At 62.2% G+C, this 56,282-nt stretch carries 56 protein-coding genes (2 of these 56 running past the window's edge); 22 read left to right on the top strand and 34 right to left on the bottom strand.

The features are described 5' to 3' along the window. A protein-coding gene (locus AC0R79_RS07815) for a LysR family transcriptional regulator (protein ID WP_170929364.1) crosses the window boundary here: on the bottom strand, positions 1-61 show its beginning. 851 nt of this gene lie to the left of the window's left edge; 61 of the gene's 912 nt are visible here — the first part of the coding sequence; its start codon is at positions 59-61; its stop codon lies off the left edge, out of view. A 78-nt stretch (positions 62-139) separates the two neighbouring features. Between AC0R79_RS07815 and AC0R79_RS07810 the strand changes: the two genes are divergently transcribed. Continuing rightward, positions 140-628: a DMT family transporter gene (locus tag AC0R79_RS07810; RefSeq protein ID WP_474733977.1), complete on the top strand. Its 489-nt coding sequence runs from the start codon at positions 140-142 to the stop codon at positions 626-628. A gap of 57 nt (positions 629-685) precedes the next feature. On the opposite strand, the gene yiaY is transcribed toward AC0R79_RS07810, so the two are convergent. Further along, a complete protein-coding gene (yiaY, locus tag AC0R79_RS07805; RefSeq protein WP_474733975.1) occupies positions 686-1,834 on the bottom strand; it encodes an L-threonine dehydrogenase in 1,149 nt (382 codons plus the stop codon). Positions 1,835-1,989: 155 nt separating this feature from the next. On the opposite strand from yiaY, the gene AC0R79_RS07800 reads away from it, so the two are divergent. Then, positions 1,990-3,009 (top strand): DUF4917 family protein, encoded by a 1,020-nt coding sequence (locus AC0R79_RS07800; RefSeq protein WP_474733973.1) that lies wholly within the window; start codon positions 1,990-1,992, stop codon positions 3,007-3,009. Here the strand turns inward: AC0R79_RS07800 and AC0R79_RS07795 are convergent, their stop codons facing one another. Beyond that, positions 3,010-3,552, bottom strand: a complete 543-nt coding sequence (locus AC0R79_RS07795) for a helix-turn-helix domain-containing protein (RefSeq protein WP_007957913.1) — start codon at positions 3,550-3,552, stop codon at positions 3,010-3,012. It abuts the gene before it with no gap. A gap of 108 nt (positions 3,553-3,660) precedes the next feature. On the opposite strand from AC0R79_RS07795, the gene AC0R79_RS07790 reads away from it, so the two are divergent. Next, complete coding sequence (locus tag AC0R79_RS07790) at positions 3,661-4,443, top strand: aldolase (RefSeq protein WP_007957912.1); 783 nt, start codon at positions 3,661-3,663, stop codon at positions 4,441-4,443. 26 nt (positions 4,444-4,469) lie between these two features. After that, positions 4,470-5,351 (top strand): dihydrodipicolinate synthase family protein, encoded by an 882-nt coding sequence (locus AC0R79_RS07785; RefSeq protein WP_474733971.1) that lies wholly within the window; start codon positions 4,470-4,472, stop codon positions 5,349-5,351. 142 nt (positions 5,352-5,493) lie between these two features. On the opposite strand, the gene AC0R79_RS07780 is transcribed toward AC0R79_RS07785, so the two are convergent. Further along, on the bottom strand, positions 5,494-5,838 hold the full coding sequence (locus AC0R79_RS07780; protein WP_474733969.1) for a YegP family protein: 345 nt from the start codon (positions 5,836-5,838) through the stop codon (positions 5,494-5,496). Between the two features lie 22 nt (positions 5,839-5,860). Then, the gene (locus AC0R79_RS07775) at positions 5,861-6,442 is read right to left on the bottom strand and encodes a DJ-1/PfpI family protein (RefSeq protein WP_085605454.1); all 582 of its coding nucleotides are present in this window, start codon (positions 6,440-6,442) and stop codon (positions 5,861-5,863) included. 169 nt (positions 6,443-6,611) lie between these two features. Here AC0R79_RS07775 and AC0R79_RS07770 point away from each other — a divergent pair, with 169 nt between their 5' ends. Next, complete coding sequence (locus AC0R79_RS07770) at positions 6,612-7,526, top strand: DMT family transporter (protein ID WP_474733967.1); 915 nt, start codon at positions 6,612-6,614, stop codon at positions 7,524-7,526. Here the strand turns inward: AC0R79_RS07770 and AC0R79_RS07765 are convergent. From AC0R79_RS07765 to AC0R79_RS07750, 4 genes are all read right to left on the bottom strand, one after another. Then, positions 7,516-8,748, bottom strand: a complete 1,233-nt coding sequence (locus AC0R79_RS07765) for a class I SAM-dependent methyltransferase (RefSeq protein ID WP_007957905.1) — start codon at positions 8,746-8,748, stop codon at positions 7,516-7,518. The genes AC0R79_RS07770 and AC0R79_RS07765 overlap by 11 nt on opposite strands. 90 nt (positions 8,749-8,838) lie before the next feature. After that, complete coding sequence (locus AC0R79_RS07760) at positions 8,839-9,456, bottom strand: TPM domain-containing protein (protein WP_375745825.1); 618 nt, start codon at positions 9,454-9,456, stop codon at positions 8,839-8,841. Between the two features lie 28 nt (positions 9,457-9,484). Next, complete coding sequence (locus AC0R79_RS07755) at positions 9,485-10,237, bottom strand: TPM domain-containing protein (RefSeq protein WP_474733964.1); 753 nt, start codon at positions 10,235-10,237, stop codon at positions 9,485-9,487. Between the two features lie 13 nt (positions 10,238-10,250). After that, positions 10,251-10,859: a LemA family protein gene (locus AC0R79_RS07750; protein WP_474733962.1), complete on the bottom strand. Its 609-nt coding sequence runs from the start codon at positions 10,857-10,859 to the stop codon at positions 10,251-10,253. A gap of 260 nt (positions 10,860-11,119) precedes the next feature. Between AC0R79_RS07750 and bglX the strand changes: the two genes are divergently transcribed. Next, a complete protein-coding gene (gene bglX / locus AC0R79_RS07745; RefSeq protein ID WP_258713003.1) occupies positions 11,120-13,411 on the top strand; it encodes a beta-glucosidase BglX in 2,292 nt (763 codons plus the stop codon). Between the two features lie 132 nt (positions 13,412-13,543). Here the strand turns inward: bglX and AC0R79_RS07740 are convergent, their stop codons facing one another. The 9 genes from AC0R79_RS07740 to AC0R79_RS07700 all read right to left on the bottom strand — a co-directional run bounded on the left by AC0R79_RS07740 (position 13,544) and on the right by AC0R79_RS07700 (position 22,683). Beyond that, positions 13,544-14,701, bottom strand: coding sequence for a phospholipase D-like domain-containing protein (locus tag AC0R79_RS07740; RefSeq protein ID WP_474733960.1), 1,158 nt, complete (start codon positions 14,699-14,701; stop codon positions 13,544-13,546). A gap of 1 nt (position 14,702) precedes the next feature. Beyond that, positions 14,703-15,293: a YceI family protein gene (locus AC0R79_RS07735; RefSeq protein ID WP_085605441.1), complete on the bottom strand. Its 591-nt coding sequence runs from the start codon at positions 15,291-15,293 to the stop codon at positions 14,703-14,705. Between the two features lie 81 nt (positions 15,294-15,374). Then, positions 15,375-16,145 carry an IclR family transcriptional regulator gene (locus AC0R79_RS07730; protein WP_289204663.1) on the bottom strand — a complete coding sequence of 257 codons (771 nt, stop codon included), beginning with the start codon at positions 16,143-16,145 and terminating at the stop codon, positions 15,375-15,377. A 59-nt stretch (positions 16,146-16,204) separates the two neighbouring features. Further along, positions 16,205-17,662 (bottom strand): amidase, encoded by a 1,458-nt coding sequence (locus AC0R79_RS07725; RefSeq protein ID WP_474733957.1) that lies wholly within the window; start codon positions 17,660-17,662, stop codon positions 16,205-16,207. Next, on the bottom strand, positions 17,659-18,969 hold the full coding sequence (locus AC0R79_RS07720) for a citrate-proton symporter (protein WP_474733955.1): 1,311 nt from the start codon (positions 18,967-18,969) through the stop codon (positions 17,659-17,661). Before AC0R79_RS07720 ends, AC0R79_RS07725 begins: the two co-directional genes overlap by 4 nt. Before the next feature lie 79 nt (positions 18,970-19,048). After that, positions 19,049-20,224, bottom strand: a complete 1,176-nt coding sequence (locus tag AC0R79_RS07715; protein WP_474733954.1) for a M20 aminoacylase family protein — start codon at positions 20,222-20,224, stop codon at positions 19,049-19,051. 143 nt (positions 20,225-20,367) lie between these two features. Continuing rightward, positions 20,368-20,670 (bottom strand): amidase, encoded by a 303-nt coding sequence (locus tag AC0R79_RS07710; RefSeq protein ID WP_474733952.1) that lies wholly within the window; start codon positions 20,668-20,670, stop codon positions 20,368-20,370. Beyond that, the gene (locus AC0R79_RS07705; protein ID WP_474733951.1) at positions 20,667-21,746 is read right to left on the bottom strand and encodes a serine hydrolase domain-containing protein; all 1,080 of its coding nucleotides are present in this window, start codon (positions 21,744-21,746) and stop codon (positions 20,667-20,669) included. The genes AC0R79_RS07710 and AC0R79_RS07705 overlap by 4 nt, the downstream gene beginning before the upstream one ends. A 31-nt stretch (positions 21,747-21,777) precedes the next feature. Further along, entirely contained in the window at positions 21,778-22,683 is a 906-nt protein-coding gene (locus AC0R79_RS07700; protein ID WP_474733949.1) for an acyl-CoA dehydrogenase middle domain-containing protein, read from the bottom strand. A 153-nt stretch (positions 22,684-22,836) separates the two neighbouring features. On the opposite strand from AC0R79_RS07700, the gene olsB reads away from it, so the two are divergent. Both olsB and AC0R79_RS07690 read left to right on the top strand, forming a co-directional pair. Further along, positions 22,837-23,592, top strand: coding sequence for an L-ornithine N(alpha)-acyltransferase (gene olsB / locus AC0R79_RS07695; protein ID WP_007957877.1), 756 nt, complete (start codon positions 22,837-22,839; stop codon positions 23,590-23,592). Then, complete coding sequence (locus tag AC0R79_RS07690) at positions 23,592-24,386, top strand: lysophospholipid acyltransferase family protein (protein WP_474733947.1); 795 nt, start codon at positions 23,592-23,594, stop codon at positions 24,384-24,386. The genes olsB and AC0R79_RS07690 overlap by 1 nt, the downstream gene beginning before the upstream one ends. A 14-nt stretch (positions 24,387-24,400) precedes the next feature. Here the strand turns inward: AC0R79_RS07690 and AC0R79_RS07685 are convergent, their stop codons facing one another. After that, positions 24,401-24,973, bottom strand: a complete 573-nt coding sequence (locus AC0R79_RS07685; RefSeq protein WP_474733945.1) for an acyl carrier protein phosphodiesterase — start codon at positions 24,971-24,973, stop codon at positions 24,401-24,403. Positions 24,974-25,144: 171 nt separating this feature from the next. Between AC0R79_RS07685 and AC0R79_RS07680 the strand changes: the two genes are divergently transcribed. From AC0R79_RS07680 to AC0R79_RS07670, 3 genes are read left to right on the top strand one after another with little or no spacing between them, the layout of a single operon-like run. Beyond that, entirely contained in the window at positions 25,145-25,447 is a 303-nt protein-coding gene (locus AC0R79_RS07680) for an ArsR/SmtB family transcription factor (protein ID WP_007957866.1), read from the top strand. A gap of 33 nt (positions 25,448-25,480) precedes the next feature. Next, positions 25,481-26,644 carry an MFS transporter gene (locus AC0R79_RS07675; protein ID WP_011332833.1) on the top strand — a complete coding sequence of 388 codons (1,164 nt, stop codon included), beginning with the start codon at positions 25,481-25,483 and terminating at the stop codon, positions 26,642-26,644. A gap of 32 nt (positions 26,645-26,676) precedes the next feature. After that, positions 26,677-27,726, top strand: a complete 1,050-nt coding sequence (locus tag AC0R79_RS07670; protein WP_115076835.1) for an alkene reductase — start codon at positions 26,677-26,679, stop codon at positions 27,724-27,726. Positions 27,727-27,975: 249 nt separating this feature from the next. On the opposite strand, the gene emhR is transcribed toward AC0R79_RS07670, so the two are convergent. Next, on the bottom strand, positions 27,976-28,608 hold the full coding sequence (gene emhR / locus AC0R79_RS07665; protein WP_102718198.1) for an efflux system transcriptional repressor EmhR: 633 nt from the start codon (positions 28,606-28,608) through the stop codon (positions 27,976-27,978). A 266-nt stretch (positions 28,609-28,874) separates the two neighbouring features. Here emhR and emhA point away from each other — a divergent pair, with 266 nt between their 5' ends. From emhA to AC0R79_RS07640, 5 genes are all read left to right on the top strand, one after another. Further along, on the top strand, positions 28,875-30,032 hold the full coding sequence (emhA, locus tag AC0R79_RS07660) for an efflux RND transporter periplasmic adaptor subunit EmhA (protein WP_085748207.1): 1,158 nt from the start codon (positions 28,875-28,877) through the stop codon (positions 30,030-30,032). A gap of 3 nt (positions 30,033-30,035) precedes the next feature. Continuing rightward, entirely contained in the window at positions 30,036-33,200 is a 3,165-nt protein-coding gene (gene emhB, locus AC0R79_RS07655; protein ID WP_474733942.1) for an efflux RND transporter permease subunit EmhB, read from the top strand. Further along, on the top strand, positions 33,197-34,657 hold the full coding sequence (gene emhC / locus AC0R79_RS07650; protein WP_102718199.1) for an efflux RND transporter outer membrane subunit EmhC: 1,461 nt from the start codon (positions 33,197-33,199) through the stop codon (positions 34,655-34,657). The genes emhB and emhC overlap by 4 nt, the downstream gene beginning before the upstream one ends. Positions 34,658-34,944: 287 nt before the next feature. Further along, positions 34,945-36,204: an OprD family porin gene (locus AC0R79_RS07645; protein ID WP_127797152.1), complete on the top strand. Its 1,260-nt coding sequence runs from the start codon at positions 34,945-34,947 to the stop codon at positions 36,202-36,204. Positions 36,205-36,379: 175 nt separating this feature from the next. Beyond that, entirely contained in the window at positions 36,380-37,195 is an 816-nt protein-coding gene (locus tag AC0R79_RS07640) for a methyltransferase domain-containing protein (protein WP_474733939.1), read from the top strand. 51 nt (positions 37,196-37,246) lie between these two features. Here AC0R79_RS07640 and pcaC read toward each other — a convergent pair whose 3' ends face one another. The 11 genes from pcaC to pcaR form a co-directional block, all read right to left on the bottom strand. Continuing rightward, positions 37,247-37,639 carry a 4-carboxymuconolactone decarboxylase gene (gene pcaC / locus AC0R79_RS07635; RefSeq protein ID WP_011332825.1) on the bottom strand — a complete coding sequence of 131 codons (393 nt, stop codon included), beginning with the start codon at positions 37,637-37,639 and terminating at the stop codon, positions 37,247-37,249. Positions 37,640-37,649: 10 nt separating this feature from the next. Continuing rightward, positions 37,650-38,441: a 3-oxoadipate enol-lactonase gene (gene pcaD, locus AC0R79_RS07630; RefSeq protein WP_375745802.1), complete on the bottom strand. Its 792-nt coding sequence runs from the start codon at positions 38,439-38,441 to the stop codon at positions 37,650-37,652. A 12-nt stretch (positions 38,442-38,453) separates the two neighbouring features. Further along, positions 38,454-39,818, bottom strand: a complete 1,365-nt coding sequence (locus tag AC0R79_RS07625; protein ID WP_474733937.1) for a 3-carboxy-cis,cis-muconate cycloisomerase — start codon at positions 39,816-39,818, stop codon at positions 38,454-38,456. 47 nt (positions 39,819-39,865) lie between these two features. Further along, entirely contained in the window at positions 39,866-41,161 is a 1,296-nt protein-coding gene (locus tag AC0R79_RS07620; protein WP_085647856.1) for an MFS family transporter, read from the bottom strand. Positions 41,162-41,378: 217 nt separating this feature from the next. Beyond that, a complete protein-coding gene (pcaG, locus tag AC0R79_RS07615; RefSeq protein WP_007957832.1) occupies positions 41,379-41,945 on the bottom strand; it encodes a protocatechuate 3,4-dioxygenase subunit alpha in 567 nt (188 codons plus the stop codon). Between the two features lies 1 nt (position 41,946). Continuing rightward, positions 41,947-42,651 carry a protocatechuate 3,4-dioxygenase subunit beta gene (gene pcaH / locus AC0R79_RS07610; protein WP_007957831.1) on the bottom strand — a complete coding sequence of 235 codons (705 nt, stop codon included), beginning with the start codon at positions 42,649-42,651 and terminating at the stop codon, positions 41,947-41,949. A gap of 36 nt (positions 42,652-42,687) precedes the next feature. Further along, the gene (gene pcaF, locus AC0R79_RS07605; protein WP_474733934.1) at positions 42,688-43,893 is read right to left on the bottom strand and encodes a 3-oxoadipyl-CoA thiolase; all 1,206 of its coding nucleotides are present in this window, start codon (positions 43,891-43,893) and stop codon (positions 42,688-42,690) included. Beyond that, a complete protein-coding gene (locus AC0R79_RS07600; RefSeq protein WP_007957829.1) occupies positions 43,890-44,669 on the bottom strand; it encodes a CoA-transferase subunit beta in 780 nt (259 codons plus the stop codon). Before AC0R79_RS07600 ends, pcaF begins: the two co-directional genes overlap by 4 nt. Further along, entirely contained in the window at positions 44,669-45,526 is an 858-nt protein-coding gene (locus AC0R79_RS07595) for a CoA transferase subunit A (RefSeq protein ID WP_003222404.1), read from the bottom strand. Before AC0R79_RS07595 ends, AC0R79_RS07600 begins: the two co-directional genes overlap by 1 nt. A gap of 281 nt (positions 45,527-45,807) precedes the next feature. Then, positions 45,808-47,154, bottom strand: a complete 1,347-nt coding sequence (gene pcaK / locus AC0R79_RS07590) for a 4-hydroxybenzoate transporter PcaK (RefSeq protein ID WP_007957828.1) — start codon at positions 47,152-47,154, stop codon at positions 45,808-45,810. Positions 47,155-47,449: 295 nt separating this feature from the next. Continuing rightward, entirely contained in the window at positions 47,450-48,292 is an 843-nt protein-coding gene (gene pcaR / locus AC0R79_RS07585) for a pca regulon transcriptional regulator PcaR (protein WP_007917109.1), read from the bottom strand. Positions 48,293-48,934: 642 nt separating this feature from the next. Between pcaR and AC0R79_RS07580 the strand changes: the two genes are divergently transcribed. Both AC0R79_RS07580 and AC0R79_RS07575 read left to right on the top strand, forming a co-directional pair. Beyond that, positions 48,935-49,135 carry a hypothetical protein gene (locus tag AC0R79_RS07580; RefSeq protein ID WP_007957826.1) on the top strand — a complete coding sequence of 67 codons (201 nt, stop codon included), beginning with the start codon at positions 48,935-48,937 and terminating at the stop codon, positions 49,133-49,135. Positions 49,136-49,510: 375 nt separating this feature from the next. After that, the gene (locus AC0R79_RS07575; protein ID WP_007957824.1) at positions 49,511-50,986 is read left to right on the top strand and encodes an inorganic phosphate transporter; all 1,476 of its coding nucleotides are present in this window, start codon (positions 49,511-49,513) and stop codon (positions 50,984-50,986) included. Positions 50,987-51,557: 571 nt separating this feature from the next. On the opposite strand, the gene ccoM is transcribed toward AC0R79_RS07575, so the two are convergent. Both ccoM and AC0R79_RS07565 read right to left on the bottom strand, forming a co-directional pair. Further along, on the bottom strand, positions 51,558-51,674 hold the full coding sequence (gene ccoM / locus AC0R79_RS07570; protein ID WP_007959205.1) for a cytochrome c oxidase subunit CcoM: 117 nt from the start codon (positions 51,672-51,674) through the stop codon (positions 51,558-51,560). A gap of 145 nt (positions 51,675-51,819) precedes the next feature. After that, entirely contained in the window at positions 51,820-51,981 is a 162-nt protein-coding gene (locus tag AC0R79_RS07565; protein ID WP_007959203.1) for a hypothetical protein, read from the bottom strand. Positions 51,982-52,166: 185 nt separating this feature from the next. Here AC0R79_RS07565 and AC0R79_RS07560 point away from each other — a divergent pair, with 185 nt between their 5' ends. The 3 genes from AC0R79_RS07560 (at position 52,167) to AC0R79_RS07550 (ending at position 54,800) form a co-directional block, all read left to right on the top strand. Beyond that, on the top strand, positions 52,167-53,033 hold the full coding sequence (locus tag AC0R79_RS07560; RefSeq protein ID WP_127797144.1) for a LysR substrate-binding domain-containing protein: 867 nt from the start codon (positions 52,167-52,169) through the stop codon (positions 53,031-53,033). 88 nt (positions 53,034-53,121) lie between these two features. Beyond that, complete coding sequence (locus tag AC0R79_RS07555; protein ID WP_474733930.1) at positions 53,122-53,592, top strand: RidA family protein; 471 nt, start codon at positions 53,122-53,124, stop codon at positions 53,590-53,592. Beyond that, positions 53,589-54,800 carry an aminotransferase class V-fold PLP-dependent enzyme gene (locus AC0R79_RS07550; RefSeq protein ID WP_474733928.1) on the top strand — a complete coding sequence of 404 codons (1,212 nt, stop codon included), beginning with the start codon at positions 53,589-53,591 and terminating at the stop codon, positions 54,798-54,800. The genes AC0R79_RS07555 and AC0R79_RS07550 overlap by 4 nt, the downstream gene beginning before the upstream one ends. Here AC0R79_RS07550 and AC0R79_RS07545 read toward each other — a convergent pair. After that, positions 54,770-55,111, bottom strand: coding sequence for a hypothetical protein (locus AC0R79_RS07545; protein ID WP_007959194.1), 342 nt, complete (start codon positions 55,109-55,111; stop codon positions 54,770-54,772). The genes AC0R79_RS07550 and AC0R79_RS07545 overlap by 31 nt on opposite strands. Before the next feature lie 243 nt (positions 55,112-55,354). On the opposite strand from AC0R79_RS07545, the gene rapA reads away from it, so the two are divergent. Further along, positions 55,355-56,282: the beginning of an RNA polymerase-associated protein RapA gene (gene rapA / locus AC0R79_RS07540; RefSeq protein WP_102686611.1), read on the top strand. It continues 1,919 nt past the right edge of the window; only the first 928 of its 2,847 coding nucleotides appear in the window; it begins with the start codon at positions 55,355-55,357; the stop codon falls past the right edge of the window.

Here is a 56,282-nt window from a genome sequence, read left to right as displayed (position 1 = left end):
AGGCGTCAAGGATTACCAGCAGGTTGAGGTCGATGCGGCGCAGATCATTCATTCGATGCATGTTCCGGATACCAAAACAGAATTTAAATCTGCTCGACGAATACCCTAGAGTCCAGCAAAACCTTGCCGGAGAACGATCATGGGAACGATGCAGTGGGTCGGATTGCTGCTGTTGGCGGTATTCGCCGGGGCGGTGGTGCCGTTTCAGAGTGCGATCAACATCAATCTGTCGCGCGGGTTGGGGCATCCGCTGTGGGCGACGCTGACCTCGCTGGTGGTGAGCGTGCTGGTGCTGTTGCCGGTGATTGTCGCTCTGCGACTGCCGTTGCCGTCGCTGGCCCTCGCCAGCAAGCTGCCGTTGTGGATGTGGACCGGCGGCGCGTTCGGGGTGTGCTTCGTCGCATTGGCGGTGGTGTTGCTGCCGAAGCTGGGGGCTTCGGGATTTCTGGCGCTGGCTTTGGCCGGGCAAATGATCACGTCAATCGTGCTGGATCATTTCGGCCTGTTCGGGCTGGTAGAGAGGCATCTGACATTGCCGCGCCTGTTCGGCGCGGTGTTGTTGATGGCGGGGGGGGTGCTGATTCAGTTTGGTGATACCGCCGCCAAGTCCCTGGCACCGGCGAGCTGATCGTTCCGGATATCGAAACGACTAGCCCGTGACCTCAGTCCTATCGAGCGTAATGCCTCAAAAGGTGCTGCGGAAAATCTCCTCGATCTGTCGCTGATCCGCCGCCCGCGGATTGGTGAAGCCGCAGGCGTCTTTCAGGGCGTTGGCGGCGAGTACCGGAATGTCGGTGCACTTGGCGCCCAGATCACGCAACCCGCCGGGAATCTCGACGTCTTTGGCCAGGCAACGGATCGCCGCAATCGCGGCTTGCGCGCCCTCCTCCGGACTGAAACCGCGAATATCGGCCCCCATGGCGTGGGCCACATCGGTCAGGCGATCGGCACAGACCAGCGCGTTGAACGTCTGCACATGCGGCAACAACACCGCGTTGCACACGCCGTGAGGCAGATCGTAGAAACCGCCCAACTGGTGCGCCATCGCGTGCACGTAACCGAGGGACGCATTGTTGAACGCCATGCCCGCGAGGAACTGCGCGTACGCCATGTTTTCCCGCGCAGCGAGGTCGCTGCCGTCGCGCACGGCCAGGCGCAGGTTGTTGCTGATCAGGGTCATGGCTTTCAGCGCACAGGCGTCGGTGATCGGGTTGGCGGCGGTGGAGACGTAGGCTTCGATCGCGTGGGTCAGTGCGTCCATGCCGGTCGCGGCAGTAAGGCCCTTCGGCATGGCGACCATCAGCGCCGGGTCGTTGACCGACAGCAGCGGCGTGACGTTGCGGTCGACGATGGCCATTTTCACGTGGCGGGTTTCGTCGGTGATGATGCAGAAACGGGTCATCTCGCTGGCCGTGCCGGCGGTGGTGTTGATGGCAATCAGCGGCAGTTGTGGCTTGACCGATTGATCGACGCCTTCGTAGTCGCGAATCTGCCCGCCATTGGTGGCGCACAACGCGATGCCCTTGGCGCAGTCGTGGGGCGAGCCGCCACCGAGGGACACCACAAAATCGCAGCGACTGTCCTTGAGCAGCGCCAGCCCGGCCTCGACGTTGGCGATGCTCGGGTTGGGTTTGGCGCCGTCGAAGATCACTGAATCGATGTCCTGCATCGCCAGTTTTTCGGCAATCATCGTCGCCACGCCGGCCTTGGCCAGACCGGCATCGGTGACGATCAGCGCCTTGCGAAAACCGTAGTTGCGGATCGCGTTCATGGCATCGTCGAGGCAGCCGCTGCCCATGATGTTTACCGCGGGAATGAAAAAGGTGCTGCTCATGGCGCGTCTCCTGGCTGGGGCCGAATCGACGCTTGCAATTCGGCGGGTGCGCAAAGGATCGACCGATCGGTCACGGCGGATGTTGATCTGGCTCAATGCCCGCTCGTGATAAAGTCGCCGTCCATCTGCCCCTTTGTTTTGAGACGTGCCCTGCAATGACCGATTTTCTGGATGTCGACGCCACCCTCGAAGACTGGAACGCGTTGCGCGCCACCACCGACTTCAGCGGTCTGCTGCTGGGCAACGGCGCCAGTCGCGCGGTGTGGGACGATTTCGGCTACGACTCGCTGTTCGAAAACGCCCGCACGGTGGAAGAAAAGCCCCTGAGCCCGTCGGAACTGAGCGTGTTCGACGCGATGCAGACGCGCAGCTTCGAGCAGGTGCTCGGCGCGCTGAAAACCACCAGCCGGGTCAACAAGGCTTTGGCCGTCAGCTCGGCCGCGCCGCGCAACCGCTACTACGCGATCAAGGAAGCGCTGATCAACACCGTGCACGCGGTGCACATCCCGTGGCGGCTGATCGAAGCCTCGACTTTGGCGACCCTGAACAGCGAACTGGCGCGTTATCGCACGGTGTTCACCACCAATTACGACCTGCTCAATTACTGGGCTTTGCAACATCAGGGCGAGGTGATCGACGACCTGTTCAACGGCCCCGATGCGAGTTTCGATCTGTGCGAAAGCAGCACGGAAAAACCGCGTCTGCTGTACCTGCACGGCGGTCTGCATCTGGTGCGCAACCAGGACGGCACCGCCCGCAAACTGACTGCCACCGAGGGCACGCTGCTCGGCAGTTTCGCGATCAACAACACGATCAAGACGCTCGACGACGTGCCGCTGTTCGTCAACGAAGGGCCGAGCGCCGACAAGCTCAAGACCATCCGCAGTTCCGATTACCTGTCGTTCTGCTACGACCAGTTACTCGGTCACGGCGACAACCTGTGCATCTTCGGCCACGCCCTCGGCGAACAGGACAGCCACCTCGTGCGCGCCCTGCGTCTGGCGAAACCGAAAACCGTGGCGATTTCGATCTACCCGCGCAGCGCGGCGTTCATCCAGCACCAGAAGCGCCACTACGCAAAAGTGTTCGAAGGTACGGGTGCCGAATTGCGCTTCTTTGATTCCAAGAGCCATGCGCTGGGGAATCCGAAGCTGTCGGTGCCGGTCGAGGTCTGATTACTCCTCGCTGCTGTGCACCACCACCAGCAACTGCGCCTGCACCTCGCCCACTGAGCGGATGCGATGGGGTTTCTGCGCATTGAAGTGCAGCGCGTCGCCCCGCTCCAGCAGCACCCGTTCGTTCACGAAGTCCACTTCGACCTGGCCTTCGTGGACGAACAGAAACTCCTCGCCCAAGTGTTCCTTGAAGGTTTTGTCAGTGAATTCGCTCGGCGGATAAATGATGAACGGCAGCAAACTGCGCTCGCTGACCTGATGAGCCAGCACCGCGTAGCCTGGGCTGTGGTCGTTGGCCGCCAGCGACTGGCGTTCGTGGCTGCGCACCAGGCTGTAGCTGTCGAGGCTGACGTTGTCTTCGGAGAACAGCTCTTCGACTTTGACGTTCAGCGCCTTGGCCAGTTTCAGCGCGGCGGCAATCGACGGCGTGTTCAACCCGCGCTCGACCTTCGACAGGTAACTCTTGGTCATGCCGGATTTCTCGGCCAGCGCCTCAAGGGTTACGCCAAGTTTTTTTCTCAATAATTTCAAACGGATAGACATGCGAAGCGATTAATCCAGCAAAGGAAAGACGATTTGTCCTTGCCAATGACACAAAGTGTCATATAGCCTCTTAAGTGTCATCCATGGCAACCACCACAGGACACGGATATGGCGAAGACATTAGCACTACCCAAAGACGAACTGGTCAAGCAAGCGCTGACCCAGATGCAAAAAAGCCTGGCGGATAATACGTGGACAGACCGGCAAAAGCTGGCCCTGACCTGCCGGATCCTGTTCGAGAACGGCCACGATTCGGGCCTCGCCGGGCAGATCACCGCCCGTGGCCCGCAGCCGGGCACTTACTACACTCAGCAACTGGGCCTGGGTTTCGACGAAATCACCGCGAGCAATCTGCTGCTGGTCAACGAAGACCTGGAAGTGCTCGAAGGCCACGGCATGGCCAACCCGGCCAACCGTTTCCACAGCTGGGTGTACCGCGCCCGGCCGGACGTGAACTGCATCATCCACACTCACCCGACGCACATTGCCGCGCTGTCGATGCTGGAAGTGCCGCTGCAGATTTCCCACATGGACCTGTGCCCGCTGTACGACGATTGCGCGTTCCTTGAAGGCTGGCCGGGTGTGCCGGTGGGCAACGAAGAAGGCGAGTTGATTGCCGGGGCCTTGGGCGACAAACGGGCGATCCTGCTTTCCCACCACGGTCAGCTGTCCACCGGGACGACCATCGAGGAAGCCTGTGTCATCGCGCAACTGATCGAGCGCGCCGCCAAACTGCAATTGCTGGCAATGGCCGCCGGGACGATCAAACCGATCATTCCCGAACTGGGTCGCGAGGCGCATGACTGGGTGTCGAAACCGAAACGCCACGCCGCAGCCTTCAACTACTACGCCCGGCAGAACCTGCGTCAGCACGCCGATTGCCTGAACTGAACACTTCATCCTTGCGGAGCACTCTCATGTCCAACATTCACGGCATCATCGGCTACACCATCACCCCGTTCGGCGCCAACGGCGAAGGCGTTGACCTGCCGGCCTTCGGCCGCTCCATCGACCGTCTGATCGCCGGCGGCGTCCACGCCATCGCGCCACTGGGCAGCACCGGCGAAGGCGCCTACCTGAGCGATGCGGAGTGGGATCAGGTCGCCGAGTTCAGCATCAAGCACGTGGCCAAGCGCGTACCGACCGTGGTCAGCGTGTCCGACCTGACCACCGCCAAAGCGGTACGCCGCGCCCGTTTCGCCGAAGCCCATGGCGCCGACGTAGTGATGGTGCTGCCGACGTCCTACTGGAAGCTGACCGAGGCGGAAATCCTCGCCCACTACCGCGCCATCGGCGACAGCATTGGCGTGCCGATCATGCTCTACAACAACCCGGCCACCAGCGGCACCGACATGTCGGTGGAGCTGATCCTGCGCATCGTCAACGGCGTGGAAAACGTGACCATGGTCAAGGAGAGCACCGGCGACATCCAGCGCATGCACAAGCTGCAACTGCTCGGCGAAGGCCGGGTGCCGTTCTACAACGGCTGCAACCCGCTTGCGCTGGAAGCCTTCGCTGCCGGGGCCAAAGGCTGGTGCACGGCAGCACCGAACCTGATTCCGCAGCTCAATCTGGATTTGTACGAAGCCACACTGGCGGGGGATCTGGGCAAGGCGCGGGAGCTGTTCTACCGCCAGTTGCCGCTGCTGGACTTCATCCTCAAGGGCGGTTTGCCGGCGACGATCAAGGCCGGTCTGCGACTCACCGACCTGGAAGTCGGCGATCCGCGTTTGCCGGTGTTCCCGCTGAGCGAAGCTGGGCGTGATCAGTTGCAGGCCATTCTCAAAAGCCTGAGCTGATCTCAAGGTACACACCAACCCTTGTGGGAGCGAGCTTGCTCGCGATGAGGCCATCAGATCCGACAACGATGTCGACTGATGAACCGTCATCGTCGGATCGCCGCCCGGAGCAAGCTCGCTCCCACAGGTTTTTGTGCTGGATTCAAAGAACCGGCAAGGTCTTGTCCTTGATCACCTTCGTCGGCCCGTTGGTCTTCACGGCAGCAATGCCTTTGGCACACGCCGCGTCCGATGAATAGGATTCGCTGCTGCCGATGATCTGGTGATTGGCCGCCTTGAGGTTGAAGTAGGGATGGCCGTCCTTCGTCGATTTTTTCTCGTAGCGTTCGTCCAGCGGGCTGTTGGTCTGCACCGAGGCGATGCCGTTTTCGGCGGCCGTGCGGCTGGTGTACAGCTCGCTGGTCAGAATGGTTTCGGCATTCGCCGCTTTCAGCACGAACTTGTACTGGCCGTTGCTGCTTTTGCTCAACTCATACCATCCGGACATGGTGTTTCTCCTTATCGATGTGTCACAGGGTGATTTTGGTTCCAAGCAACCCTAGGAAACCCGCTAGCCAGTTCGGGTGCGCCGGCCAGGCAGGCGCGGTGGCCAGGTTGCCTTGGACATGACCGTCCGTGACCGGGATGTCGATGTAGGTGCCGCCGGCCAGCCGCACTTCCGGGGCACAGGCCGGATAGGCGCTGCACTCGCGACCTTCAAGAATCCCCGCTGCCGCCAGCAGTTGCGCGCCGTGACAGACAGCGGCAATCGGCTTGCCGGCCTTGTCGAAAGCACGCACCAGTTCGAGGACTTTTTCGTTCAGCCGCAGGTATTCCGGCGCACGGCCGCCGGGCACCAGCAGTGCGTCGTAATCCTTGGCATCGACCTTGGCGAAATCGAAGTTCAGGGCGAACTGGTGACCGGGCTTTTCGCTGTAGGTCTGGTCGCCTTCGAAATCGTGGATCGCGGTGCGCACGGTCTTGCCGGCAGCCTTGTCCGGGCACACGGCATGCACGGTGTGCCCGACCATTTGCAAGGCCTGGAACGGCACCATCACTTCGTAGTCTTCGACGTAATCGCCAACCAGCATCAATATCTTTTTCGCGGCCATGGACAGGACTCCTCTGGTGAATGCACAGGAATATTCACAGTAGCCCAAGGACCGCGATGGCGTTCGCAAACTGTATGGATAACTCTGCGCTCAGCTGTAACAGCCCGATTGCCGTGGTTTGTGGCTAGATGAAGACACCTCCCTGCCACCCTCGAATCTGGTTGCCCTCATGTCTTCGCGCGAAAACACCGGCATGGCCCTCGGCCTGCTCGGCGTGGTGATTTTCAGCCTTACCCTGCCCTTCACCCGCATCGTAGTGCAGGAACTGCACCCGCTGCTCAATGGCCTGGGCCGCGCGTTGTTCGCGGCGATTCCGGCAGCGGCGCTGTTGTTGTGGCGACGGGAAAAGTGGCCGAGCTGGAAGCAGGTCAAAGGCCTGAGCCTGGTGATCGCCGGGGTGATTCTCGGTTTCCCGGTGCTGTCGGCGTGGGCCATGCAGACCCTGCCGGCGTCCCACGGTGCGCTGGTCAACGGTTTGCAGCCGCTGTGCGTGGCGCTGTACGCGGCGTGGCTGTCCCATGAACGCCCGTCGAAAGCCTTCTGGGCCTGCGCCGCGTTGGGCAGTGCGCTGGTGCTGGGTTATGCGTTGTACACCGGCGCCGGCAGCATTCAGGCCGGGGATCTGTTGATGCTGGGTGCGATTGCGGTAGGCGGTCTGGGTTATGCCGAGGGCGGGCGGCTGGCCCGGGAGATGGGCGGCTGGCAGGTGATCTGCTGGGCGTTGGTGCTGTCGACGCCGCTGCTGATCGGCCCGGTGCTGTATCTGGCGCTCCAGCATCAGGGCGCGGTGTCGACGAAAACCTGGTGGGCCTTCGGTTATGTCGCGCTGTTTTCGCAGTTTCTGGGCTTCTTCGCCTGGTACGCCGGGCTGGCCATGGGTGGCATTGCCCGGGTCAGTCAGATCCAGTTGTTGCAGATCTTCTTCACCATCGCGTTTTCCGCGCTGTTCTTTGGGGAACACGTGGAGCCAATCACCTGGCTGTTCGCCTGCGGCGTGATCGCGACGGTGATGCTCGGGCGCAAGACCGCGGTGCGCCCGGCTCAACCGGGCACGTTACCGGCCGGGGTTCAGCTCAAGCCTTGAGCTTCAGCAAACCGTCAGCGAGCAGCAGGGTTTCGAGGCAGTGCTCGCTGATCTGGTAGAACGCCTTCAATTCCTGAATCTTCACCAGCAGCTGAGTCGGGTCCACCGGCTCGGCGCGCTTCACGGCGAGGATCATCTTGTTCTTGTTGGTGTGGTCCAGGGAGATGAACTCGAACACCTTGGTCTCGTAACCGCAGGCTTCAAGGAACAGCGCACGCAAGCTGTCGGTGACCATTTCCGCCTGCTGGCCCAGGTGCAGACCGTATTGCAACATCGGCTTGAGCAGCGCCGGGCTCTGGATCTGCAAGCGGATCTGTTTGTGGCAGCACGGCGAGCACATGATGATCGAGGCGCCGGAACGAATGCCGGTGTGGATCGCGTAGTCGGTGGCAATATCACAGGCATGCAGAGCGATCATCACGTCCAGCTCACTCGGCGCCACGCTGCGCACATCGCCGCATTTGAACACCAGCCCCGGGTGTTCCAGTTTCGCGGCAGCGGTGTTGCACAGGTTGACCATCTCTTCACGCAGCTCGACGCCGGTGACTTCGCCCTCGGCCTTCAGGGTGTTGCGCAAATAGTCATGAATGGCGAACGTCAGGTAACCCTTGCCCGAACCGAAATCCGCCACCCGCACCGGTTTGTCCAGGGCCAGCGGCGATGAGGTCAGCGCGTGACTGAACACTTCGATGAACTTGTTGATCTGCTTCCACTTGCGCGACATCGCCGGGATCAGCTCGTGCTGGGCGTTGGTCACGCCCAGATCCTTGAGGAACGGCCGGTTCAGATCGAGGAAGCGGTTCTTCTCGCGGTTATGCTCGGCGGATGGCACTTCGCGCAATTGCTGGGGTTTGCTCATGAACAGCGAGCTCTTGCCCTTTTTGCTGTATTCGAGCTGGGCTTCGTCAGTCAGCGCCAGCAAATGCGCATTCTTGAACGCCGACGGCAGCAGCCCGGCAATCGTCGTCACCGCTTCGTCCAGCGGCAGGTTCTTGGTGATATCGCGGGTCTTGTAGCGATAAACGAAGGACAGGCACGGCTGCGCCTTGACCGTCACAGGCTTGATGATGATCCGCTGCAGATCCGCTTCTTCGCCGACGTACTTGGCCAGCACCAGTTTGATGAAGCCGTTCTGTTCGAGGCTGGTTTGCAGCAGCTCGATGAACCGGGCGTGGTGATCGGGCGCCGGTTTGGCAGATGCGGAAGGAGCGGTAACAGACATGGGAAAAAGCGGCCTCGGACGGGCAAATCGGGAATGGCCGCTAGTTTAGGGGGGATGGCGTTCGAGGGCACGGCTAATTTCCCGAACGGCTTATCCCAGCACCACCAACCGATTCGGTAACTCGTTCCTCACCTGCGTCACCGGCACATGCACCTTGAGCAACTCGCCGCACGCCTCGATACAAGTGACAAACCCCTGCAACGTCTGCCCCTGCCGCACCTGCTCGGTAAACGCCGCAACAATCGCGTCCCAGCTCTTGTTATCCAGCTTTTTGGAGATCCCTTCATCCACCAGGATCTCCACATACCGCTCCGCCTCGCAGACAAAAATCAGCATGCCGGTGCTGCCCACCGTGTGGTGCAGGTTCTGTTCGAGAAACTGCCGCCGCGCCAGATTCGAAGCACGCCAGTGGCGGACGTGGCGCGGGATCAGATGAGTGGTGACCTTGGGCAGGCGAAACACCAGGCACAGCACGACAAAACTGACCCACTGCACCAGCAACAGGCTGTGCATCGTCAGCCAGCCGGTCAGGTAGTGCACGATACCCGGCACCACCAGCGCCAGCAGGCTCGCCCACAGCAGCGGGATGTACGCGTAGTCGTCGGCACGGGCCGCCAGCACCGTCACCAGTTCGGCGTCGGTGTCGCGCTCGACCCGGGCGATGGCCTCGGCGACCTTGCGTTGTTCGTGTTCAGTCAGTAATGCCATGTCGTGAAGTGCCTGCTCATTATTGTTATCACCAGCCGCCGGAGGACCCGCCCCCACCGAAACTGCCACCGCCGCCGCTGAAGCCCCCGCCTCCACCGCCGCCGCCAAAACCACCGCCACCAAAGCCGCCCCCTCCTCCGGAGCCGCCCCGGCCGGCGGGAAGGATACCGAGCATCTGGCAGACAAAAACAGTCAGGATGAACAACATCACCAGAAATACGAACAACGCCGGGTGGCGCGAGACGAAATCATCGGCGGGATCGCCAGCCGATTCATACACCGTGGACGGTTCGTCCAGCGGATTGCCGCCCAGCACCACCAGCATCGCCGCGACTCCATCGCTGATGCCCTTGCTGAAATTTCCGGCCTTGAACGACGGCGTGATCACCTGATGGATGATCACCGAGCTCTGGGCATCGGTCAGGCGATCCTCCAGCCCGTAGCCGACTTCGATGCGCAATTTGCGCTCGTCCCGGGCGACGATCAACAGGGCGCCGTTGTTCTTGTCCTTCTGGCCGATGCCCCAATGCCGGCCGAGTTCGACGCCATAGTCCTCGATGGTGGCGCCTTGCAGATTCGGTAACGTCACCACCACCAACTGTTCGCCGGTCGCCTGTTCGTGGGCTTGCAACTGTTGGCTCAGTTGCGCGCGCACCGACGGCTCGATCATCTGCGCCTCGTCCACCACCCGCCCGGTCAGCGCCGGAAAGGTCAACTCGGCCTCGGCGCTGACGGCGAACAGCCACAGCATCAGCACCAGGCCCATCTTCAACACACGCATGGGCATCCCCGGCTCAGAACTTCACTTCCGGGGCCTTGTCCGCGCCGGGGCTGGTGGCTTCGAAGGTCTCGCGGACCGGCAAATTGCTGTACATCACGCTGTGCCACAGACGACCGGGAAAGGTGCGGATCTCGGTGTTGTATTTCTGCACCGCCAGAATGAAATCCCGACGCGCCACGGCGATGCGGTTTTCCGTGCCCTCAAGTTGCGATTGCAGGGCGAGGAAGTTCTGGTTGGCCTTCAGATCCGGATAACGTTCGGACACCACCATCAACCGGCTCAAGGCACCGGTCAGTTGATCCTGGGCCTGCTGGAACTGCTTGAGTTTTTCCGGATTGTCGAGAGTGCTGGCATCGACCTGGATCGACGTCGCCTTGGCCCGCGCCTCGATAACTGCCGTCAGGGTTGCTTCCTCGTGTTTGGCATAGCCCTTCACGGTTTCCACCAGATTGGGGATCAGGTCGGCGCGCCGCTGGTACTGGTTCTGCACCTGGCCCCAGGCGGCCTTGGCCTGTTCGTCGAGGGTCGGGATGTTGTTGATGCCGCAAGCGGTCAACAACGTGGCCAGCACCAGCAGGGTGGCGACCTGCAAACGCGAGCGGTAGACAGGACTGACATTCATCGGACGGGTGCTCCCTTGCACATTTCATGAATAATGAATCGCGAAACATTCTCAGCCGGCGGTTGGGGCATAATCGCCCGCGCCACTGGATTGCAGCGGGCCGATGGGCTAAAAAGAGGCCCTGCGCGATCACGTCGCCGAAACTTTCGACGTACATTCGGCTGTCGTTTTCTGAATCAGCACCCGAACAACAATAGTCGCTCCCTAAATTTTGGCTGGCCGGCATTGCAACGCCGTTTAGGCCCTTGAGAAAACTATTCATGAAGAAGCTGTGTTTGCTGGGCCTGTTCGTCAGCCTGGCCAGTCATCAGGTACTGGCCGCCACGACCCCGGTACCCCTGGAAAACAAGGATGCGTTCATCAGTAACCTGATGAAACAAATGACCCTCGACGAGAAGATCGGCCAGTTGCGCCTGATCAGCATCGGCCCGGAAATGCCCCGCGAGCTGATCCGCAAAGAGATCGCCGCCGGCAACATCGGCGGCACCTTCAACTCGATCACCCGCCCGGAAAACCGTCCGATGCAGGACGCTGCCATGCGCAGCCGCCTGAAGATCCCGATGTTTTTCGCGTACGACGTGATCCACGGTCACCGTACGATTTTCCCGATTCCGCTGGCCCTGGCATCGAGCTGGGACATGGACGCCATCGGCCAGTCCGGTCGCGTCGCTGCTAAAGAAGCTGCCGCCGACAGCCTCGACATCACCTTCGCGCCGATGGTCGACATCTCCCGCGACCCGCGCTGGGGCCGCAGCTCCGAAGGTTTCGGTGAAGACACCTACCTGACCTCGCGCATCGCCAAAGTCATGGTCAAGGCCTATCAGGGCGAGACCCCGAGCGCAGCCGACAGCATCATGGCCAGCGTCAAGCACTTCGCCCTATACGGCGCTGTTGAAGGCGGTCGCGATTACAACACCGTCGACATGAGCCCGGTAAAGATGTACCAGGACTACCTGCCACCGTACCGCGCCGCGATTGATGCCGGCGCCGGTGGCGTGATGGTGGCGTTGAACTCGATCAATGGTATTCCGGCCACCGCCAACACCTGGCTGATGAACGATCTGCTGCGCAAGGACTGGGGCTTCAAGGGTCTGGCGGTCAGCGACCACGGCGCGATCTTCGAACTGATCAAGCACGGCGTGGCCCGCGACGGTCGTGAAGCGGCGAAGCTGGCGATCAAGGCCGGCATCGACATGAGCATGAACGACACCCTGTACGGCAAAGAGCTGCCGGGGCTGCTCAAGTCCGGCGAGATCGAACAGAAAGACATCGACAACGCGGTGCGTGAAGTCCTCGCCGCCAAGTACGACATGGGCCTGTTCAAGGACCCGTACCTGCGCATCGGCAAGGCTGAAGACGATCCGGCCGACACCTACGCCGACAGCCGACTGCACCGCGCCGACGCCCGTGAAGTGGCGCGTCGCAGTCTGGTGCTGCTGAAGAACCAGAACGAAACCCTGCCGCTGAAGAAAACCGCCAAAGTCGCATTGGTCGGTCCGCTGGCCAAGGCTCCTATCGACATGATGGGCAGTTGGGCTGCCGCCGGTCGTCCGGCGCAATCGGTGACCCTGTTCGACGGCATGAGCAATGTGATCGGCGACAAGGCGAACCTGATCTACGCCCGTGGCGCCAACATCACCAGCGACAAGAAGGTTCTCGACTACCTGAACTTCCTCAACTTCGACGCCCCGGAAGTGGTCGATGACCCGCGCCCGGCCAACGTGCTGATCGACGAAGCGGTGAAAGCCGCCAAGGACGCCGACATTGTGGTTGCAGCCGTGGGTGAATCCCGTGGCATGTCCCACGAATCGTCGAGCCGCACCGACCTGAACATCCCGGAAAACCAGCGCGAACTGATCCGTGCCCTGAAAGCCACCGGCAAGCCATTGGTGCTGGTGCTGATGAACGGCCGTCCGCTGACGATCCTCGAAGAAAAAGAACAGGCCGACGCGATCCTGGAAACCTGGTTCAGCGGCACCGAGGGCGGCAACGCCATCGCCGACGTGCTGTTCGGCGACTACAACCCGTCGGGCAAACTGCCGGTGACCTTCCCGCGTTCCGTGGGCCAGATCCCGACCTACTACAACCACCTGAGCATTGGCCGGCCGTTCACGCCGGGCAAACCGGGCAACTACACCTCTCAGTATTTCGATGACACGACAGGCCCGCTGTTCCCGTTCGGTTACGGCCTGAGTTACACCAACTTCAGCCTGAGCGACATGGCGCTGTCGTCGACCACCCTGAACGCCACCGGCAAGCTCGACGCCAGCGTCATGGTCAAGAACACCGGCAAGCGTGACGGCGAAACCGTGGTGCAGCTGTATATCCAGGACGTCACCGGTTCGATGATCCGTCCGGTCAAGGAACTGAAGAACTTCCAGAAGATCATGCTCAAGGCTGGCGAGCAGAAGGTTGTGCACTTCACCATCACCGAAGATGACCTGAAGTTCTACAACGCCCAGCTCAAGTACGCGGCCGAGCCTGGCAAGTTCAACGTGCAGATCGGCCTGGATTCCCAGGACGTGACGCAGCAGAGCTTTGAATTGCTGTAATCCCGCGACCCGATCGTTCCCACGCTCTGCGTGGGAATGCCTCAATGGACGCTCTGCGTCCGCTTTGGGACGCGGAGCGTCCCGGGCTGCATTCCCACGCGGAGCGCGGGAACGATCAATCGGGGACAGCGACTAGCCGCGTCTATCGAGCAAGTTGACCACCACCCGATCTACCCAGCCCCACACCCGCTGCTTCACCCGCCGCCACAGTGGCCGTTTCCGCCATTCCTCCAGACTCACCTGCTGACTCAGGCCGAAGTCCTTCTCGAAACTCGCCGCCACCGCTGCCGTCAGTGACGGGTCCAGCGCTTCCAGATTCGCCTCAAGGTTGAAGCGCAGATTCCAGTGATCGAAATTGCACGAACCGATGCTGACCCAATCGTCCACCAGCACCATCTTCAGATGCAGGAAACACGGCTGGTACTCGTAGATTTTCACCCCGGCCTTGAGCAGGCGCGGGTAGTAGCGATGCCCCGCATAGCGCACCGACGGATGATCGGTGCGCGGCCCGGTCAGCAGCAGGCGCACGTCGAGGCCACGGGCGGCGGCCTTGCGCAGGGAGCGGCGGATTTTCCAGGTCGGCAGGAAGTACGGCGTGGCCAGCCAGATCCGTTTCTGGCCGCTGTTCAGCGCGCGGAACAGCGATTGCAGAATGTCGCGGTGCTGGCGGGCGTCGGCATACGCCACGCGGCCCATGCCCTCGCCCGTGTCCGGCACGCGGGGCAGCCGTGGCAGGCCGAAATGCGCGTTGGGCCGCCAGGCCCGGCGATGGCGGTTGGCGATCCATTGGCGGTCGAACAGCAATTGCCAGTCGAGCACCAGCGGGCCGGTGATTTCCACCATGACCTCGTGCCATTCGCTGGTGTCGTGGCCCGGCGTCCAGAACTCATCGGTGACCCCGGTGCCGCCGACCACCGCCAGACGCTGGTCGACCAACAACAGCTTGCGATGATCGCGATAGAAATTGCCGACCCAGCGCCGCCAGTTCAGCCGATTGTAAAAACGCAGCTCGACCCCGGCCCCGGTCAGCCGCCGGCGCAACGTAAGGGTGAACGCGAGGCTGCCGTAATCGTCGAACAGGCAACGCACCCGCACGCCCCGCTCTGCCGCCAGCACCAGCGCCTGCACGATGGTTTCGGCACAGGCGCCGGCCTCCACCAGATACAGCTCCAGTTCGATCTGCTCGCGGGCACGGGCGATCTCGTCGAGCATGCGCGGGAAAAATTGCGGGCCGTCGATCAACAGCTCGAAGCGGTTGCCATCACGCCACGGAAACACCGCGCCGCGCATGTCAGCGCGCCGTGAAGATCAGCACCGCACCCACCGGCACCGACAGACTGATGGCCGACAGGCCGGCCATGTTGCGCAGGCTTTCCAGACCCGGCAGCAGATCGAAATCCTCGGCACTGATCACCAGCGGCTCCAGGGTCACCACTTGAAAGCGTCGGTCATCGAGGCGCGTGGCGAGCAGTTCGGCGGGGTATTCGTGTTGCTTGCCGTGCAGATTGACGGTCAGCGGCAGGCGCAACTCAAGCTGCGCGCCGGGGGCCAGATCGTTGATCGGGCGTAGGTCGATTTGCGTGGTGATGGTCGCCTCGGGGAATTGCTCGATCTGGAACAGTTCCTTGCGCATGCGCTCGTCGCGCAGCGGGATGCCGCTGTTGATCGAGTCCAGCTCGACTTCGACCACGGCGCGGCCATCGGGATCGACCTTGCCGTGCAGCACCAGAAAGCGCTGCACTTCGGACACGTTGGCGTTTTTCGTGCTGACGAACGACAGCCGCGACGACTCGCCGTCCAGATACCAGTTGGCCTGGGCCGGCAGCGCAGCGGCGCCCAGCAGCAGGCCGGCGAAGGCGTTGCACAGAGAACGGTTGAACATTGAAGACTCGTGGGGCCGATAAACCTGCACGAACCTTAACTGGCCGTGGCGTTATTGCAAACTGTCAGTCTGTGCAAACGCTCAGGCCAGTGCCTGCTGCACCTCGCCGATGGTCGACGCGAGGCTGTTGAGGTGCAGGCTCAGCACCCGCTCCACCGGCGCCTGATCCATCGGCCAGTGCAGCGCCATGCTGCCGACCAACCGCCCTTGGGCACGGATCGGCAACGCCACCGCGCGAATCAGGAACGGCAGGCGCACCGGGTATTCCCAATAGCCTTCGGTGCGCTGGCCGAAGCCCTGATGCAAGGCTTGCTCGGTGGCCTGCAATACACCGTCATCCGCCAACTGTTCGCGTTCGGCCAAGCGCTTTACGTCCTGGCTGTCGAGTTCGCCAAGGCACGCGCGACCCATGGCCGAATGAAACAGGCTGGCGTGATGACCGACGATCTGGCAGTTAGTTGGATAGCGCTTGCGCAACACCTGCGGGATCGCGCTTTCCATCACTTCGACCCGTTCGCCGTCGAAACACGACAGATCCGCCACCAGTCCGGTGCGTTCGCTCAACTCCAACAACATCGGCGCAGCGCTTTCCACCAAATGACGTTTGAAGCGTTGCTGGCGATCACCGAACAACCGCTTGGCGCACAACCGGTAGCGGCGGTCGCTGAGGCCGCGATAGACCCAACCCTGCTCTTGCAAGGTCGCGAGCATCCGCGACACCGTGGCCTTAGGCAGAGTCGTCAGGTAGTGCAATTCCTCCAGCCCCAGCGCCTGATGCTCGCCGAGCAACTCGACGATGGCCAGCGCCCGTTCGACCGAGCGCACGCTGCCGGTGTCTGCCTTGCTGCCCATGTGTTCGACCTCCATGGATGTGGATGAAAGATCACTTCGTGCAGCAAGATGCGGGCCGCTCAGGCCGATTGCAGGCATGCCGGCGGTCGCCGTTCGACCCAGCGGGTCAGCTGTTCATGGGCATAGGCCAGTTGCAGCACCGCCCGATCCGCCTGGGCCGGGCCGATGATTTGCAGGCCCATCGGCAGCCCGGCCGGGTTGAAACCGACCGGCACGCTGATGCTCGGCAGCCCCGCCAGAGTCGGGCCGATCACCACTTCCATCCAGCGGTGATAGGTGTCCATGGTCTGCCCGCCGACGACTCGCGGCCACGGCTGCTGTGCATCAAAAGGGAACACTTGGGCGGTGGGCAACAGCAGAAAATCGTAACGCTCGAACAACTCGCTCAACGCGCGATACCACTCGCTACGCGCGACCGACGCCTGATAGACCTCGGCTGCCGTCAGACGCAGACCGCCCTCGATTTCCCATTGCGCTTCGGGTTTGAGCAGCGCCCGTTTTTGCGGATCGGCATAAGCCGCGCCGAGGCTGCCCTGCACCAGAAAATGCCGGTGGGTGAGCCAGGTATGCCACAGGCGGTCCATGGAGAAGTCCGGCTGACAGGCCTCGACCTGACAGCCCAGCGCACTGAAATCCGCCAGCGCCGATTCGCACAGGCTCAACACGCCGTCGTCCATCGGCAGATAGCCGTTGTAATCGCCGAGCCAGCCGAGGCGCAGGCCGCTGCAGTCCTGTTGCAGATCCAGCCCGAAATCCCGTGGTTCATCGGCCAGCGACAGGGGCACGCGCGGATCGTAGCCGGCTTGGGTCGAAAGCAATCGCGCAACGTCGGTGACCGTGCGGCCCATCGGTCCTTCGGTGGCCAGTTGCTGGACGAACACTTCCGGCATCGGGCCATGGGGCACGCGGCCCTGGGACGGACGAAAGCCGAATACGTTGTTGAATGCCGCCGGGTTGCGCAGCGAGCCCATCATGTCGCTGCCGTCGGCCACCGGCAGCAGGCGCAGGGCCAGCGCCACCGCCGCCCCGCCGCTGCTGCCGCCGGCGATCAGGCCCGGATCGTAGGCGTTGGTGGTGGTGCCGAACACGCTGTTGTAGGTCTGCGAGCCAAGGCCGAATTCCGGGACGTTGCTCTTGCCGATGATGATCGCGCCGCAGTCGCGAACCCGCGCCACGCTGATCGCATCGTGCTGCGGCACTTGCTCGGCGAACAGCGGCGAGCCGAGGGTCGTGCGCAATCCGGCGGTAGCCGCCAGGTCTTTGATCGCCTGGGGCATACCGTGCATCCAGCCCCGGGATTCGCCGCGATCCAGTTGCCGGTCGCATTCTTCGGCCTCGCTCAGCAGCACGTCTTGCGGGCGCAGCGAGACCAGCGCGTTGACCGCCGGATTGAAGCGGTCGATGTGTGTCAGATACGCCTGCATCACCTCGCGGCACGACACCTTGCGGGAATGGATCGCCCGGGACAGCGCATCAGCGTCGAGGGCGACAATCGGATCAATGGCTAACGGACTCACGGTTTCACTCCCAGGTTGAGCGCAACGGATTTCTTCGCGCGTGGTGCCTCCTGCAAACAGTAAGTACCGAGCAGGGTCAGCAGGCAAGCGAACAAGACATAGAACGACGGCGCCACCGGGGTGTTCAGAACTTTGCTCAACCAAGTGACGATCAGCGGCGCGAAGCCGCCGAACACCATCACCGCCACGTTGTAGGCCACCGACACGCCGGTGGAGCGCACTTCAATCGGGAACTGTTCGGCAAGTGCGGTCGGAGCCGGGCCGAAGAACCCGCCAATCGCCGTGCACAGCAGCAGTTGCATCACCAGCAAACGCTCGATCGACGGCGCCGCCGCGACCCACACATACAGCGGATAGACCATGACGAAAAACGCCAGGGTGAAGGCCATCAGCACCGGCCGCCGACCGAGGCGATCCGACAGGGCACCGGAGAATGGAATCACCACGGTCATCAACCCCACCGCGAGCATCTGCACCAGCAACACCTGATCCAGCGGCAAACCGAGATTCTTGTGGGCGAAGGTCGGCATGTTCACCAGCACCACGTAAAACGACACCGTCGCGCCGCAGGCCAGGCCCATCGACACCAGCAGGCTGCGGCGATGTTCGCGCAGCACCTGCCACAAGCCCGGCGCGGCGCCTTTGGCTTTCTTGCGCGCTTCAAGAAATTCCTCCGGCTCTTCCATGTGCTTGCGGATCCACAAGCCCACCGGGCCGATCAACAGGCCGAGCACGAACGGAATCCGCCAGCCCCAACTGTCCAGCGCTTCGGGAGAAAACAGGTGCGTGACCAGCGCTACCATCGCTGCGCCGCTGAACACCGCCAGGCATTGCCCGACCAGTTGCCACGAACCGTATAACCCCTTGCGATGGGCCGACGCGCTCTCCACCAGAAATGCGGTGGCGCTGGCGTATTCACCGCCCGTGGCAAAACCCTGAAGCATCCGCGCCACCACGATCAGCAACGGCGCGCCCATGCCGATGGCGGCGTAGTTCGGCGCGAACGCGATCAGGGCGATGGACACGGTCATCAGGCGGATGATCATCTGCATCGCCGCCTTGCGACCTTTGCGGTCGGAGTAGATGCCAAGCAGGATGCCGCCCACCGGGCGCATGAAAAAGCCGACGCCAAAGGTCGCCAGCGCCATCAGCAGCGAAGCGTAGTCGTCGTCGGACGGGAAAAATTGCCGAGCGATGATGCTCGCCAGAAAGCCGTAAACGATGAAGTCGTACCATTCCAGGGCGTTGCCGATGACGGCGGCGACCACTTGCCGGGTGCGCGAAACGCCTGCGTTGGAAGTCTGCATGGGGATTCTCCAGAAGCTGTTGGTTGACCACGCAGGCGCGTGCGCACCTGCGTTCCAGCGGCAGCAAAAAGTGAAGAAATCAGGCCGGCTTGAGCCAGCTCTCGGTGAGCGCGCCCCAATACGCCGCGCCGGTCAGCAGAATGTCATCGTTAAAGTCGTAGGCCGGGTTATGCACCATCGGCCGCGCCACGCCGTTGCCGATGAACAGGTAGGCGCCGGGGCAGCGCTGGAGCATCCAGGCGAAGTCTTCGCTGCCCATCAGCTTGGGTGTGTTGCCATCCACGGCATCGGTGCCGACCAGTTCGACGCCGACCTGACGGGCGAACTCGGTTTCAGCGGCGTGGTTGACCAGCACCGGGTAGGCCGGGCGGTGTTCGATGGTCGAGGTGCAGCCGAAGCTTTCGGCCTGGGCTTCGATGATCGAACGTACGCGGTCCAGTGTCTGAACGCGGACTTCAGCATTCAGCGCACGCAGGCTCAGGCGCAGGATCGCGTGTTGCGGAATCACATTCGCCGCTTCACCAGCCTGCAACGCACCGACCGTCACCACCGCCGCCTGCTGCGCATCGATGTTGCGCGCGACCACGGTTTGCAACGCCATCACCACACTGGCCGCAGCGACCAGCGGATCCACCGCCAGATGCGGCATCGATCCGTGGCCACCGACGCCTTCGATGGTGACCGTGAGCAAATCCTGCGAAGCCATCATCGGCCCTTCACGAAAGCCCAGATGCCCCGCCGGCAAACCCGGCATGTTGTGCATGCCGAACAGCGCGTCGCACGGGAAGCGTTCGAGCAGGCCATCGGCGAGCATTGCTTCGGCCCCGCCCTGGCCCTCTTCGGCGGGCTGGAAAATCAGCGTCAGGGTGCCGTCGAACTGACGGGTCGCGGCCAGATAACGCGCCGCGCCGAGCAGCATCGCGGTATGCCCGTCGTGGCCGCAGGCGTGCATGCAGCCTTGATGACGACTGCTGTAGGCGACGCCGGTGTTCTCGATGATCGGCAGCGCATCCATGTCGGCCCGCAGCCCGAGTTTGCGTGTGCTGCTGCCGTTGCGCAGCACGCCGACAACGCCGGTCTTGCCGACGCCGGTGTGGACTTCATAACCCCACTCTTCGAGCGAACGGGCGACCAGCGCCGAGGTGCGGCTTTCTTCAAAACCGAGTTCAGGGTGGGCGTGAATGTCCTGGCGGGTGGCGTGCAGGTCGCGGGCCACATCGTTGAGCCAGGCCAGAATGTGCTGATGTCGGGGCATGACGGTTCTCCTCGCGCGGGTGTTCCCGGTCTTGTTGTTCGGTGTTGTTTCACGACACGTGGACGGCAGGTCGTGCTCACCGCCAGATAACCGCGAGACACGCGAGAGGACAATCGAATGTGGTTCCACAGGGTGGAACCGGATCAGGGTTGCAGGCGACAGCCCTGCCGTTCGCCTTGCCACTGGGCGCTGTTGCTGCGTCCCAAGCCGCTGGCGGTGACGATTTTTTGCGTGCGGTCATCGGTCAGTTCGCTGGGCAGCCACTGTTTCACGTAGCCCCGGCAATATTCGGCGTCGTTGTTCATGACGTAGCGGCACGAACAATATTCCTTGGCGGTGTAGGCGCTGATGATGTCCGGGAAGGCCCACAGGTTTTCCCGCTCGTGCCAGCCCCAGCCCAGCAGCACGATCAACAGCACCAGCAGGATGCGTCTGAACAGTTTCATGGCCGCACCGCCCCGAGCACGCGCTTGAGCAATTCGTTGTGGCGATAGCTGCCGTCGCGGTCATCGGCGTAGCGCACGATCACCAGTTTTTCGCTCGGGATCACATACAGCGCCTGGCCCCAGTGGCCGAGGGCGGCGAAGGTGTCGGGCGGTGCGTCGGGCCATGGCGAGGGCGCGCCGTCTGCCGAGCGATTGAGCCACCACTGGCCACCGGGCACGGCTTCGTCCTGATGAGCCTTGTAGCCGGCGAAGGGTTGGCGGTTGAAGGCGACCCAGTCTTTGGGCAGCAATTGCCGGTCGTTCCAGCGTCCGTCCCGCTCCATCAACAGACCGATTCGCGCCAGATCCCGCGCCGTCATATAGGTGTAGGAAGACGCGACGAAGGTGCCAGTGGCATCGGTTTCCCAGGTGGCATGGCGGATGCCCAGGGGATCGAAAAGCGCTGTCCACGGATAGTCCGGATAACGTTGCGGGCCGACGATGGTTTTCAATGCGGCGGCCAACAGATTGCTGTCGCCGCTGGAATAACGGAACGCCTGACCCGCCGGCGCGTAGCTGTCGTGATCGGCGGTGAAGGCGGCCATGTCGCGGTGGCCACGGGTGTAGAGCATCGCCACCACCGAGGATTTCAGCGGGGCGTATTCGTAGTCTTCCTGCCAGTCGATGCCCGAGGCCCAGTGCAGCAGATCCTGGATCGTGATGGCCGGGTGTTTTTCCAGCGCCGGGTAGAACGACGCCGCCGGCTCATCGAGCTTGAACAGGCCTTCGCCGTACGCCACGCCGAGCACCGTGGCCATCAGGCTTTTGCTGATCGACCAGGTCAGGTGCGGGGTGTCGGCGGTGGTCGCGGCGGCGTAGCGTTCGTAGATGAGCTGGCCGTCACGGATCACCAGCAAGGCGTCGGTGCGGATGCCTTTTCGGGTGCTGTCATCGCGGGTCGGGAAGGCGTAGGCCTCCAGTGCATCGACGGCTGGGCCGGCAATCTTCGGGCCGGTCGGCCACTGCTCACCCGGCCATTGTTCGGCCTGAACCGTGAAGCTGATCAGCAGCAGAAACAGGGACAGGCCTTTGAACATGGTGAGGGCTCTGGGGATGAACCTGAGAAGACTAGCCGGCGTTCATGACAGATGTGTTTTGGTTAGCCGCCAACGCCTTGGCCAGTCGTTTGGCCCGCGCGCCCGCCGCCAGTTGCATGACCGATTGATCGCGCTGCCACATCGCCGCCCACTCAGGATTGCCGTCGCGCAGTGCCTGATCGACTTCAGGTTTGAGCCCGTCGAATTGCGCAAACAATCCGCCGAGCAACACATGCCCGGCGGGATTGTTCGGCGGCTGCCGACTGACTTCCGCACACCCGGCCAACAGCGCCAGCAAACGCAATTGCAGCGGCTGCGGCCAGCCGCTGTCCTGACCGACGCCGTACAACCACGCGGTCATTGCACTCAACACGTAAACGTCTTCAAGGGTGCGGAACGGTTTGACGTAGGCATCCCAGCCATCCCCGGCAAGCAGCTCACACAACGCATCGTCGAGATGCAACCGGCCATGGCTGATGTCCGGCATCAACGGCAGCGCCGGCAGTTTTTCCACCCGCACGCCGGGTTCGCCGGGATACACCACCGCCAGGCTCAGGCGCGGTGATTCGCCGGGTTGCTCACTGCGCGCAGCGATCAACAGCCAGTCCGCCGCATCGCCGGCGGTGACGAAATCCTTTTGCCCGGTGAGGCGCAGATCCGTGAGCCGGGTCTGCATGTCCGCCGGGCGCAGGCTGCGCTGCTCGGTCGCACACAACGCGCCCAGGCTCGGCGGCGCGCTCGGCCAGAGCATGCGCAGCGCCGCCTGATAGCCCACCAGAAACGCCAGCCCCGGCGTCGCCATTCGCCGCCCTCCCGCCACCGCCAGTTCGAACGGCGTCACGCTGCCCAGTTGATGCTGCAACGTGGCGAACCCCTCGGCCAAGTCGGCAACGGCGGGCAGGCGTTCGCGGCATTCAAGCAGGGTCGACCAGGTCATCAGAGGCTCCTCGTGGGCTGTCATATAAGCATCACCAAACATTCATGGCGATGACACCGGGGCTACATAGCCTGACTTTGCACAACACGGCTGCATAAAGAAAGTCGATCGGCTGCAACCCATGACGGGTTCAAGGCCCGTACGGAGATTCACATGACTCAGATCGCCCGCATCAGCGACACCGGCAATGAACGCCGCCTGCAAGCCGAACGCCTGATCGGCGCCGAGGCCTTGCAGCAAGCCCAGGCCTTGCGCTTCAACGTGTTCAGCGGCGAGTTCAACGCCAAGCTGAACGGCGCGGAGCTAGGTCTGGACATGGATGACTATGATGTTCACTGCAGCCACATCGGCGTGCGTGACCTGAACACCGGCCGCCTGGTGGCGACCACCCGTTTGCTCGATCACACCGCCGCCAGCAGCCTGGGCAAGTTCTACAGCGAAGAAGAATTCAGCCTGCACGGCCTCGCCGGTCTGCAAGGCCCGATCCTGGAAATCGGTCGCACCTGCGTCGATCCGGCCTACCGCAACGGCGGCACCATCGCCGTGCTCTGGGGCGAACTGGCCGAAGTCCTCAATCAGGGCGGCTACAGCTATCTGATGGGCTGCGCGAGCATCCCGATGCAGGACGGCGGCGTGCAGGCCCACGCGATCATGCAGCGCCTGCGCGAACGCTATCTGTGCACCGAACACCTGCGCGCCGAGCCGAAGAATCCGCTGCCGAGCCTCGACATTCCGTCGAACGTGATCGCCGAAATGCCGCCGCTGCTCAAGGCCTACATGCGCCTGGGCGCGAAGATCTGCGGCGAGCCGTGCTGGGACGAAGACTTCCAGGTCGCCGACGTGTTCATCCTGCTCAAGCGCGACGAGCTTTGCCCGCGCTACGCCAAGCACTTCAAGGCGGCTGTGTAATGAGCCGGCTGCGGGTGTACGCGCGGATCGCGCGAGTGCTGCTGGTGGTGACGCTGGGCTTGAGCATGGCCAGTGTTTTCGGAGTATTCGAACGTCTGGGTCTGGCCCATTCGATGGAGCGTCGGCAGCGCTGGTCGCGGTTTTTCATGGCGCGCCTGAGCAACGCCCTGCCGTTTCGCGTGACCGTTCACGGTGAGCTGCCGAAGCAGCCGATGCTGTGGGTCAGCAACCATGTGTCGTGGACTGACATTCCGCTGCTCGGCATGCTCACGCCGCTGTCGTTTCTGTCCAAGGCCGAAGTGCGCACCTGGCCGGTGGCCGGTTGGTTGGCGGCGAAGGCCGGCAGCCTGTTCATCCGTCGCGGTTCGGGCGACAGCCAGTTGATCCGCAAGCAGATGACCCGTCACCTGCAAACCGATCATCCGCTGCTGATGTTCCCGGAAGGCACCACCACCGATGGCCGTTCGCTGCGCACCTTTCATGGTCGTCTGCTGTCGGCGGCGATTGATTCCGAGGTGAAGCTGCAACCGGTGGCGATCCGTTATCTGCGCGAGGGCAAGATCGATTCGCTGGCGCCGTTCATTGGTGACGATGATCTGCTGTCGCACCTGATGCGCCTGTTCAGCAACGACTGCGGCGATGTGGAAGTTCATCTGCTCAAGCCGATTGCCTGCCAGGGCCGGGAACGCGCGGCACTGGCGTTCGAGGCGCAGCAGGCGGTGCAGAAAGCCTTGTTCGGCGATGTGGTCAAACCGGTCGAAGCGCAACACGCCCGCGATCTGATCGCGGCCTGATCGGCGACGTCTGCCTACAGCTGCCGGCCGGCAAAGTCCTGCAGCTGTGGGTAGAACAAACGAAAGTCCTCGCTCAACGGTTCGTACAACCGGCGCAATTCCTCCATCGCCCCCGCCAGTTCTTCCGGCCGGGTCAGGCGCCGGGAGATCCCGCGCAACACCTGCTCCAGCACTTCGAACTCCTGATACGAGCCCAACCAGTCATTGGCGACCATGTGCGGGGCGATCTTCGCCAGGCGCTCGGGCAATTGCCGCTCGCTGGTCAGCACGCGGTAAACGTCGGTGGTGAATTGCCCCAGCGGCCGGTCGGCGTACAGCGTCCAGTCCCGGGCCAGGCAATGATCGAAAAACACGTCGAGGACGATGCCCGCGTAACGGCGGCGGGTCGTGGAGAACCGCGCCAGTGACGCGTCCACCAATGGATGGCGATCAGTGAACACGTCGATCTGACGATGCAGGGCAATCGCCGCTTCGATCTCCGGGTCGAACTGCCCTTGCAGCCGCCCTTTGACGAAATCGCCATACAGACTGCCGAGCAGTTGACCGGGGCGCTGGCCACCGAGGTGTAAATGTGCGAGATAGTTCATGGGCGCAGCTTAGCACCGCGCCCGCAATTGTTTACACCTCACATATCGTTATAACCCGATATACCGATTTATGCGGTCATCAGATCAAATTCATATTGGTATATCGCGAAGTACCGATTTAAAGTTCGCCTCATCGCGATATAGCGCTACACACATCACGAGCACCCAGCCATGAACATTGACCTCGACGAAATAATAAAAGCCCTGGCACACCCAGTACGGCGAGACATCCTCAACTGGCTGAAAGACCCGAAAGCCCAGTTTCCGGAACAGATCCACAACCACGAGTACGGCATCTGCGCCGGGCAGATCGATCAACGTTGCGGCCTGTCGCAGTCGACCGTTTCCGCCCACCTGGCCACCCTGCAACGGGCCGGGCTGATCAGCAGCCAGAAAGCCGGCCAGTGGCACTTTTTCAAACGCAACGAGGACGTGATCCAGGCGTTCCTCAGCACCCTCAGCAAAGAGCTCTGACCCTTAACGTCAGCCAGCCAAAAGGACTAAACGATGCCCCTCTCGCTACTCATACTCGCCTTGAGCGCCTTCGCCATCGGCACCACCGAGTTCGTCATCATGGGCCTGCTGCCCAATGTCGCGGCTGACCTCGGTGTGTCGATTCCCGGCGCCGGCTGGCTGGTGACCGGCTACGCCCTGGGCGTGGCGATTGGTGCACCGTTCATGGCAATGGCCACTGCAAAACTGCCGCGCAAGGCTGCACTGGTAACGCTGATGGGCATCTTCATTATCGGCAACCTGCTCTGCGCTATCGCCACTGATTACAACGTGCTGATGTTCGCCCGAGTGGTTACTGCCCTCTGCCACGGTGCGTTCTTTGGCATCGGTTCGGTGGTCGCGGCCAACCTGGTGGCGCCGAACAAGCGCGCCTCGGCCGTGGCCCTGATGTTTACCGGCCTGACCCTGGCCAACGTGCTGGGCGTACCGCTGGGCACCGCCCTCGGTCAGGAAGCCGGCTGGCGCTCGACCTTCTGGGCAGTGACCGTGATCGGTGTGATCGCGCTGATCGGCCTGATCCGCTTCCTGCCGGCCAAGCGTGACGAAGAAAAACTCGACATGCGCGCCGAACTGGCTGCACTCAAGGGCGCCGGGATCTGGCTGTCCTTGAGCATGACCGCGCTGTTCGCTGCGTCGGTGTTCACCCTGTTCACTTACGTCGCACCGCTGTTGGGCGATGTCACCGGCGTCTCGCCCCGTGGCGTGACCTGGACCCTGATGCTCATCGGCCTGGGCCTGACCGTCGGCAACATCATCGGCGGCAAACTGGCCGACAAAGGCCTGGCCGCAACGCTGATCGGCGTATTCATCGCCATGGCCGTGACCTCCACCGTACTGACCTGGACCAGCATCGCGCTGATCCCGACCGAGATCACCCTGTTCCTCTGGGCCACCGCGTGTTTCGCCGCCGTGCCGGCCCTGCAAGTGAACGTCGTGACCTACGGCCAGGCCGCACCGAACCTGGTGTCGACCCTGAACATCGGCGCCTTCAACGTCGGCAACGCCCTCGGCGCCTGGGTCGGCGGCAGCGTCATCGCCCACGGCTACGGCCTGACCAGCGTGCCTCTCGCCGCAGCAGCACTCGCGGTCCTCGCACTGCTGGTGACCCTGATCACATTCCGCCAGAACGGCAATCCCGAGCTGGCCACCGCTAACTGATTCACTCACTTACCTCACGAGGGTTGTATCTCATGGCAACAATTTTCGATCCGATCAAACTGGGCGACCTCGAGCTGTCCAACCGCATCATCATGGCGCCGCTGACCCGCTGCCGCGCCGACGAAGGCCGCGTACCGAACGCGCTGATGGCCGAGTACTACGTACAACGCGCCTCGGCCGGCCTGATCCTCAGCGAAGCCACGTCGGTGACCCCGATGGGCGTCGGCTACCCGGACACCCCGGGCATCTGGTCCAACGATCAGGTGCGCGGCTGGACCAACGTGACCAAAGCCGTTCACGCTGCCGGCGGCAAGATCGTCCTGCAACTGTGGCACGTCGGCCGGGTTTCCCACCCGTCGTACCTGAACGGCGAAGCGCCGGTTGCACCGAGCGCCATCCAGCCTAAAGGCCACGTCAGCCTGGTTCGCCCGCTGGCCGACTATCCAACCCCGCGTGCACTGGAAACCGCTGAGATCGCCGACATCGTCGACGCTTACCGCGTCGGCGCGGAAAACGCCAAGGCAGCCGGTTTCGACGGCGTGGAAATCCACGGCGCCAACGGTTACCTGCTCGACCAGTTCCTGCAAAGCAGCACCAACCAGCGCACCGACAACTACGGCGGCTCCCTGGAAAACCGTGCCCGTCTGCTGCTGGAAGTGACCGACGCCGCGATCGAAGTCTGGGGCGCCGGCCGTGTCGGCGTGCACCTGGCACCGCGCGCCGACTCCCATGACATGGGCGACGACAACCTCGCCGAGACCTTCACCTACGTCGCCCGCGAACTGGGCAAGCGTGGCATCGCCTTCATCTGCTCTCGCGAGAAAGAAGGCGCCGACAGCCTCGGCCCACAACTGAAAGAAGCCTTCGGCGGCGCGTACATCGCCAACGAACGCTTCACCAAGGACAGCGCTAACGCGTGGCTGGCCGAGGGCAAGGCTGACGCCGTGGCATTCGGCATCCCGTTCATTGCCAACCCGGACCTGCCAGCCCGCCTGAAAGCCGACGCACCGCTGAACGAACCGCATCCGGAAACCTTCTACGGCAAAGGCGCGGTCGGCTACCTCGACTACCCGACGCTGTAAGCCACACCGCAGAAACACAAAAGCCCCCGACTCGCGAGAGTCGGGGGCTTTCTATTGGTCGCCGGGTGGGCGAGCCACTCACATTCGTTCACAGGCTCGACACAAAATCCCTACAAAATACGTAGCTCGCTACATATCAACCCGTGCCGCAGAGGTATATAAAAGCATCCCATTGCAGCGGGGCGAGTGAACAGGGATCTTCACCCTCCTCCGTCATTGACACAAACTGATCCAATAACGAATTTTGTTTCATTTGCGCAGGCTGGGGCTCAGGCGCAGCATGTCCAGCCCGGTATCGACCCAGCGCTCGGCCTCGGCGTACAGTTCGAAGCTGTCCGGCGCCAGTAGCCATCCATAAAGGAGGCCGTCGATATAGGCGTGAATGCTGATGGCTGCCCGGGCAGTGTCGAGGTCTGCCGGCAACTGCCCACGATTGACCGCATTACTCAATGTCAGCGCGATCCGCACATTGCAATCGAGGCTGGCGGTCCGGCGCTGTTGGCGCAGATCGCACATTTCATCGGTGAACTCGCACTTATGAAACAGAATTTCGTTGATACGCCGGGTCTTCGGGTCCAGCGCAACTTGATGAAACAAATGAATCAGCAATTGGCGCATGCAGCCCAGCGGATCGGGTTCGTCCTCGCTTTCGCTGGCTTTGGCCAGTTCGTCCAGCGGCTCATGCAGGGTATCGAGCATCGCTTGCAACAGATCGGCCTTGTTGCTGAAGTGCCAGTAGATGGCACCGCGCGTCACCCCGGCCAGGGTGGCGATGTCCGACAGGGTCGTGCGGGCCACGCCCCGCTCATAAAAGGCTTTCTCGGCCGCTTCGAGAATCTGGCTGCGCGTTTCCTGAGCTTCCTCTTTGGTACGACGGACCATGGCAGTAAAACCTCAAACAGGATGTTTCAGGGATGGCTGAATATCCGCTGAATAAAAAAGGGTTGATCTCTCGCGGATCGGCTCCCCGGCCTACAATTTCAGACCTTGCGACGACTTTTGTAACAGGGTGGATACGACGCCAAGGTGTTTACAAACAACCATGAACGTAAGTATATTCCTTAGCAAGCTACTTATCCACCCGGTAACCCTTTTTTACCCTTCCACACTTCTTGTGCGCTTTTCGCGCGCCTGACCCGAGGATCTTCATGCAATTCAAGCCAGCTGTTACCGCTCTGGTCACTGCCGTCGCCCTGGCATCGCTGCTCAGCGGATGTAAAAAGGAAGAGGCGGCTCCCGCCGCACCACCTCCTCAGGTCGGCGTCGTCACCCTGCAACCACAAGCCTTTACCCTGACTTCCGAATTGCCGGGCCGCACCAGCGCGTTCCGCATCGCCGAAGTTCGTCCGCAGGTCAACGGCATCATTCTCAAGCGTCTGTTCAAGGAAGGCGGCGATGTCAAAGCCGGCCAGCAGCTGTATCAGATCGATCCGTCGGTCTATGAAGCGACCCTGAAAAGCGCCGAAGCCAACCTGCGTTCGACCAAGTCGATCTCCGACCGCTACAAGCAACTGGTCGACGAGCAGGCCGTCAGCCGTCAGGAATACGACACCGCCGTGGCCAACCGCCTGCAATCGGAAGCGTCGTTGCAGACCGCACAGATCAACGTGCGCTACACCAAGGTCTACGCCCCGATCTCCGGTCGTATCGGCCGCTCTTCGGTGACCGAAGGCGCGCTGGTCAGCAGCGGCCAGACCGACGCGATGGCCGTGATCCAGCAACTGGATCCGATCTACGTCGACGTCACCCAGTCCTCGGTCGAGTTGCTGGAACTGCGCCGCGAACTGGAAAGCGGTCGTTTGCAGAAAGCCGGCGACAACGCCGCTGCGGTCAAGCTGACCCTCGAAGACGGCAGCCAGTACAAGCTCGACGGTAAGCTGGAATTCTCCGAAGTGTCGGTCGATCAGACCACCGGTTCCGTGACCCTGCGCGCCGTGTTCCCGAACCCGGATCACACTCTGCTGCCGGGCATGTTCGTCCACGCGCAGTTGCAGGCTGGTGTGAACAGCGCCGCAATCCTCGCACCTCAACAAGGCGTGACTCGCGACCTCAAAGGCACTCCGACCGCGCTGGTCGTCGGCCCGGACAACAAGGTCGAACTGCGTCAGCTCAAGGCCAGCCGCACCGTCGGCAGCCAGTGGCTGATCGAAGACGGCCTGAAGGCCGGTGATCGTCTGATCACCGAAGGGCTGCAATTCGTCAAACCGGGTGTTGAGGTCAAACCGACCGAAGCCACCAACGTCGGCAACAAGAACCCGGCCCCCGCTCAGGCAGCTGACAAAGCCGCCGGCGGCAAAGGGGAGTAATCCATGTCAAAATTTTTCATCGACCGTCCGATTTTCGCCTGGGTAATTGCCCTGGTGATCATGCTGGTCGGGGCACTTTCGATCCTGAAACTGCCGATCAACCAGTACCCGAGCATTGCGCCACCGGCCATTGCGATCTCCGTGACCTACCCGGGTGCTTCGGCACAGACGGTTCAGGACACCGTGGTGCAAGTGATCGAGCAGCAGCTCAACGGTATCGACAACCTGCGTTATGTGTCCTCGGAAAGTAACTCCGACGGCAGCATGACCATCACCGCGACCTTCGAGCAAGGCACCAACTCCGACACCGCGCAGGTCCAGGTCCAGAACAAGCTGAACCTGGCCACCCCGCTGCTGCCGCAGGAAGTGCAGCAACAGGGTATCCGCGTGACCAAGGCAGTGAAGAACTTCCTGCTGGTGATCGGTGTGGTGTCGCGTGACGGCAGCATGACCAAGGACGACCTGTCCAACTACATCGTGTCGAACATGCAGGACCCGATCTCGCGGACCGCCGGTGTCGGTGACTTCCAGGTCTTCGGTGCCCAGTACGCGATGCGTATCTGGCTCGACCCGGCCAAGTTGAACAACTTCAACCTGACCCCGGTCGACGTGAAAACCGCGATTGCGGCGCAGAACGTCCAGGTGTCGTCCGGTCAGCTCGGCGGCTTGCCTGCCGTGCAGGGCCAGCAACTGAACGCCACGATCATCGGCAAGACCCGTCTGCAGACCGCCGAGCAGTTCAAAGAGATTCTTCTCAAGGTCAACAAGGACGGCTCGCAGGTTCGCCTGAAAGACGTCGCCGACGTCGGCCTGGGTGGCGAGAACTATGCGATCAGCGCCCAGTTCAACGGCAGCCCGGCTTCCGGTCTGGCGGTAAAACTGGCCAACGGCGCCAACGCTCTCGACACCGCCAAGGCACTGCGCAAGACGATTGACGACCTCAAGCCGTTCTTCCCGCAAGGCATGGAAGTGGTGTTCCCGTACGACACCACGCCGGTGGTGACCGAGTCGATCAAAGGCGTGGTTCACACCCTGGTCGAAGCGATTGCGCTGGTGTTCCTGGTGATGTTCCTGTTCCTGCAGAACTTCCGCGCCACCGTCATCACCACGATGACCGTGCCGGTGGTATTGCTCGGTACGTTCGGCATCCTCGCGGCAGCCGGTTTCAGCATCAACACCCTGACCATGTTCGGCATGGTGCTGGCCATCGGCTTGCTGGTGGACGACGCCATCGTCGTGGTGGAAAACGTCGAGCGGGTGATGAGCGAAGAAGGCTTGTCACCGAAGGAAGCGACCAAGAAATCCATGGGCCAGATCCAGGGCGCCCTGGTTGGTATCGCCCTCGTTCTGTCGGCGGTATTGCTGCCGATGGCGTTCTTCAGCGGCTCCACCGGTGTGATCTACAAGCAGTTCTCGATCACCATCGTGTCGGCCATGGCCTTGTCGGTACTGGTCGCGCTGATCTTCACCCCGGCGCTGTGCGCCACCATGCTCAAGGCGATTCCGCACGGTGAGCACGGCACGCCGAAAAAAGGTTTCTTCGGCTGGTTCAACCGCAACTTCGACCGTGGCGTCAACAGCTACGAGCGCGGTGTCGGCAACATGCTGTCGCGCAAGGCGCCGTATTTGCTGGCCTACCTGCTGATCGTGGTCGGCATGATCTGGCTGTTCACCCGCATTCCGACCGCGTTCCTGCCGGAAGAAGACCAGGGCGTTCTGTTTGCCCAGGTTCAGACGCCAGCCGGTTCCAGTGCCCAGCGCACTCAGGTGGTGGTGGATGAAATGCGTGAATTCCTGCTGCGTCCGACCAAGGACGGCGGTGAAGGTGACGCAGTAGCCTCGGTGTTCACCGTGACCGGCTTCAACTTCGCCGGCCGTGGCCAGAGCTCGGGTATGGCGTTCATCATGCTCAAGCCGTGGGACGAACGTAACGCCGACAACAGCGTGTTCAAACTCGCCGCCCGCGCCCAGCAGCACTTCTTCAGCTTCCGCGATGCGATGGTGTTCGCCTTCGCCCCGCCGGCCGTACTGGAGCTGGGTAACGCCACCGGTTTCGACGTGTTCCTGCAGGACCGCGCCGGTATCGGTCACGAGAAATTGATGGCTGCACGCAACCAGTTCCTCGGCATGGCCGCGCAGAGCAAGGTGCTCACGCAGGTCCGTCCGAACGGTCTGAACGACGAGCCGCAATTCCAGCTGGAAATCGATGACGAGAAGGCCAGTGCCCTGGGCATTACCATCGCCGACATCAACAACACCCTGTCGATTGCGCTGGGCAGTAGCTACGTCAACGACTTCATCGACCGCGGTCGGGTGAAGAAGGTGTACGTGCAGGGCCGGCCAGACTCGCGCATGAGCCCGGAAGACCTGAAGAAGTGGTACGTGCGCAACGCGACCGGCACCATGGTTCCGTTCTCCGCATTCGCCAAGGGCGAGTGGATCTACGGTTCGCCGAAGCTGGCGCGTTACAACGGCGTTGAAGCGGTCGAGATTCTCGGTGCCCCGGCGCCGGGTTATTCCACCGGTGAAGCGATGGCCGAAGTCGAGGCGATTGCCAAGAAACTGCCAGCCGGTGTGGGTATCTCGTGGACCGGTCTGTCGTACGAAGAACGACTGTCCGGCTCGCAGGCTCCGGCGCTGTACGCCCTGTCGCTGCTGATGGTGTTCCTGTGTCTGGCGGCGCTGTATGAAAGCTGGTCGATTCCGATCGCGGTCATGCTCGTGGTACCACTGGGGATCATCGGTGCGCTGATGGCCACCAGCCTGCGCGGTCTGTCGAACGACGTGTACTTCCAGGTGGGTCTGTTGACGACCATTGGTCTGGCGGCTAAAAACGCCATTCTGATCGTCGAGTTCGCCAAGGAACTGCACGAGCAGGGACGCAGTCTGCGCGATGCGGCCATCGAAGCCTGCCGCATGCGTCTGCGACCGATCATCATGACGTCGCTGGCCTTCGTCCTCGGTGTTGTACCGTTGGCTATCTCCACCGGCGCAGGTTCGGGCAGTCAACACGCGATCGGTACCGGCGTGATTGGCGGTATGCTCACCGCAACGATCCTGGCGATTTTCTGGGTTCCACTGTTCTTCGTCACTGTGTCGTCCATGGGTCAGCGCAAAAACGCCGGCAAGGATGACACCATAGAAACTCCTAAAGAGGCTGGCCAATGAGCAAGTCGCTACTCTCCATCGCAGTCGCCGCCTTCGTGCTGAGCGGTTGCTCGCTGATACCGGATTATCAGCAGCCTGAAGCACCGGTGGCCGCGCAATTCCCGCAGGGCCCGGCGTACTCGCCGGCCCAGGCACCGGCGCAGGCCGCTGCCGAGCAGGGCTGGAAGCAGTTTTTCCATGACCCGGCCCTGCAGCAACTGATCCAGGTCGCCCTGGAAAACAACCGCGACCTGCGTGTCGCGGCGCTGAACATCGACGCCTACGCGGCTCAATACCGCATCCAGCGCGCCGACCTGTTCCCGGCCGTGTCGGCCAATGCCAGCGGCAGCCGTCAGCGGGTTCCGGCCCGTGCGTCGCAGACCGGTGAGTCGAGCATCACCAGCTCGTACTCCGCCACCGTCGGCATCAGCGCCTACGAACTCGACCTGTTCGGTCGGGTTCGCAGCCTGAGCGAACAAGCGCTGCAACAATACTTCGCCACCGAAGAAGCGCGCCGCAGCACCCAGATCAGCCTGGTGGCCAGCGTGGCCAACGCCTACCTGACCTGGCAGGCCGACAAGGAACTGCTGAAGCTGACGCAGGACACCCTCGGTGCCTTCGAGGAAAGCTACAAGCTGACCAGCCGCAGCAACGAAGTCGGTGTGGCTTCGGCACTGGACCTGGCGCAGTCGCGTACTTCGGTTGAAAACGCCCGGGCACAACTGGCGCGTTACACCCGCCAGGTTGCCCAGGACGAAAACAGCCTGACCCTGCTGCTCGGCACCGGCGTGCCGGCCAACCTGCAAGCGGCCAAACCGCTGTCGGATGACCTGCTGGCCGACGTGCCGGCCGGTCTGCCGTCGGATCTGCTGCAACGTCGTCCGGACATCCTTCAGGCCGAGTACAACCTGAAGGCCGCCAACGCCAACATCGGCGCGGCCCGTGCAGCGTTCTTCCCGAGCATCAGCCTGACCGCCAATGCGGGCAGCCTGAGCCCGGACCTGTCCGGCCTGTTCAAGGGCGGTTCGGGCACGTGGCTGTTCCAGCCGCAGATCAACCTGCCGATCTTCAACGCCGGCAGCCTGCGCGCCAGCCTCGACTACGCCAAGATCCAGAAGGACATTGGCGTGGCGAACTACGAGAAGTCCATTCAAACGGCCTTCCAGGAAGTCGCCGACGGCCTGGCCGCCCGCCAGACCTACACCGAGCAGTTGCAGGCCCAGCGTGATTTCGTCGCCGCCAACCAGGATTACTACCGCCTGGCCGAGCGTCGCTACCGCATCGGCGTCGACAGCAACCTGACCTTCCTCGATGCCCAGCGTCAGCTGTTCAGCGCGCAACAATCGCTGATCACCGACCGCCTCGCGCAGCTGACCAGTGCGGTCAACCTGTACAAGGCCCTGGGCGGTGGCTGGAATGCGCAGACCGCGCAGAACGAGCCGCTGAAAGAAGAAGCACCGAAGATGAAGCTGTTCTGATCATCCGCTGAACACAAGAAGCCCGCCGATTGGCGGGCTTTTTGTTGCCCGCAAATCTTGCGTTCGATAATCGCCCGAATTCCACTTTCGCCGATTGAATCGCCTCGCCCGCGCCCCGCACCATTCGAGCCACAAAACCAATAACAACAGGTTCGACACCATGCTCCCGCACCCTGCTCCATCCGGCTGATCGCCGCCGCTCGCCCCCTGATCCCATTGAATTTCTGCGCCTCAGAATCGGCCGCAGCGCCCCCGTTCGCCCAAAAAAACAAGAGAGACCCGAGCCCATGACAACGTCCCCTGCGCCCTACGCACTTCCCGGCCTGATCGCCCTCGCCCTGGCCGGCGTCGCGCTGCCCGCTGCGGCTGAAGAAGCCGGTTTCATCGAAGGGGCCAAGGTCAACCTGAACCTGCGCAACTTCTACATCAACCGCAACTTCACCAACCCGACCAAGGCTCAGGGCAAGGCTGAAGAGTGGACGCAGAACTTCATCCTCGACGCCAAGTCCGGTTTCACCCAAGGCACCGTCGGGTTCGGCCTGGATGTGCTGGGGTTGTATTCGGTGAAGCTCGATGGCGGCAAAGGCACCGGCGGCACCCAGGCATTGCCGCTGGATCATGACGGACGCCCGGCGGACACCTTCGGCCGCACCAACGTGGCGTTCAAGGCCAGGCTGTCGCAGACCGAAGTGAAGGTCGGCGAATGGATGCCGGTGCTGCCGATCCTTCGTTCGGACGATGGCCGCTCGCTGCCGCAGACCTTTCGCGGCGGCCAGATCACCTCGAAGGAAATCGACGGCCTGACCCTCTACGGCGGCCAGTTCCGCGCAAACAGTCCGCGTGACGACAGCAGCATGAGCGACATGTCGATGTTCGGCAAAGCGGCGTTCACCTCGGATCGCTTCAACTTTCAGGGCGGCGAATACGTGTTCAACGACAAGCGCACGCAGATCGGCCTGTGGAACGCCGAACTCAAGGACATTTACAGCCAGCAATACGTCAACCTGATCCACAGCCAGCCGCTCGGCGACTGGACCCTGGGTGCCAACCTCGGTTTCTTCTACGGCAAGGACGACGGCAGTGCCCGGGCCGGCGACCTCGACAACAAAACCTGGTCGGGCATGTTCTCCGCGCGATACGGCGGCAACACCTTTTACGTCGGCCTGCAAAAACTCACCGGCGACAGCGCCTGGATGCGGGTCAACGGCACCAGCGGCGGAACGCTCGCCAACGACAGCTACAACTCAAGCTACGACAACGCGCAGGAACGTTCCTGGCAACTGCGCCACGACTACAACTTCGCCGCCCTCGGCGTGCCCGGCCTGACCCTGATGAACCGCTACATCAGCGGCGACAACGTGCACACCGGGACCATCACCGACGGCAAGGAATGGGGCCGCGAATCGGAACTGGGCTACACCGTGCAAAGCGGTGCGCTCAAGGACCTGAACGTCAGGTGGCGCAACTCGACCATGCGTCGTGACTTCAGCAACAACGAGTTCGACGAAAACCGCCTGATCGTCAGCTACCCGATCAGCCTGCTCTAGGGCTCTGCACCATCCGTCAGGATTAATGGCACGGCGCCAGCCGACGCGTAGAGTGGATCCACCTGAAGGACTCAGGTGCTCCACCCTCTTCGCTTCCGTTATCTGTGGATGTCGGTCCCCAAGACTTGGCCAGGTTGTCATCGGAAGACCCTGCTGATCACCGGAGGACGACCTCATGATCACCCGACTCAACCCCGCTCCCGTCGACAAAGACTGGAATGCCAGGGCGTACGAACAGTTTTCCCGTCTCAGGCAACAACCGGTCGATGAACTGCTCGGCCGCGTCGAGCTGGACAATCCTCAACGCATTTATGACCTCGGTTGCGGCACCGGGATTGCCACGAAGGTTCTGGCCAATCGCTGGCCGCAGGCAAATCTCAAAGGCATCGACAGTTCGAAAGACATGCTTCAGGTCGCCCGTTGTCTGCCGATCAAGGCGCGCTGGCAACACGCCGAACTGCAGCACTGGAAACCCCGCAAGCCAGCCGACCTGTTGTTCGCCGCGGCCGTGCTGCATTTCATCGATGACCATCGAGCGCTATTGCCGGGACTGCTTCGCCACCTCAACCCCGGTGGCTGCCTGGCCGCACACATGCCGGACTGGCGCGATGCGCTGTGGTATCGGCTGATGCTCGACACCCTCGACGACGCCGGCCCCTGCGGTCGCCCCATCGGCACTGCGCAGTTGCGCCAGCGCATGGCGGCGCGGCCGTTGTTGCCGCTGGAGGATTACTACCGATTGCTCGCGCCGCTGACGCAGTCGCTGGATATCTGGGAAACCGAGCAGTTGCAGGTGGTCGACGGCAAGTCGCCGGTTTATGACTGGGTAAAAGTGTCGGCGCTGCGGCCGGTGATGCAGGGACTGACGTCAGAGGAACAGGCGCGCTTCATTTATCACTACCTGATGCGGGTGCATGCGCATTATCCGCAGGAGGAAAACGGCCATACGCTGTTTGCGTTCAAGCGGATTTTCATTGTCGCCAAGGTGTGATGTTCAAAGGATCGCAGCCTTCCATAGGCTGCGATTCTTCGAACTCGACGATTACTCGCGTGATTCGGTACCCAGCTCATCCCACACCGATTCGGCCAGATGAAACGTCGCATTCGCCGCCGGAATCCCGCAGTAGATCGCGCTCTGCATGATCACTTCCTTGATCTCGCCACGGCTCACGCCATTGTTCGCCGCCGCCCGCAAATGCAACTTGAGTTCGCCCTCGCGGTTCATGCCGATCAGCATGGCGATGGTGATCAGGCTGCGGGTGTGGCGTGGCAGGCCCGGGCGGGTCCAGATGTCGCCCCAGGCGTGACGGGTGATCATCTCCTGGAATTCCGAGTTGAACTCGGTCAACGTGGTCAGGCTGCGATCGACGTGAGCGTCGCCGAGCACCGCGCGGCGCACTTGCATGCCGTCGTCGTAACGTTGTTTCTCGTCCACGGAAATCCCCTCAATCGGCCAGCAAAAAGGTCAGCACGCGGTCGCTGAACGCGTCGCCGGCCTGAACGTTGGAAAGGTGCGCCGCATAGAACTCGGCGTACTCGGCGCCGCGCACATGCTCCTGAATGAAATGCCCGCCGGACGGTGGCGTCACCGCATCTTCGGTACCGGCGATCACCAGCAGCGGCGCCTTGATCGACGACAACTGCTCGCGGAAATCCGCATCGCGCACCGCCGCGCAGTTGGCGGCATAACCTTCAGGATTGGTCGCGGCCAGCATGTCGGTAATCTGCTTGGCGGCTGCCGGATTGGCGGCAGAAAAGTCCGGGGTAAACCAGCGGGCAATCGATGCATCGCGCAACGCGACCATCGCCGCCGGGCCGTCGCGCAGCACGGTTTCGATACGCGGATTCCACACCGACGGATCGCCGATTTTCGCCGCCGTGTTGCAGACGATCAGTTTGTTCAGACGCTGGCCGGCGTTGATCCCCAGCCACTGGCCAATCAGGCCGCCCATCGACAGACCGCAGAAATTCGCACGTTCGATGTGCAGCGCATCCAGCAGCGCCAGCACGTCGCGACCCAGTTGCTCGATGCTGTAAGGGCCCGGCGTCACCAGCGACTGGCCGTGCCCGCGAGTATCAAAGCGCAGCACGCGAAAATGTTCGGTGAAGGCCGGCATCTGCACGTCCCACATGTGCAGGTCGGTGCCCAGCGAGTTCGACAGCACCAGCACCGGCGCATCGACCGGGCCTTCCAATGAGTAATGCAGTTCGCCATCGGCGAGTTGAACGAAAGCCACAGCCCTCTCCTTTCAGTCAGACAATGCGTTGTGTTCGGCCACCGCACGCTCGACCCAGACCTGCGCCTGACCGAGGTAATGGGCGGGATCGAGCAGATGATCCAGTTCGGTTGCGCTCAGTTCGGCGGTCACCTGCGGTTCGTCACCGAGGACCGCTCGCAGATGGCGCTGTTCGGCCACCGCTCGTTTGCAGCATTGCTCGAGCAGATGATGCGCGGTGTCGCGGCCGACCCGTTGCGCGAGCACGATGCTCACCGCTTCGGCCAGCACCAGACCTTGAGTCAGTTCCAGGTTGCGGGCCATGCGCGCGGCATCGACCTCCAGACCGTTGGCCAGCAGCCGCGCCTGTTGCAGCGCGCCCGACACCAGGCAGCAGATCTCCGGCAGGGTTTCCCATTCGGCGTGCCACAAACCAAGGCTGCGTTCATGTTCCTGGGGCATGGCGCTGAACAGCGTCGAGACCAGCCCCGGCACACGGGTCGCCGCGCCGATCAACACCGCCGCGCCTACCGGATTGCGCTTGTGCGGCATGGTCGAGGAACCGCCCTTGCCCGGCGCCGATGGCTCGAACACTTCCGCCGCTTCGGTCTGCATCAACAGGCTGATGTCGCGGCCGAATTTGCCGAGGCTGCCGGCGATCAACCCGAGTACCGCGCCGAATTCAACAATGCGATCACGCTGGGTGTGCCACGGTTGTTCCGGCAGGGTCAGTTGCAGTTCTTCGGCCAGTGCATGGGCGATCGGCAATGCCTGTTCGCCAAGTGCCGCGAGGGTGCCGGACGCACCGCCGAATTGCAGCACCAGCAGTCGCGGCTTGAGCTCGCGCAGACGCTGACGGCTGCGAGTGATCGCGCCGAGCCAACCGGCGATTTTCATCCCTAGGGTGACCGGGGTCGCATGTTGCAGCCAGGTTCTTCCCGCCAGCGGTGTGGCGGCGTGGCGCTGCGCCTGAATGGCAAGGGAGTCGGCCAGTTGCACCAGCTCCCCTTCAATCAATTCCAGCGCCTGACGCAATTGCAGCACCAGCCCGGAATCCATCACGTCCTGGCTGGTAGCGCCCAGATGCACGTAGCGCTCGGCTTCGGCATCAGTTGCGGCGATCTGTTTGCCCAACGCCTTGACCAGCGGAATCGCCGAATTGCCGGCCGTGGCAATCGCCTCGCCCAGCGCTGCGAAATCGAACAGCCCGGCGCGGCAGGCGTTTTCAATCGACGCCACAGCACCCGCCGGAATCAACCCGACCCGCGCTTCGGCCCGGGCCAGCGCCGCTTCGAAGTCGAGCATCGCCTGCACCCGTCCCTGATCGCAGAACACGTCGCGCATATCGCGGGCAGTAAAGTAGGCATCGAACAATTGATTGCCCGGTCGCTGAGTCATAAACAGTCCTTGCCGGCGCGGGCCGGTGTGGCCCGCGCGCATCGGTTTTAAAGGTCGTGGTGCAAATACTTCGCTTCTTTGGGCAGGCGCAGGCTGAACAGGAACGCCACAGCCATCATGATCGTGACATACCAGTAGAACGCGTTTTCCATCCCGCCGGCCTTGAGGCTCAGCGCGACGTATTCTGCCGAACCGCCGAAGATCGCGTTGGCCACCGCATAGGCCAGACCGACCCCGAGGGCGCGGACTTCCGGCGGGAACATCTCGGCTTTCACCAGACCGCTGATCGAGGTGTAGAAACTGACGATCGCCAGCGCCACGGTGATCAGCACGAAAGCCAGGAACGGGCTGCCAACACTTTTCAGGCTGAGCAGGATCGGCACCGTAAACAACGTGCCGAGGCCGCCGAACCAGAGCATCGAGTTACGCCGGCCGATCTTGTCGGCGAGCATGCCGAACAGCGGCTGCATGCACATGTACAGGAACAGCGCGCCGGTCATGATGTAGCTGGCGGTCTTGGCGTGCATGCCGGCGGTGTTCACCAGGTACTTCTGCATATACGTGGTGAAGGTGTAGAAAATCAGCGAGCCGCCGGCGGTGTAGCCGAGCACGGTGATGAACGCAGCCTTGTGATCGCGGAACAGTGCACGGATGCTGCCGGCGTCCTTGTTCTCGCGCATTTCCTTGCTGGTGGTTTCTTTCAGCGAGCGGCGCAGGAACAGCGAAATCAGCGCAGCGGCCGCGCCGACCACGAACGGAATCCGCCAGCCGTAGGCACGCAATTCTTCTTCAGAGAGGAACTGTTGCAGGATCACCACCAGCAGCACCGCCAGCAGTTGCCCGCCGATCAGCGTCACGTACTGGAACGAGGCGAAGAACCCGCGCTGGCCCTTGAGCGCGACTTCACTCATGTAGGTCGCGGTGGTGCCGTACTCACCGCCCACCGACAGGCCTTGCAGCAAGCGCGCGAACAACAGCAGCAGCGGCGCCCAGACGCCGATGTCCTTGTAGGTCGGCAGACAGGCGATCAGCAACGAACCGAAGCACATCATCAGGATCGAGATCAGCATCGAGTTCTTGCGCCCGTGCTTGTCCGCGACCCGGCCGAAAATCCAGCCGCCGATCGGTCGCATCAGGAACCCGGCGGCGAAGACGCCTGCCGTGTTGACCAACTGCACCGTGGGGTTGTCGGAGGGGAAAAACGCCGGGGCGAAATAGATCGCGCAGAAGGCGTAGACGTAGAAGTCGAACCATTCGACGAGGTTGCCGGACGACGCGCCGACAATGGCGAAGATGCGCTTGCTGCGCTCCTCGCCGGTGTAATGGGAGGTGGTGGTTGTCATTGTTTTTCACTCGATAGGGACAGTGAGAGTCTAGACATACTTTGCAACAGTCCCGTTCCACATCCTGTACTGACCGTTCCCACGCAAACGCATTCGGCGCCTCGACGTTGATCGTTCCCACGCTCTGCGTGGGAATGCCGCCATGGACGCTCCGCGTCCACTGTGACGCGGAGCGTCACGGGATGCATTCCCACGCGGAGCGTGGGAACGATCATTCTCAGTAATCGAAGAACACGGTCTCCGCATCAGTGCCCTGCAGGATCACATTCCACTGATAAACCCCCGCCGCATCCGGCTTGGCCAGCAACGTGGTGCGGCGCTCGGCCGGTACGCATTCGAGCAGCGGGTCATTGACGTTCGCCGGATCGCCTTCGAAGTAGATCCGCGTCAGCAAGTGCTTCACCAGACCGCGCGCGAACACCAGCACCACCAAGTGCGGCGCCTGGGTCGAGCCCTTCAGGCCTTCGACCGTGCCCGGCTTGATGGTGGTGAAACGGAAGCGCCCTTCGGCGTCCACCGGCACTCGGCCAAAGCCTTCGAAATTCGGGTCGAGCGGTTTGGCCTGCTCATCCTCCGGGTGATCGTATTTGCCGGCGGCGTTGGCCTGCCAAACTTCGAGCATGGCGTCGTTGACGACATCACCGTTGCCATCCACCACTTGCCCGCTGATCGCCACGCGCTGGCCGAGGGTCAGTTCGTTGGCGAGGTTTTCACGGTTCAGCCAGGTCAGGCCGATGTGGTAATACGGCCCGACGGTGTGGGACGTGGTCGCAGTCAGGGTCATCTCATTTCTCCATCGGCGTGGCTTCGCGGCCGCGCAGCACGATGTCCCAGCGATAAGCGAGGGCGTAGGACGGAATGGTTTTTTCCAGATCGAAAGCGGCGATCAGGCGTTCCTTGGCCGAGGTATCCGGCACGCAGTTGTAGATCGGGTCGTACGGCAGCAGCGGGTCGCCCGGGAAATACATCTGTGTGACCAGACGCGTCAGGATGCTCGGCCCGAACAGCGAGAAATGCACGTGGGCCGGGCGCCAGGCGTTGTGGTGGTTGCCCCACGGATAAGCGCCGGGCTTGATGGTCTGGAACTGATACCAGCCGTCGGCGTCGGTCACGGTGCGGCCGGTGCCGGTGAAATTCGGGTCCAGCGGTGCGTCGTGCAGGTCGCGGGCGTGGTTGTAGCGACCGGCGGCGTTGGCCTGCCAGATCTCCACCAGAATCCCCGGCACCGGCAGACCGTCTTCGTCGAGCACACGCCCGTGAATGATGATCCGCTCGCCGAGCGGCTCACCCTGATGCTGGGCGGTCAGATCGTTATCGGTGTCGGCCACACGCTCGGCACCGATGGTCGGGCCGGTGATTTCCGACAGCGAGTGCGGCAGGAACACCAACGGCTTGGACGGCGAGCGCAGATTGGTGGATTGATAATTCGGGTGCAGGTACGGCGGCTGGGTGCCTTCCTGCGGGCGGCGGTAACCAGGCTTGTCAGTCATTTCGCTTTCCTCTGTTCTTGTTCGTCACGGCTTGCGTCAGACGCGTTCGATGGCCAGGGCCAGACCCTGGCCGACACCGACGCACATGGTCGCCAGACCTTTCTTGCCACCGGTCTTTTCCAGCTGATGCAGGGCGGTCAGCACCAAACGAGCGCCGCTCATGCCCAGCGGGTGACCCAAGGCGATCGCGCCGCCGTTCGGGTTGACCTGGGCCGCGTCGTCCGCCAGTCCCAGCTCGCGCAACACCGCCAGACCCTGGCTGGCAAACGCTTCGTTGAGTTCGATCACATCGAAATCGCTGACCGCCACGCCGAGGCGCTCGGTGAGTTTGCGCACCGCCGGCACCGGGCCGATGCCCATCACCCGTGGCGCGACCCCGGCACTGGCCATGCCCAGCACTTTGACGCGGGCAGTCAAACCGTGTTTTTTCACCGCTTCGGCCGAGGCCAGAATCAGCGCGGCGGCACCGTCGTTGACGCCCGAAGCGTTGCCGGCGGTGACGGTCTTGTCCGGGCCGTTGACCGGTTTCAATTTGGTCAGGGCTTCAAGCGTGGTGTCGGCGCGTGGGTGTTCGTCCTGGCTGACCACGGTTTCGCCCTTCTTGTGGGCGATCCGCACTTCGACGATTTCCTCGGCGAAGTAGCCGGCAGCCTGCGCAGCGGCAGTACGTTGCTGACTGCGCAGGGCGAAAGCGTCCTGGTCCTCGCGGGAAATTTCGTAATCGTCGGCGACGTTGTCGGCGGTCTGCGGCATCGCGTCGACGCCGTACTGGGCCTTCATCAACGGGTTGATGAAACGCCAGCCGATGGTGGTGTCTTCCAGCTTCATGTTGCGCGAGAACGCCGCATCCGCCTTGCCCATCACGAACGGCGCGCGGGACATCGACTCGACGCCGCCGGCAATCGCCAGCTCCATTTCGCCGCTGGCAATGGCGCGGAACGCCGTGCCGATGGCGTCCATGCCCGACGCGCAGAGGCGATTGAGGGTGACGCCCGGAACGCTCTCCGGCAGACCGGCCAGCAACAGCGCCATGCGCGCGACGTTGCGGTTGTCTTCGCCGGCCTGGTTGGCGCAGCCGAGGAATACTTCGTCGATGGCGCTCCAGTCCACCGACGGGTTGCGTTCCATCAGGGCCTTGATCGGCACAGCGGCCAGATCATCGGCGCGAACCGCAGCCAGACCGCCACCAAAACGGCCGATGGGGGTACGAATCGCATCGCAGATATAAACGTCGCGCATCATGCTTCTCCCGGTGCCTGGCCGTGAGCCGCTGCGGTGCGGGCTTCGAGATCGCGCAGGGCGGTCAGCTCGACTTCGGTCGGTTCGGCGGTGGTGGCCACACTGTCGGCAAAACGGATCGCCCAACCGGTGGCGGCGACCACTTGCTCGCGGGTCACGCCAGGGTGCAGTGCGGTGACCACGAATTCGTGGGTGCCCTCTTCCGGCTCCATGATGCACAGGTCAGTGATGATCCCGACCGGCCCGGCGCCCGGCAGGCCCAGACGTTTGCGCGAATCGCCGCCCTCGCCATGACCGACCGAGGTGATGAAATCGAGTTTGTCGACAAACGAACGTGCCGACTGTTTAAGGATGATCAGCACGCTTTTTGCGGAACCGGCAATTTCCGGCGCGCCACCGGCACCCGGCAGACGCACTTTCGGCTGGTGATAGTCGCCGACCACGGTGGTGTTGATGTTGCCGAAACGGTCGACCTGCGCTGCGCCGAGGAAACCGACGTCGATGCGCCCGCCCTGCAGCCAGTAGCGAAAAATCTCACCGGTCGGTACGACGGTGTCAGCGGTTTCCGCTAGTTCGCCATCACCGATAGACAGTGGCAATACGCTGGGTTTGGCGCCGATCGGGCCCGACTCGTAGATCAGCACCACGTCCGGCGACGAGGTCAGGCGCGCCAGGTTGGCGGCTTTCGACGGCAGGCCGATGCCGACGAAGCACACCGAGCCGTTCTTCAGGCGACGGGCCGCGGCGACGGTCATCATTTCATTGGTGGTGTAAGTCATTACTTGGCCTCCGAAGCAGCGGCCAACTTGGCCTGGAACTCGCTGAAGTCAGCGCAGCCATGGATGTATTCGTTGATCCACGCGGTAAACGTCTCACGGTCGCGGGCGATCGGATCCCACGCCTGATAGAAGCGATTGTCACGCTCGGTGTAACCGTGGGCGTAGGACGGATGCGCGCCACCGGGTACGTGGCAGACCGCGCTCAAGGCCCAGGTCGGCAGCACGCAGGCGTTCATCGGGGCGTTGAGGTTGTCGACAATTTCTTCGACGGTGACGATGCAACGCTTGGCGGCCAGTGCGGCTTCTTTCTGCACACCGAGGATGCCCCACAGCAGCACGTTGCCTTGACGGTCGGCCTTCTGGGCGTGGATCACGGTCACGTCCGGACGCACCGACGGCACCGCCGCCAGCACTTCGCCGGTGAACGGGCACGTTACGGATTTGATCAGCGGGTTGACCTTCGGCAGGTCGGAGCCGGCGTAGGCTCGCAGCACCGCGAACGGTAGGCCGGAGGCACCGGCGACGTAGGCGTTGGCCAGGTCGGCGTGACTGTGTTCTTCGATTTCCAGCGCATGCGGCCATTGCTTCTCGACCGCGTCGCGCAGACGGTGCAGCGAACCCACGCCAGGGTTGCCGCCCCAGGAGAAGATCAGCTTGCGTGCACAGCCGGCGCCGATCAGTTGGTCGTAGATCAGGTCAGGCGTCATCCGCACCAGGGTCAGATCTTTCTTGCCCTGACGAATGATTTCATGACCCGCCGCCGTAGGGATCAGGTGAGTGAAGCCTTCGAGCGCGACGGTGTCACCGTCGTTGACGAATTGCTTCACCGCGTCGTGCAGCGAAAGGATCTCAGCCATGGAGCGGGCTCCTGTTTTTGTAATGAATCGCCAGTGATAAAAAGGCGCGAGGTTCTGCGCCGGAGTCACTGAAGATTAAGCCGCTGATTTTCGCCAAACAATCCGATAATCGACTGAGTGTTCGTTTATCGAACAGATTGTTATCTGCCTATCGTTCCGTCACTGATCGTTCCCACGCTCTGCGTGGGAATGCCGCCCGGGACGCTCCGCGTCCCTTCCGGAGCCGAGCGCGGAGCATTCTCTGCGGCCAGTTCGACGTGGGAACGATCCTGCAATGAAACTCAGGTCGCGTCCGCGTGACTGACCAGCCCCTTGATCACCACCGCTGCCGTGGCCAGGCCCGCCGGAATCACCAGCGCCGTCAGCACCTGTTCGAAATTCCAGCCCAACCCCAACAGCGTCGCACCCATCCACGCCCCGAGAATCGCGCCAAACCGGCCGATCCCGAGCATCCACGACACACCGGTCGCCCGGCCCTGCGTCGGATAAAACCGCGCCGCCAGTGACGGCATCGCCGATTGCGCGCCGTTGACGCACATGCCCGCCACCAGCACCAGCGTCGCCAGCAGCGTGATGTTGCCCAGGCTCTGCCCCACGGCGTAGGCAAACACCCCGGCCAGCAGGTAGAAAATGCCGATGACCTTGTGCGGATTGAACCGGTCCATCGCCCAGCCTACGCCCACCGCGCTCAACACCCCGCCGAACTGGAACAGCGCGCCAATAAATGCCGCCTGCTCCATGCTCGCGCCACTGTCGCGCATCAGGGTCGGCAGCCAACTGGTCAGCAGGTAAACGATCACCAGGCCCATGAAGTAGGTCAGCCACAGCAGCAACGTGCCGACGCTGTAGGTGCCGGAGAAAATCACCGCGAACACGTTGCGCGCTTTTACGGTTTTCTGTTCCGGCACGCTGAAACTCGCGGCCTGAGCGACGGTGGCAGGATCAATGGGCGCGAGGGTCTTGCGCACTTTGTCGGTGCCGCGATTGCGCACCACCAGATAACGCGCCGATTCCGGCAGCCAGAGCAGCAACACCACGGTGAGGATCAGCGGCAGGATCCCGCCGATCAGCAACAGGCTGTGCCAGCCGAATGCCGGAATCAGCTTGGCCGAGATGAATCCGCCGCCGGCCATGCCGAGATTGAAGCCGCAGAACATGCTGGTCACCAGAAGCGATTTTTTGCGCTCCGGGGTGTATTCCGACAGCAGCGTGGTGGCGTTCGGCATGCCGGCGCCCAGCCCTAGACCGGTGAGGAAACGCAGCACCAGCAACTGATCGACATTGGTGGCGTAGGCCGACGCCAAGCTGAAAGCACCGAACAGAAAAACCGCGCCGACCAGTACGACTTTTCGCCCGAAGCGGTCAGCCAGAGGACCGGAGCCCAAGGCACCGAAAACCATGCCGATCAGCGCAGCACTCATCACCGGGCCGAGGCTGGCGCGGTCGATGCCCCAGTCCTGGGACAGGGCCGGCGCGATAAAACCCATGGCCGCGGTGTCGAGGCCATCGAGGAACACAATCAGGAAACACAGAATCACGACACGCCACTGATAGCGCGAGATAGGTTGGGCGTTGATGAAGGACTGCACGTCGAGGCAGTGACCCACAGCGGACTGAGGCTGGTTCATTATTTTTATTCCACGCAAGAAAACGCAGTCGAACGGCGGCCGGCCAGAGAGCGGCACGGTCACAACTATATAAGGAAGGAATCAGGTGTTGCGCTAATACCGGCAACAGGAACGGGAGCGGCGACAGTCGGGGAACGTGCGCATGGGAAGTTGCCTCTTGTCATTATTATGGGAGTCGACAATCCGGCGGGCTCATTCACATTCGCGCCGGATGACGCTGCCGCGACATTAATGATCCGGGGGTTTTAGCGTCAATTCGATAAACGCAACTCTGTGCGTTTATCGAACAGCTTCATCAGGCAAACAATTGCGCGCTGAGGTCGCGACTGGCGCTTAACAGGCCCGGCAGAAAGCGCTGCTCCAGCTCGGTGCGGCTGACGCGACCGGCGTGGGTGCTGACGTTGAGCGCGGCCACTACCTGGCCGGAAGCATCGTAGACCGGCACGGCAATCGAACGCAGGCCTTGCTCCAGTTCCTGATCGACGATGCACCAGCCCTGCTGCCGCACTTCCTGCAAGCATTCGAGCAAGGCGTCGGGGGTGTGGATGGTGCGGCTGGTCTTGGCGACCAGTTCGGCGTGGTCGAGGTATTCGCGCAGCGAGGTGTCGTCCAGCGCGGCCAGAAGAATCCGCCCCATGGACGTGCAATACGCCGGCAAACGCCCGCCCACCGAGAGGTCCACCGAAATCAGCCGCTGAGTGGTGGCCGAGCGGGCGATGTAGAGAATGTCGTCGCCTTCCAGCGTGGCCATGTTGCAGGCCTCGTGCAGTTGTTCGCTCATGCGGTCGAGGTACGGCTGGGCGGAGACCGCCAGCGGCGTCGAAGACAGATAGGCGTGACCGAGGGTCAGCACTTTGGGCAGAAGCGAATAAGTGCGCCCGTCGGTGGTGGCGTAGCCGAGCTTGATCAGCGTGTGCAGGCAACGGCGCACGGCGGCGCGGGGAATTTCCGTGCGATGGCTGATCTGGGCGATGGTCAGGTGGCGCTTGCGCTCCTGAAACGCCTGCACCACCGCCAGGCCACGGGCCAGGGAGGTCATGAAATCCGGATCACCGGTCAGGGCCTGGATACGCTTGGCCGGCGAAGCGACGATCGGCGGCGCTACCGAGGTGAAGGAATTGCGCATTTGATCGTTCATGTCAGGTCCTTTTTTTCTTGTTCGGATCAACGGCTATACAAGCGGCTCGCCGGCGGATACACAAGCGACAGACCGCCAACACCGGGCGATTATCGAACCGTCGACCGATAATCGCAATCGCCCTGGCCTCCTCGACCGGGCTGCGCAGGCCGGATTTGAACTTGGAACGCCGGTGCGGTTTAAGCGCCTTAGTTGTTCGACTAAATGGCGCCAGAAACCAAACACTGCGCAACAACGATGCAACTATTGATGAAAGTTGCACGTCACAAAACAATCACACATCCGGAACCGTTTTTAACTTGGCAAAGATAGTCAATCCCGATTCGGCCGCTATAATGCACCTCAGTGACACCGCGCTTTTATTTGCCGACGGTGCCACCCGCTGGCGCGATGTCCATCGCCGCCGGCCCCGGCCAGCGCCTGATGCTCATTACTCATGCACCGCCAGCGCGCTCGCTGAAACAGGAAACTGATGCTGCGTCAGTTTTAATCTGGTGCCGTAGCCGCCTGCAACATGGAAGTCCTGACCGTCTTCCCGACAACACCGCTGCCTGTCCGGGCGAGCGCTTGTTGGTGAACCGGTTAAATGATTCGTTGCAGTGCGTTCACCAGACATTTATCTCAACTCATACAGGTAGCACTGTGACGAAAGACGAACTGCGCGCGGAACTTGAGCGCCAGGAACAACGTTACAAGGAAGTTTACGGCGGGGAAGTCACCACCTACGCCGCCCAGCCCGAACCAGAACGTAAAGCCTGGCGTAAACGCCCTACCGTTCAGGATCAGGTCTTTCAGCAAGAACTGAAAAAAATGGAAGAGGAACTCAAAGCCGAAGAGCCGTGATGCCTTCCTTTGAGACTTTCGAGGGTAAGCGTACTCACCGGGCTACAAGCACGGTGGACTGACGATGCCTTGCGCGCCCGCTACCCGCGGGCAGCGGCCAACTCCCCTGTATTGCACAGGTCTGGAGCATGTCAGACGCGTTTCTCAGATATTTCATACAAGTTTCAGCCCCCTCCCGACAACCGGCCAATTCGCCGGCGCATCGCATTTTTTTCAATTGAATCAACACCTTGCAAAACCCTGCAAAAAGCTTGGGTAATGCACCTTGATACAAATTAATTTGGCGAAGAAGCTTACCGATGAGCAGGTAGGGGATCGATTTCCAGTCTTTTCTGGCATAATCGCGCCCCCTTATGACCGGGTCAGAAAACCTTCATGATCGATTTATTCAGCGGACTGGATGCCTGGGTGCTTGTGAGCCTCCTGCTCGCCCTGACATTTGTCCTCGCCTTCGAGTTCATCAATGGATTTCATGACACCGCTAACGCGGTAGCCACTGTTATCTACACCAAAGCGATGCCGCCTCACCTGGCGGTGTTCTTCTCGGGCGTGTTCAACTTCCTCGGCGTACTGCTGGGCGGCGTTGGCGTGGCGTATGCCATCGTGCACCTGCTGCCGGTAGAACTGTTGATCAACGTAAACACCGGCCATGGTCTGGCAATGGTGTTCTCGCTGCTCGCCGCCGCGATCGCCTGGAACCTGGGCACCTGGTACTTCGGTATCCCGGCCTCCAGCTCCCACACGCTGATCGGTTCGATCCTCGGTGTCGGCCTGGCCAACGCCCTGATCAACGAAATTCCACTGGCTGACGGCGTCAACTGGCAGAAAGCGATCGATATCGGCGCCTCGCTGGTGTTCTCGCCGATGGCCGGCTTCCTGATCGCCGCGCTGGTGCTGATCGGCCTGAAGTGGTGGCGCCCGCTGTCAAAGATGCACAAGACGCCGGAACAGCGCCGCAAGATCGACGACAAGAAGCACCCACCGTTCTGGAACCGCCTGGTCCTGGTGATCTCGGCCATGGCCGTGAGCTTCGTGCACGGCTCCAACGACGGCCAGAAAGGTATCGGCCTGATCATGCTGGTACTGATCGGTATCGTGCCTGCGCAGTTCGTACTCGACCTGAACAGCACCACCTACCAGATCGAACGTACTCGCGATGCGACCCTGCACCTGAGCCAGTTCTACAAGCGCAACGCCGACACCCTGGGCGAATTCCTGGCCCTGGGCAAAAGCGTGGAAGGCGACCTGCCGGAGAAATTCCGTTGCAACCCGCAACAGACCGAACCGACCATCGCCGCCCTGCTCGACACCCTCAAAGGTGTAGCGGACTACCACTCGCTGTCCTCGGAAAGCCGTATCGAAGTGCGTCGCTACCTGCTCTGCCTGGACGACACCGCGAAGAAAGTCAGCAAACTGCCAGGTCTCGCCCCGCGTGAGAAGGCTGACCTGGACAAACTGCGCAAAGACCTGACCACCACCACCGAATACGCCCCGTTCTGGGTAATTCTGGCGGTCGCCCTGGCCCTGGGCCTGGGCACCATGGTTGGTTGGAAACGCGTGGTACTGACCATCGGCGAGAAGATCGGCAAACAAGGCATGACCTACTCGCAAGGCATGTCGGCCCAAATCACCACCGCCAGCCTGATCGGCATGGCCAACATCTTCAGCCTGCCGGTTTCCACCACCCACGTCCTCTCCTCGGGCGTAGCCGGCACCATGGTCGCCAACAAAAGCGGCCTGCAAGGCGGCACGGTGAAAACCATCCTGCTGGCCTGGGTCCTGACCCTGCCAGCCACCGTGGCCCTGTCGGCCGGCCTGTTCTGGCTGGCGTCGAAGGCGCTGGGTAGCTGATAGACCGCTGAAATGAAAAAGGCGTGATTCGAAAGGATCACGCCTTTTTTGTTGCCTTCAGAAATGGGACGCAGAGCGTCCCGGGCTGCATTCCCACGCGGAGCGTGGGAACGATCAAGCAAAAGCAGTCCGCATTCGCTTTTCGCCTCTCACCACTCAAAACGATGAGCGTTAGCTCGAGTACCGCTCTTGACGTGCCGGCCCCATCGGAAGGCTGAGTGGAGGGATTTATCCGGGGGTGGGCGCGTAGCGCCGTTCGACGAAGTCGAACACATCGAGAGGAGGTGCAGCGAAGCAAACCGTAGGCGATGCCCCCGGATGAATCCCGGAACGAAGGAACGCCGAGCCACAGCGAGGCGCCGAACGCAGGGGCCCAGCCCTTTGGTTACTTTGGGGCGTTTGCCAAAGGGACTCGCCGTAAGGGCGAAACCGCCAGCGGCAGCACCCGAAGAAACGGATATTCACACAAATCGAACCACAACATGATCGGCCCAGAGGCCGCCAAGTAGACAAAAAAAAGGGCAACCGAAGTTGCCCAAAATGCCTTGCGTGCTCATCAAACCCGGAAGAATCAAGGCTTCTTGCGCTTATTCGCATCCTTCCAGATAAAAAATCCAAACCCTGCAAAAAACAGAACCATCAGCCCCACAGTCAGGACCCCGGCAAACACCACGTTATCGAAAAACATGACTGGCCTCCTGGCCCCTGCTCTGCTGCGATGGAACTAAGTTAACCAATCAGGCAGGCGCAGGAATTGACCGGGATCAATGCCGGTCACCATGGGGAGGAAAGGAAGGGAAATAACTGACCTGCATCAACGGATGCAGGGGAGATCAACGCTTTTTCGGTTTGTTTTTCGGCTTTTTCTTCGGTTTACCCAACGGCATGGCCTGCTCGAAAGCCTGGCGTACTTCATTCAGGCGCTTCTCGTTGAGGTCATGAACCCGCTTGGCGCGTTCGGTGTTGAGGTCGATCAGCTTGTCGTCTTGGCTCATGGCGTTCGGTGCATCGCTTGGACTGAATCACAACTGCCGGATCACCGACAGGACTGCGCCAATAATGCGGCCTGACGCAGGCGCTGACCAGCCACAGGCCTAAACGCTCTACAACAATTCATGTACCGCCCACCGGATTTGCCAGCACAATCGGCGCCTCGCCCTGAACCCGAAGGATCTGCGCCGTGCCCCTGCATCAGGATCTGCCACCGCTGATGGCCTTGCGCGCCTTTGAGGCCGTGGCCCGCCATTTGAGTTTCATCAAGGCTGCCGATGAGCTGTCGGTGACCCAAAGCGCGATCAGCCATCAGGTGCACAAACTCGAAGAATTCCTCGATCAACGACTGTTCGTGCGCCGCACCCGGGCGATCGATCTGACACCCGCCGGCGAACAATACTACCGGCAGATCGAACCGGCCCTTGCCGCGATTGCCGCCGCCACCCACGACCTGCGCGGCGAGCGCCCCACCACCCTGCGCATCGGTCTGCTCGCCTCTTTCGCCACTTTATGGCTGGCGCCGCGTCTGGTGGATTTCAACGCGAAATACCCGAACATCCATGTCGAGCTGCTGCCCGCCGTGCAACTGGCCGATGTCGACGCCGGCGAGGTGGATCTGGCGATCCGCTACGGCAAGGGCGGTTGGCCGAAAGTCCACGCCCGCCGGTTCATGGGCGAAACCCTGACGCCAGTCTGCAGCCCGGCCTTCAAGGCCAAAGGCGTGGCCAACGGGCCGTTGCTGATGGCCAAGTCGCACCAGCCGTTCGAATGGATCGACTGGCAGCAACACAGCGGCATCGATCTGGCTCATGTGCCCAGCGTCATGCTGCACGACTACAACATCGTCGTCGAAGCGGCCGTCGCCGGTCAGGGCATTGCCATGGGTCGCCAGCGAATGATCGAACGGCGGATCAAGGAAGGCGCGCTGGTGCCGGCCTTCGACACGCCGCCAATGCTCGGCGAGATCGGCTATTGGCTGGTCACCCCGCAACGCCCGCAAACTCCGGCGGCGCAGAGTTTCTGCGAATGGCTGGAGGAAACCGCGAACGCATGAATTTTTTGGATGCGTCGGATTAAATCTATCCGTTTGTCGACCTTCGCACTCACCAACATGCTGAAGCCCTCACTCAGGAGGACTTCCCATGACCGATTCCCTCAGCCAACGCGTTCAACAACTCGGCCTGCGCCTGCCCGAACCGAGCCAGCCGATCGCCAATTACGTCAACCATGTGGTCAGCCAGAATCAGCTGTTCATCTCCGGGCAGATTCCATTGCTCGACGGCAAACCTGCGTTCATCAGGCAATTGGGCGAAGCGATCTCCGACGAAGAAGGGGCCAACGCCGCTGAACTGGCTGCCTTGGGCCTGCTCGCCCAGTTGAGCCATGCACTGGGCGATGACCTGTCGAAACTGGTGCGCATCCTGCGCCTCGGGGTTTTCGTGGCCGCCACACCGGACTTCAAGGCTCAGGGCGCCGTCGCCAACGGCGCCTCGAACCTGCTGGTCAACGCCCTTGGCGACAAAGGCCGGCACGTGCGCACCGCGGTCGGCGTGTCGAGCCTGCCGGCCGGCGTCGCGGTGGAAATCGACGCGATCTTCGAGCTCAAACCGTGAACATTGACGACATCTTGCGCCTGCGCGCCGCCACACCCGGCTGCGCTCAGGTGATCCACTTCAATCACGCTGGCGCCTCGTTGCCGAGTCAGGCGACCCTCGACGCGGTGATCGAACAGTTGCAACGCGAAGCACTCGGCGGGCCGATGGAAGTGGCGGACAACCGGGTACAGGAACGCGCGCGCAACGCGGCCGCCGCCCTGCTCAACGCCCAGCCCGAAGACATCGCCTTCGCCAGCAGCGGCTCGACGGCCTGGAGCCAGGCGTTCAACGCGCTGGGGCCGTGGCAGCCCGGCGAGCGGATTCTGGTAGGGCGCCATGAATGGGCCGGCAATCTGGCGTGCATGGCCGAAGCGGTGAAGGCCGGCGCGCGGCTCGAAGTGATTCCTTGTGACGCCCATGGCGCGGTCGACCCGCAAGCCCTGGCGCAGATGATCGACGGCCAAGTGCGGCTGATCGCCCTGACCTGGCTGCCGGCCAACGGCGGCCTGATCAACCCCGCCGCGCAGATCGGCAATGTCACGCGGCGCCACGGCATCCCTTATTTCATCGACGCCGGCCAGGCACTGGGACAGTTGCCCTGCGATGTTCAGGCCTTGCAGTGCGACGTGCTCAAGGGTGCGGGTCGCAAGTTCCTGCGCGGACCGCGCGGCACGGCGTTGATGTACATCCGGCCGCAATTTCTGCAACGGCTGCTCCCCGTGCAGCGCGATGTTTTGTCGGCGCCGTGGGACGGCAAGCGCTTTACCCTGCGTGATGACGCGCGCCGCTTTGAAACCAGTGAAGTGTCGTTGGCCCTGCTGGCCGGTCTGGCCAATGCGCTGGAGGAGTACAACCGCCTCGGCGCAATACCCATCCGCCGGCGCATCGAACAACTGAGCAGCGGATTGCGCCAACGCCTGAAGGCGATTCCCGGCCTGACGGTGCGGGATCTCGGAACGGCCAATCAACAATCCGGGCTGATCGCCTTCACGCTCGAAGGCTGGGACAGCGTGGCACTGAAGCAGACTTTGGCCGAGCGGCGAATCAACATCGGCGCCAATGGCGTGGCCTACACGCCGCTGGACATGCAGGCGCGCAGGCTGACGAATATTGCGCGGGTGGCGGTGAGCTACTTGAACACGCAAGAAGAGATCGACGTGTTGCTGGAAAACCTGACGGAGCTGGCCGTCCGGCCTCAGATTTCGATGTCGACCCAAAGCCCCTGACGCGGCTGATCTTCCATCAGCGGCGCCACCGGCACGGTGTTGTCGGCATTCAGTTCGGTGCCGGGCACGGCGAGGTGTGCTTCCGGGTCGTCGTCGGCTTCTCGGCGCCGGCGATCGCGTTCCTGCTGGCGGCGCTGCTCTTCGCGCAGCAGATAGCCGTCCTCTTCCGGGTCGCGCTTTTGCAGGTCGATGGTGCTTTCGTTGGAGCTTTCCTGCACCGGCACCACAGGGGGAATATCCGGTCGCTGGCGGATCGGATCCTGCTGGGAGGTGATCGGCACGGCGCTCAGGGGGAGCATCGGTGGCAGCATATGAAGGGTCTCCTGTCAGCAGGTTATCGGCGGCGCCAGGGGTGCCTTGAGCCATCGGTCGCAAACTTGTGACCGGTTTGGCACTCAAGGGTGCCGCAACATCCCGTAAAACCGATGCATGACCTAATCTTCCCTGCAATTGGCCGATTGCGGTTAAAAGCCGGGCCGAGGCTCCTTATCCTTTGGCCTCGGGCCCTCATTCCGTTAAGATAGCCCGCTTTTTCAAGGTGGGAGTCAGGCAGCATGGCGCAGCAGTATCAACCGGGGCAACGCTGGATCAGTGACAGCGAAGCAGAGCTTGGTTTAGGCACCGTTCTGGCACAGGACGGCCGCTTGTTGACCGTGCTTTACCCGGCCACTGGCGAGACTCGCCAGTACGCGCTACGGAATGCGCCCCTCACCCGCGTGCGGTTCTCGCCCGGCGATTCGATCACGCACTTCGAAGGCTGGAAGATGACTGTCCAGCAAGTCGACGACGTCGACGGCCTGATGGTCTATCACGGCCTCAACGCCCAGAACGAAGCGGTCACCCTGCCGGAAACCCAGCTGTCGAACTTCATTCAGTTCCGTCTGGCCAGCGACCGTCTGTTCGCCGGCCAGATCGACCCGCTGGCCTGGTTCTCCCTGCGTTATCACACCCTGGAACACACCAGCCGCCAGTTGCAGTCCGCGCTCTGGGGCCTGGGCGGCGTGCGCGCACAACCGATCGCCCACCAGTTGCACATTGCCCGTGAAGTCGCCGACCGTATCGCGCCGCGCGTATTGCTGGCGGACGAAGTGGGTCTGGGCAAGACCATCGAAGCCGGCCTGGTGATCCATCGCCAGCTGCTGTCGGGCCGCGCCAACCGCGTGCTGATCCTCGTACCGGAAAACCTCCAGCACCAGTGGCTGGTGGAAATGCGCCGCCGCTTCAACCTGCAGGTCGCGCTGTTCGACGAAGAACGCTTCATCGAAAGCGATGCCACCAACCCGTTCGAAGACACCCAGCTGGCCCTGGTGGCGCTGGAGTGGCTGGTCGACGACGAAAAGGCGCAGGACGCACTGTTCGCTGCCGGCTGGGACCTGATGGTGGTCGACGAAGCCCACCACCTGGTGTGGCACGAAGAGAAAGTCAGCCCGGAATACTCACTGGTTGAACAGCTGGCCGAAGTCATTCCCGGCGTGCTGCTGC

This window comes from Pseudomonas sp. HD57-3, assembly GCF_056113135.1.
Note: the sequence above shows the minus strand (reverse complement) of the source record. Positions and strands in the feature narration are given on the sequence as shown.

Bases quoted from the DNA above. Each gene is read 5' to 3' on its own strand.
- AC0R79_RS07810 (WP_474733977.1), top strand. From the start codon at position 140: ATGGGAACGATGCAGTGGGTCGGATTGCTGCTGTTGGCGGTATTCGCC.
- yiaY (WP_474733975.1), bottom strand. From the start codon at position 1,834: ATGAGCAGCACCTTTTTCATTCCCGCGGTAAACATCATGGGCAGCGGC.
- AC0R79_RS07800 (WP_474733973.1), top strand. From the start codon at position 1,990: ATGACCGATTTTCTGGATGTCGACGCCACCCTCGAAGACTGGAACGCG.
- AC0R79_RS07795 (WP_007957913.1), bottom strand. From the start codon at position 3,552: ATGTCTATCCGTTTGAAATTATTGAGAAAAAAACTTGGCGTAACCCTT.
- AC0R79_RS07790 (WP_007957912.1), top strand. From the start codon at position 3,661: ATGGCGAAGACATTAGCACTACCCAAAGACGAACTGGTCAAGCAAGCG.
- AC0R79_RS07785 (WP_474733971.1), top strand. From the start codon at position 4,470: ATGTCCAACATTCACGGCATCATCGGCTACACCATCACCCCGTTCGGC.
- AC0R79_RS07780 (WP_474733969.1), bottom strand. From the start codon at position 5,838: ATGTCCGGATGGTATGAGTTGAGCAAAAGCAGCAACGGCCAGTACAAG.
- AC0R79_RS07775 (WP_085605454.1), bottom strand. From the start codon at position 6,442: ATGGCCGCGAAAAAGATATTGATGCTGGTTGGCGATTACGTCGAAGAC.
- AC0R79_RS07770 (WP_474733967.1), top strand. From the start codon at position 6,612: ATGTCTTCGCGCGAAAACACCGGCATGGCCCTCGGCCTGCTCGGCGTG.
- AC0R79_RS07765 (WP_007957905.1), bottom strand. From the start codon at position 8,748: ATGTCTGTTACCGCTCCTTCCGCATCTGCCAAACCGGCGCCCGATCAC.
- AC0R79_RS07760 (WP_375745825.1), bottom strand. From the start codon at position 9,456: ATGGCATTACTGACTGAACACGAACAACGCAAGGTCGCCGAGGCCATC.
- AC0R79_RS07755 (WP_474733964.1), bottom strand. From the start codon at position 10,237: ATGCGTGTGTTGAAGATGGGCCTGGTGCTGATGCTGTGGCTGTTCGCC.
- AC0R79_RS07750 (WP_474733962.1), bottom strand. From the start codon at position 10,859: ATGAATGTCAGTCCTGTCTACCGCTCGCGTTTGCAGGTCGCCACCCTG.
- bglX (WP_258713003.1), top strand. From the start codon at position 11,120: ATGAAGAAGCTGTGTTTGCTGGGCCTGTTCGTCAGCCTGGCCAGTCAT.
- AC0R79_RS07740 (WP_474733960.1), bottom strand. From the start codon at position 14,701: ATGCGCGGCGCGGTGTTTCCGTGGCGTGATGGCAACCGCTTCGAGCTG.
- AC0R79_RS07735 (WP_085605441.1), bottom strand. From the start codon at position 15,293: ATGTTCAACCGTTCTCTGTGCAACGCCTTCGCCGGCCTGCTGCTGGGC.
- AC0R79_RS07730 (WP_289204663.1), bottom strand. From the start codon at position 16,145: ATGGGCAGCAAGGCAGACACCGGCAGCGTGCGCTCGGTCGAACGGGCG.
- AC0R79_RS07720 (WP_474733955.1), bottom strand. From the start codon at position 18,969: ATGCAGACTTCCAACGCAGGCGTTTCGCGCACCCGGCAAGTGGTCGCC.
- AC0R79_RS07715 (WP_474733954.1), bottom strand. From the start codon at position 20,224: ATGCCCCGACATCAGCACATTCTGGCCTGGCTCAACGATGTGGCCCGC.
- AC0R79_RS07710 (WP_474733952.1), bottom strand. From the start codon at position 20,670: ATGAAACTGTTCAGACGCATCCTGCTGGTGCTGTTGATCGTGCTGCTG.
- AC0R79_RS07705 (WP_474733951.1), bottom strand. From the start codon at position 21,746: ATGTTCAAAGGCCTGTCCCTGTTTCTGCTGCTGATCAGCTTCACGGTT.
- AC0R79_RS07700 (WP_474733949.1), bottom strand. From the start codon at position 22,683: ATGACCTGGTCGACCCTGCTTGAATGCCGCGAACGCCTGCCCGCCGTT.
- olsB (WP_007957877.1), top strand. From the start codon at position 22,837: ATGACTCAGATCGCCCGCATCAGCGACACCGGCAATGAACGCCGCCTG.
- AC0R79_RS07690 (WP_474733947.1), top strand. From the start codon at position 23,592: ATGAGCCGGCTGCGGGTGTACGCGCGGATCGCGCGAGTGCTGCTGGTG.
- AC0R79_RS07685 (WP_474733945.1), bottom strand. From the start codon at position 24,973: ATGAACTATCTCGCACATTTACACCTCGGTGGCCAGCGCCCCGGTCAA.
- AC0R79_RS07680 (WP_007957866.1), top strand. From the start codon at position 25,145: ATGAACATTGACCTCGACGAAATAATAAAAGCCCTGGCACACCCAGTA.
- AC0R79_RS07675 (WP_011332833.1), top strand. From the start codon at position 25,481: ATGCCCCTCTCGCTACTCATACTCGCCTTGAGCGCCTTCGCCATCGGC.
- AC0R79_RS07670 (WP_115076835.1), top strand. From the start codon at position 26,677: ATGGCAACAATTTTCGATCCGATCAAACTGGGCGACCTCGAGCTGTCC.
- emhR (WP_102718198.1), bottom strand. From the start codon at position 28,608: ATGGTCCGTCGTACCAAAGAGGAAGCTCAGGAAACGCGCAGCCAGATT.
- emhA (WP_085748207.1), top strand. From the start codon at position 28,875: ATGCAATTCAAGCCAGCTGTTACCGCTCTGGTCACTGCCGTCGCCCTG.
- emhB (WP_474733942.1), top strand. From the start codon at position 30,036: ATGTCAAAATTTTTCATCGACCGTCCGATTTTCGCCTGGGTAATTGCC.
- emhC (WP_102718199.1), top strand. From the start codon at position 33,197: ATGAGCAAGTCGCTACTCTCCATCGCAGTCGCCGCCTTCGTGCTGAGC.
- AC0R79_RS07645 (WP_127797152.1), top strand. From the start codon at position 34,945: ATGACAACGTCCCCTGCGCCCTACGCACTTCCCGGCCTGATCGCCCTC.
- AC0R79_RS07640 (WP_474733939.1), top strand. From the start codon at position 36,380: ATGATCACCCGACTCAACCCCGCTCCCGTCGACAAAGACTGGAATGCC.
- AC0R79_RS07625 (WP_474733937.1), bottom strand. From the start codon at position 39,818: ATGACTCAGCGACCGGGCAATCAATTGTTCGATGCCTACTTTACTGCC.
- AC0R79_RS07620 (WP_085647856.1), bottom strand. From the start codon at position 41,161: ATGACAACCACCACCTCCCATTACACCGGCGAGGAGCGCAGCAAGCGC.
- pcaG (WP_007957832.1), bottom strand. From the start codon at position 41,945: ATGACCCTGACTGCGACCACGTCCCACACCGTCGGGCCGTATTACCAC.
- pcaH (WP_007957831.1), bottom strand. From the start codon at position 42,651: ATGACTGACAAGCCTGGTTACCGCCGCCCGCAGGAAGGCACCCAGCCG.
- pcaF (WP_474733934.1), bottom strand. From the start codon at position 43,893: ATGATGCGCGACGTTTATATCTGCGATGCGATTCGTACCCCCATCGGC.
- AC0R79_RS07600 (WP_007957829.1), bottom strand. From the start codon at position 44,669: ATGACTTACACCACCAATGAAATGATGACCGTCGCCGCGGCCCGTCGC.
- AC0R79_RS07595 (WP_003222404.1), bottom strand. From the start codon at position 45,526: ATGGCTGAGATCCTTTCGCTGCACGACGCGGTGAAGCAATTCGTCAAC.
- pcaK (WP_007957828.1), bottom strand. From the start codon at position 47,154: ATGAACCAGCCTCAGTCCGCTGTGGGTCACTGCCTCGACGTGCAGTCC.
- pcaR (WP_007917109.1), bottom strand. From the start codon at position 48,292: ATGAACGATCAAATGCGCAATTCCTTCACCTCGGTAGCGCCGCCGATC.
- AC0R79_RS07575 (WP_007957824.1), top strand. From the start codon at position 49,511: ATGATCGATTTATTCAGCGGACTGGATGCCTGGGTGCTTGTGAGCCTC.
- ccoM (WP_007959205.1), bottom strand. From the start codon at position 51,674: ATGTTTTTCGATAACGTGGTGTTTGCCGGGGTCCTGACTGTGGGGCTG.
- AC0R79_RS07565 (WP_007959203.1), bottom strand. From the start codon at position 51,981: ATGAGCCAAGACGACAAGCTGATCGACCTCAACACCGAACGCGCCAAG.
- AC0R79_RS07555 (WP_474733930.1), top strand. From the start codon at position 53,122: ATGACCGATTCCCTCAGCCAACGCGTTCAACAACTCGGCCTGCGCCTG.
- AC0R79_RS07545 (WP_007959194.1), bottom strand. From the start codon at position 55,111: ATGCTGCCACCGATGCTCCCCCTGAGCGCCGTGCCGATCACCTCCCAG.